A 57,671-nucleotide genomic window follows, 5' to 3' on the forward strand; every position below is an offset into this window, starting at 1 on the left:
CGGTGGCCGCCTCGCATGGGCACGCGGAGACCGCTGTGACGCTGATCGAGCAGATGAAGGCCGAGCCCTGGCGGTTCGATTTCTTTCACACGCTGCGCCAGCTCGAGCGGGCCAATCCGGATCGACCGCGGATCGGTGACAGCGCCGCACGCCGCGAGGAGTATGTCGACCTCGGCCAGGTTCCTTATCTGGAATTTCCCGCGTCCAACCTCGCGGCGGTCGACGGCCAGGATGGCCGGCTGAGGATACTGGTCAAATTTCTGGGCCTGCTGGGCCCTCAGGGCGCGCTGCCGCTCGCCACCACCGATGAAAGCCTCGGCTGGTGGCTGATGCGGGACGACGCCTTCCCGCGCTTTCTCGACCTCCTCAATGGGCGCTTCCTGCAGCTTTTCTTTCGCGCCTGGGCCGACGCGCGGCCGATCGCGCAGCATGACCGGCCGGCGGAGGATCGCTTCATCGCCTATGTCGGCTCCTTCGCCGGGTTGGGATCCGACGTTTTCGCCAATCGAGATACCGTACCGGACATGGCGAAGCTCAGCTTCGCCGGACTGGTCGCGCCCAGGGCAAAGTGTGCGTCACGGCTGACGCGGTTGCTGCAGGGGCTGTTCGACGTCACGGTTGAGATCGACGAATTTGTCGGCACGTGGCTCTCGTTCGACCCGAGTCACTGCAGCCGGCTCGGCGGGAGCCATGCCAGGCTCGGCCGGGACGCTCTTCTGGGCTCACGCGTGTTCAGCGTCGAGGACAAGATCAGGGTTCGACTCTTCGTCAAGAATTTTGCCCAGTACGAGCAATTCCTACCGACGGAAACGCGCAACTTGTCGGAGCCACTGGCGGACGCCGTGTTCTTCTATATCGGCGACGAATTGGAATGGGAGGTGGAACTCGCCATCCCAGCGGGAGAGGTCGTCCCGGTCAGGCTCGGACAGAGCGGACGACTCGGATGGACCACATGGGTGTCGCCCAACTGGACCTCTACCGAAGAATATCGCCGCGATGCGCGCTTTCAGCTCGGCGAGCGCTTGAGGGCCCGTCGGAGCAGCGCTGCCGATGCCGCGGCGATTTGAACCTATCCGCCGCGCCGATCGTCCTAACACTATGGGATTCGCGGCAAAATCTCCGCTTGATGCCGGGCATCCACGGAGCAAGTGAGCAGGAGGGGCCGCTGTGACCGACATCAGCCTTGAAGCCGTAACAGGCAAACTGAACCGGGCCGGCTATGATGCCTTCATACAGGCCCTGCGCCACGCCAAGAGCGCCGGTAACCGCAACGTCGAGCTTGCGCACTGGCTGTTTCATATCCTGCAGCAGGAACGCAACGACCTCAGCCTCTCGGTCGATCACTATAAGCTCGACCGGGCACGCTTGTTGTCGGACCTCGCCGGCGTCATCAATGGCTTTCGCAAGAACGAAACCGACATGCCGGGCGTCGCCAATTCGGTCATCGATCTCCTCGATCGGGGCTGGCACTATGCGACGCTCTTCTTCGGCGAAACCCAGATCCGCACCGGCCATCTGTTGGTGGCAGGCCTGAAATCGAACGATATCCGTCGCACGCTGAACAACATCTCGCAGGAGTTCGCCAAGGTCAACGTCGACGCACTGGCCGCGGAGCGTCGCGCCGTCTGGGCCGGCTCCGACGAGGAGACCATGCGGCCGATGGACGGCTCGGGATTGGTCGGCGCCGGCACGGAAGGTGCGGACAAGGCGGGTCCCAAGGGGACGACACCGCTCGACCGGTTCTCCCAGGATCTCACCGCCAAGGCCAAATCAGGCCAGATGGATCCGATCCTCGGTCGCGATGAGGAAATCCGCCAACTGATCGACGTGCTGATGCGCCGGCGGCAGAACAATCCAATCCTCACCGGCGAGGCCGGCGTCGGCAAGACGGCCGTGGTCGAGGGCTTCGCCCAGCGCATCGCCGCGGGCGACGTTCCGCCACCTCTGCGCAACGTAAGGCTCTGCGCGCTTGACATCGGCCTGATGCAGGCCGGCGCCTCCATGAAGGGCGAATTCGAGCAGCGCTTGCGCTCGGTGATCGATGAGGTCCAGAGCTCACCCACTCCCACTATCCTGTTCATAGACGAAGCCCACACGCTGATAGGCGCCGGCGGCGCGGCCGGCACCGGGGACGCCGCCAATCTCCTGAAACCTCCCCTCGCCCGTGGCACGCTGCGCACGATCGCCGCCACCACATGGGCAGAGTATCGCCAGTATATCGAGAAGGACCCCGCGCTTACGCGGCGCTTCCAGCCGATCCAAATCGATGAACCCGATGTCGACACCTGCTGCACCATGCTGCGCGGACTTCTCGGTCCGATGGAGAAGCACCACGGAGTCCGCATCTCGGATGCTGCAATCGTTGCAGCAGTCAACCTTTCGCACCGCTACATTCCATCGCGACAGTTGCCGGACAAGGCGGTCAGCCTGCTCGACACTGCCTCGGCGCGCGTGGCCATCAGCCAGAGCGCGACGCCAGCCCTGATCGAGGATACCCGCGTCGCGATTGCCGCTCGAGAGGCGGAAAGATCAGCGCTAGTGAGCGATGGCGATCTGGGGGTCGAGGACAGCGAGCGCATTGTCGCGATCGACGGCGACATCGCAGCACTGAAGGAAAGGTTGACGAGCCTCGAGACCGATTGGGCCGCAGAGCAGAAGCTCGTCAAGGACATCCGCAGCATTCGCGAGATCCTGACCGAACCCGAGGAAGGCGAGGATCCGGCTGCCAAGCGCGCCGAGCTGCGCGGCAAGTTCGAGACGCTGGAAAGCATCAATCCGGAAAAGCGGATGGTCTATGCCCATGTGGACCAGCAGTCGGTAGCGTCCGTCGTATCTGACTGGACCGGCATCCCGGTCGGGCGGATGATGCGCGACGAGATCGAAACCGTGCTGAAGCTGCCGGAGATCCTCAACCGCCGCGTCGTCGGCCAGTCCCATGGGCTGACGATGATCGCCAAGCGAATTGAGACCAGCCGCGCCAAGCTGGACAACCCGTCGAAGCCGATCGGCGTGTTCATGCTGGCCGGACCGTCCGGGGTGGGCAAAACTGAAACCGCCCTGGCGCTTGCCGAGACCCTCTACGGCGGCGAGCAGAACATGATCACGATCAACATGTCGGAATTCCAGGAGGCACACACCGTCTCAACCCTGAAGGGTGCACCTCCCGGCTATGTCGGCTATGGCGAAGGCGGTCGTCTCACCGAGGCGGTCCGGCGCAAGCCCTACAGCGTGATCCTGCTCGACGAGGTCGAGAAGGCCCATCCCGACGTCCACGAGATTTTCTTCCAGGTGTTCGACAAGGGAACCATGGAAGACGGTAACGGGCGGCGGATCGACTTCAAGAACACCTTGATCATTCTGACCACCAACGTCGGGACTGATCTGATCATGGGCCTGTCGCGCGATCCAAAGTATCGCAACGAGCCGGAGGAGCTCGCCAGGATGCTGAGACCGGAATTGCTGAAGGTGTTTCCAGCGGCGCTGCTCGGACGCATCGTCTCGATTCCGTACTTCCCGCTATCGGACGAGATGCTCGCCGGGATCGTCCGGCTGCAGCTCGACCGGATCGGGCGGCGTCTGCGTGACAATCACAATGCGGCCTTCAGCTACGACGATGCGGTCGTGGAGCACATTGTGTCGCGTTGCAACGATCCGGATTCCGGCGGGCGCATGATCGACAACATCATCACCAACACCCTGCTGCCGGAGCTGTCCCGCGAATTTCTCAGCAAATCGCTTGCCAAGGAGGAAATCAAGCAGGCCCGGGTCTCGATCGAGGACCACAAATTCGCATATTCGTGGACCTGAGGACGATGAACATTCAAACCGAGCATCGCCAGCCGATCACCGGCCCCACACCATACGACGAGGTCTTCTACCCCGGCCACGTTTACGGGCTCACTCACCCCAACCACCTCGCAACCATTGCCGCCGTTTACGGCATGCAACCGGCTCCGGTCGAGCGCTGCCGGGTTCTGGAGCTCGGCTGCGGCGTTGGCGGCAATCTATTGCCGATGGCCTTTCAATATCCGGACAGCGAATTCATCGGCGTCGACCTGAGCGGCGTGACGATCGAGCGCGGCCAGCGAAATATCGCCACATTGGGCGTGAGTAACATCAAGCTCCTGCATTGCGACATCATGAATGTCGACGCAAGTTTCGGGCAGTTCGACTACATCATCGCCCACGGCGTGTATTCATGGGTGCCGCCGGCGGTGCGCGAGAAGATGATGACGATCTTCAAGCACAACCTGGCGCCGCGGGGGGTCTGCTACGTCAGCTACAACGCGCACCCATTCTCGCATCTTCGCGACATGGTCCGCGACATGATGCGGTATCACACCCGCCACCTCACCGGCATGAAGGAGAAGGTAGGACAGGCCCGCGCCATCCTGAAGTTCCTGAGCGAGGGCTCGAAGGCAAATTCGGTGCACGGTGCGGTCATGCGCGACCAGTGCAATCGCGTTCTCAAGGCCCCCGACGAGCTGTTGTTTCACGACGATCTCGACGAGGGCGCCGAGGCCTTCCTGCTGCATGAAGTCGTCGACGATGCAGGCCGCCATGGCCTGCAATATCTGAGCGACGCTGATTTCTCGCGACGCTATCTCGCCGGCTATTCCGAGGAGGTCCGCGCGACGCTGCAGCGCTTCCCGGAGAGTGAGTTCATGGCGCGCGATCAGTATCAGGATTTTATCGACGGTAACGGCTTTCGGCGTACCTTGCTCTGCCACGACAGCATTTCGCTGTCCCGTCAGATCGACCTTGATTTCGTCACCCGGTTCCATTTGCTGAGCACCACAAGCCCGGTTGATCCCGACGCCTGCGTGACCGACGATTCTGCGATGGAGTTCGAGAACCAGGACGGCAGCAGGATCACGGTGACCAATCCGCTCCTGAAAGCCGCGCATCTGTGCCTCGGCCGGGCCTGGCCCCGTGCATTGTCATTTGACGAACTGCTCGAGGGCGCCCGCATGCTGCTGGGCGGCCGGCGCGCGGACGATGATCAACGGGTGCTGACGGAGGCGATGTTCATCCTGGCTTGCAGCGGCGAAGTCTCCTTCCTGGGATCACGGCCCTTTCTGCTGAAAGAAGCTACCGACCGTCCGCAAGCGAGCCTGCTCGCGCGAAGACAGGCGCAAACTGGTCCGCTGGTCACCAACCTCCTCCACCAGACAGTGCAGCTAGAGGACGATCGGACCCGACATTTCCTGCAACTGCTCGATGGAGCCCGGACCATCGATCAGATCATTGCCGAAATGACTGAAAGATTTGGCCCAACCACCCGGATCGTCCAGACCGATAGTGCCGGGCAGCCTGCCGAGCCGTTGCTGTTGTCGACCCGACAGAGCGTCGAACGTTCGCTTGCGATGGTTGGCAAGCTCGGGTTGTTGATTGCCTGATGCGCTCTGCTGGCCGAGGAGCCATCCAGTGCGAATGAGGGCCGGCATTGAACCCGGACACGTCAGGGCTACACCAATCGGAGACGACGTTTGACTCGGAGGCGGCCCGCGATGACCACCAACCCGACGACGACCGATACTTACCGGAAGATCGCGGCGCGGCTAACCATGTTTCGGCCGCAGATCGATCTGACGCAGTATTTCGCGGGGCCAAACCCGGATGTGCGCCTTTACGACGAGAAGCCCTACATCCGACACCAACTCGAGAAGTACGGTGTCGCTGCCGCGACGAACACGCTCGACGGCGTCACCTTCCTGCCGAGGGACTGGGAAGACCTGATCAAGAAGTTGCGCATTGCCAAGACGACGGACGGGTTCGACGCCTTCGCCGAAGGGCAAAGCCCGGAGAAACAGTCGCATTGGGCCCTCGATTTGTCGATGGCTGCGACGATCGGCAAGGGGTTTCGGGAAATCTGGCGCCCAACGCTCTCCGAGAGACCACTCTCAACGCGAGACCTCCCAGGCCGGCACGGCTTCGGCCTTGGACGCGACCGCGGGCAATGGAGCGACGCCTACAGTTCGCAATTCGGCAAGGACCCGCAACCGCAAGACATCACCTCGCTGCATTTCGCGGTAGCACCCGATCGGGTGAACGTTCACATCGACGAAACGGGCTTCGTGTTCGAGGGCGTCGACGGTGAGCTCACGGTCGGACCGAACTTCGCGCACCACGCCGGCAATGAACTGTTCTGGAAGAGCAACCCGCATCTGCCGCGTTGGGCGGCCGAACACATCGACCTGATCCTGCCGAACAGCGCGAATGACTTTTCGCGCGTGGGAATTTCGGTCGACATGTACCAGCGCAAGGACTTGCGCGTCACGGTCACCGGCTCCTGCGGGATTTTCGGCGGGTTCGAGTGCTCGGGAACGGTGAGCATCAGCGGGACGCACGACCTGCTCGGCTCGAAACCGAGGGGCGCGCGCTAAAGAGCATCGGCAGTTTCGACCTTTCAAACCGTTGGCGGCACGCCGAAGGACTACGAATGATGCGTGCCGCCTCCCTCTCCTTCGCGCAATCTATTCAACCGTCACGGACTTCGCGAGATTGCGCGGCTGGTCGACGTCGGTTCCCCTAACGACCGCGGTGTGATAGGCCAAGAGCTGCAGCGGTACGGCAAAGACCAGTGGCGCCACGATCTGCGGCACGTCCGGTAACTCGAGCACCGACCAGGCGTCTGGTGGCGCCAGCGAGGCGCCTCTCTGATCGGTCAGCAGGATGATGCGGCCGCCTCGGGCAATCACTTCCTGCATGTTCGACATGGTCTTCTCGAACGTCATGTCGCCCGGCGCGATCACGATCACTGGCAGGTCCTTGTCGATCAGCGCGATCGGCCCGTGCTTGAGCTCGCCGGCCGCATAGCCCTCTGCATGGATGTAGGTTATTTCCTTGAGCTTAAGCGCGCCTTCCATGGCAAGGGGATAATTGGTCCCGCGGCCTATGAACAGGGCGTCACGGGAAGCGGAGATCTTGCGCGCGAGTTGGCCGATTTTCGGTTCCAACTCGAGTGCGCGCGTCACATAGCGCGGAATATCAGCGAGCGCCCCGACCAGCAACTTCTCGTCTTCGGCCGCGAGCACGCCTCGATCGCGGCCGGCCGCGATTGCGATGCAGGCCAGCGTCGCGAGCTGGCAGGTGAACGCCTTGGTGGATGCGACCCCGATTTCCGGGCCGGCCAGCGTCGGCAATACGATCTGGCTGGCACGGGCCATGGTCGAGGTTTGCACGTTGACGACTGAAAGTACGCGCTGACCATGCGTCTTGGCGAATTCCAGGGAGGCAAGCGTATCGGCCGTCTCGCCGGATTGCGATACGAAGATCGCCAGATTGCCCGCACCGAACGGTACGTCCCGATAGCGGAATTCGGACGCGATATCGATTTCAACCGGCAGCTTGGCGTAGCGCTCAAACCAGTACCTCGCGATCAGCCCAGCATAGAAGGCCGTGCCGCAGGCCGTGATCGACACGCGGTTGATCTCGCGGAAATCGAGATCGGAGTGCTCCGGCAGCCGGATCGTGCCGTCCGAAGCATCGATGTATTGCGCGAGCGTCTGTCCGAGCACCTTCGGCTGCTCGTGAATCTCCTTGGCCATGAAGTGGCGATGCTCGCCCTTGTGAACGACCACTGCCGAACCGACTATCCTGGCCGGCGTGCGCTGCAGGTGCTTGCCTTTCACGTTGAGAAATTCGATTCCTTCTCGTGTAATCACCGCAAGATCGCCGTCCTCCAGGTAACTGATCATGTCGGTCAGAGGCGCGAGCGCGATCGCGTCGGAGCCGAGGAACATTTCGCCGTGCCCGTAGCCAACGGCAAGCGGCGAGCCCTTTCGCGCGCCGACCAGGAGATTGTCGTGCCCCTCAAACAGGAATGCTAGGGCGAACGCGCCGTTCAGCCGCGGCAATGCCTTGCGTACTGCTCCGACCGGATCGCATCCGTTTTTCAGTTCGCGACTAACGAGATGCACAACCACCTCGGAATCAGTCTCGGTGGCAAAATGCGCTCCGGCCTCCTTGAGTTCGTGGCGCAACTCACGATGGTTCTCGATGATCCCGTTGTGAACGACCGCGACGCCGTCGGCGGCATGCGGATGCGCGTTGTTCTCATTGGGACGGCCGTGTGTGGCCCAGCGGGTGTGACCGATGCCGATCCGCCCGATGAGGGGCTCCGATGCAAGCCGGCTCTCGAGATTGACAAGCTTGCCAACCGCGCGACGACGCGTCAGCAAACCGCCTTCGAGGGTCGCAATACCAGCAGAATCATATCCGCGGTACTCAAGCCGCTTCAACGCGTCCAGAATAGGCGCAGTAGCCGGGCCCTGCCCGACGAAACCGACGATTCCACACATGATCTATCTCCGACGATCTACAATCCGCCGCGCGAAGAGTACGGGTATCTCGCGGGCGATCGCGCCAATCCGGCGACTGTCAGCGCCAGGGGAGCGACGCTGTGATCTTCGTCTGCAGGCGCCGGCGTGCTTGCTTCCGCATGGCGCTCAAGGCCGAACTCCTCCCGGCCCGCGCGCTTCTCGAACATCGCCGACAACAGAGATGCGAGAGGAGATTTCTTCTTCAGCGCATCAATATCGACGACGCGGATCGCGTGCCTGCTCTCTCGCTCGATCAGGCCGCTGTCACAGAACCTCATCATCGTGCGGCTCAACGTGTCGCAGTTGATCACGAGGTAGTTGGCAATGTCGGTACGCGACATCGGAAGCTCGACCGACACACCGCGCGAATCCTTGCGAATAAATCTCAGCGCGAGAGCCAAAAGGAACGAGGCAACGCGCTGCTCCGTCTCAAGACGACCTATCAGCAATTGATGAATGTTGGCACGTGCCATTTGATTGTGGCACTGCGTGACCAGGAACGTCCAGTAATCATGCGACGGCACGACCCGATTGACGGGAGGCGGATCCAGGGACACCAGCGATGCGCTCGTGATCGCTCGTAGCGACACGCCGGGCGCGGGAAGAACCGTCGCGGCCGACAGCACGTCGCCGGCGACGAGAAAGTCCAGCACCTGCAGCTTTCCCTTTGCCGGCATTGCGTCGATTGCCAGCATGCCCTCCCGCAGCACCACCACCTTCCCCGGCGGGGGAAGCGGAACGCGCTGCTGAGAGCGGAGGTGCAGGCAGTCACCATCCGCACAGATGTCTTCGATAAATCCTGCAAGCTCGGATTCGTTGAGCGACCGGTTGGCGGTGGACGAACACTGCTGCGTTGGAGAGAGATGCGTCGGGGAAATTGCTTCAATAAATGGCTTGCGCCGGGGGATCATTGCGGAACCCTCTTGGGGAGCCTTGGCGCTGACGTCGCGTCAGCGACGAGTGCTCGAAAAATAAATGAATGGATAAACACTATAGTAGAGTGCCGAGTGTAGCACGCTCAGCCGTCGATTGTATGGTCATGAGTGGGTACCTCATGCGCCGCATCTCACATCGAGAATATCCTTTGGGGGTAGCCCCAAATCGCGACGATAGCGGTCATGCGCTTGTCACGCTGATGCCGCGACACATGCCGACATGGCGACCGCGACGTCCAGGCACAATCGCGACCAAGGCTGCGAGATCGCTCTCGTAGAACGTAGAGCAAATTGTCCGATTGCATACACGGGCAGCCAACAAAAACCGAGCGCTCCTCCTCGGGAAGAGCGCTCGACGTGCCGACCGACGCTTCGGCGTCAGTGCCGAGGTATTGAGCGACGATGCCCAGCCACCATGCCTTGACGCACCTCATTCATCGCAGCCTAACCCATTGCGCGCATCAAGTGCAGGACAAGCTCACGCCTGGAAATGCTCTTACCGTTCGTTCAGCGTGTACGTGCGGTTCTGAGGAGGCTCGGACTGCGGTGCGGGACCGAGCAGGCTCGGCGAGACCGCAGACGTCGTCTTCGCGATCACCTTGAGCACGTCGCCAGGCATCAACGATGACGTCTCGGTCGCCTGGAACGTCTGGGGGCCTTCCCTGGACTGACGCACGATCTCGTAGCCTTCCGCCTGCGCTACGCTGCTCGTTCTCTGAAGGACGGTCGCAAGCGCCTTGGCCGACGTCATGGTTTCTTGAGCCGCCGTGATCTCCCTGTCGATGGCCGCAATCGCCTTCGCAAGGTTCGCCGCGTCCTCCGAAGACAGTCGCGGACCGGCTTCCTCCGCGTCCGCAAGCCGCGTCTCGGCCTGTGCGATCTCCACGAGATAGTCTTGCCGGCGCGCTTCGATGTCGGACAATTCCGTACGTAACGTGACGACGTTATTGCTCGTCACCCAGCCCTTATCCTTGAGCTTTTGCAAGTCGCTGAGACGCTCGAGCCGCATGTCCCGCTGGGCATCGGCCTGCTCGAGCTTGCGTCGCAGCGCTTCCACCTCGTTGCGGACGGAGTCCGCTTTGGAAGCGACCTCCCGAACCTGCTGCATGCGCCTGGCTTGTTCGGCGCGAAGAATGGTGTTTTCGGTGGCGATGAACGTCTTGGCGACCGCCTCCTCGCCGCCCAGCGAGGCCAGTTGAACTGGAACCGACAGCGACGATGCGCCATCGCGCTCCGCTTCGAGCCGTGCACGACGGACCAGCAACTGCTTGACCTGAACGGTCGCGCTGCGCAACCGCTCCATCTCCCGCACGCCCTCGATCACGCTGGTCAGATTGCTCTCGCCACGGTCGAGTCCGCCGGCGAGCGCGACTGCATGGAGCACGATCATGCCGGGCACGTGCTTGTAGGAGCCGGGATTCTTGACCGCACCGAGCACGTAGACCGGCGCGCGCTCCGCGATCTTGACCTCGATATTTGCGCTGCGGCCCATCATCGACATGAACGAGACCGCGATATCGGCCCGCAGCTCTTCAAGCCCGCGTCCCTGGACCGCGAAGCGTCCAAGCATCGGGATCGAAATCGCGCCGTCCGGCTCGACGGTGTAGTCGCCGCCGAGATCCGTACGCTGATAGAAGGTTCGCAATACGCCCTGCGGTTCGCTCTTGTCGCGGCTGCCCTGCTTCGCAGCTCCGACATCGATCGTTTCGTAGAACGAGATCTTGAGCTTGTCGCCAATCTCAAGCGATGGCTCACCTGGCGACGCGGTCCTGGCGGCATCGGGGGTGCTTCGCTGAGCCGGACTCGGTGGACTCGTTTGACCGAGGACCACGCCACCCGCCATGGCGACGGCGACCAGAACTGTAGCGCAACTTCTGACGATCGCGAGCATCGGACTGCTCCATTCCTGCAGTGGCCCAGCAACCTCCTGGGTCTCCGACATCGCATCTACCCGTCACACGCGAGCAACTCAGCACGGAGACACGGGCTGTGGCCACGCGTCAGACTGACGGGTTGCGAGCGGCAAAGCGAGTGCAAAACTCTGACCTGCATCAGCAACGATGGAGGCGCACGCAAACGTGCCCAAGCGGTACATAACGCGCTACCTTGGATTACGCCCATCCGCTTGATACTTGATGGAATTCCAAATCCTGTCGTGGACCCTCACGCGCCCCTGTTTGACCGCTTCATCGGCGAACTGGGGAAGCAATTCGGGAGGCAGACGTCCCTCGCTCCACAGCGTCGTCAAGTGCGTCACCACCTCGGCATCGGTCTCGACGCGGTGCAGCATCGCAAGCCAGTCGGCCGCCCGTTCGGCCGGAAGCTGCGCCGGGTCAACCCGGATCAGGAACCAGCGTGCCAACTCACTGTTGCCTTCGAACAATGACAGCTCTGCAGCAAACAGCGGTCGCGTGAGCAGCGCCTCGGTGGACAGGAAGGGCCGGATCGCAGCCAAGGCAGGCTTGCCGAACGCATTTGCCACTTCCTCGGCCAGCACACTCTGCGCAATCGGATCGGTGCCGCTACGCGCAAGCTGCGCGATCTTCGTCAGCGGTGCACCGACATTGCCGACCGCAGCCGACGCCTGAACGAACGCGCGTAATTGCTGCCCGCTGGGCTTCGACATGCGATCGCCCCAGCGCAGCAGCATCCGCTGCGCAAGGTCCCTGCGTCCCTTGCTGGCGAGGTAATTGATCATTCCCGGCGTGTCGTCCGGCATCAGCTCTGCACAGTCCGATGCCAGTTCGGACGCGCCTGTATTGAGGCCAGATCGCGCAAGTCTGAGGATCAGCTTCCCGCACAGGAAGGGGCTACGCCAGGCTTTCGTCCAGGCCCGTACGCGTTCGATGGCACGGGCGTTCTCCTTGGCCTCGATCAGCAGCTCGAGCAGCAAGAGACGCCCGGCGCTGGCTTCGGCCGGCGCCCGTTGATCCGCCAATTCCAGCCACTCGCGCCCCTCGCGCCAATCCCCGCGTTCGGCGAGCATCGTTCCCAGCCGCTCGAGCTGAGATTCCTCCAGCATCCCCTTGCGCGCATAGGTCTGCAACGTTGACAGCTCGTCTTCGTGCCGTCCGTCCAGACGAAGAAGCGCGACAAGCCGGGCGACACTTGCCGGAGAGGGCTGCGCCGCGACCAGGCGCGCCTGAACGTCGAGATAGCGATCCCTTGCCCCACTCAGCAGCAGGAGCTGTGCCTCGCTCTGCAGCGCCGCCACATCGTTCGGACGCACCGACAGATACGCATCAAGCGCTTCGGCTGCACGCGGCAGGTCGCCGAGCGCCGCGCGGGAGCGGCCAAGCGCCGCCAGCGGTTCCGGATCCCCGGGAGCGTCCGCCGACTGGCGCTCGAGCAGCGCAATCGCTTCCTCATGTCGCCCCTCGCTGGCGAGCACGGCGGTATGTTCTTCGCGCCGGGGCAACAACACGACGGCGGCGACAACGAGTGCGACAACCACCATGAGAATGAATTGTCGCGAGGTCTTCATGTCGACACCTCATACGTCGCGTGTCGCCACCCGGGGCAGACGGTCGTGCATCGCAGCACGGTCAGGAACTTACCTGACATAGCTCCCCACTTGGCTGCTCAGCGAATGCGTGCGGAAAAATGCAATCGTCCGCTGCAGGCCTTCATCGAGCGATACCGTGGGCGTCCAGCCCATGACTTCCCGCGCCCGCGTGTTATCCGAAACCAGCTTCATGACCTCGCTCAGTGCCGGACGCAACCGCGCGTCGTCCTGGACGAGCCGTTTCTGGACGCCCATCAGCTTGAGGATCCGTTCGGCGAACCAGCCGACCGAGTAGGTCCTGCCGGTGCCGAGATTGATCGTCATACCTTCAAGTCCCTGGGTTGTGCCTGCCGCCATGAAGCCGGCGACCGTGTCGCTGACGAGCGTCATGTCCCTTTCGGGAGTGAGCGAGCCGAGCCGGATCTCGTCGCGCTCGAGTGCCTGCGAAATGATGGTCGGAACGAATGCGCGGGCGCTCTGGCGAGGCCCGAACGTGTTGAAGGGCCGCACCGTCGTGACCGGCGTCCCGAACGACCGGTAGTAGCTCTCCGCCAGCTTGTCGGCGGCGATCTTCGTCGCCGAGTACGGTGATTGTCCCTGCAACGGGTGGTTCTCGTCGATCGGCGTCCTGAGTGCGGTGCCGTAGACTTCGGAGGTACTGGTATGCACCACCCGCTCGGTGCCGTAGCGCCGGGCGGCCTCCAGCACGTTCAACGTGCCTTCGACGTTGGTGCGCACGTAACTGCGCGGCGCCTCATAGGAATAGGGGATGGCGATCAGCGCGGCTAGGTGGAATACAGTATCCTGCCCCTCGACAACCCGGTTGACGAAGTCGCTGTCCTCCACATTCCCGCTGACGATCCGTATCGCGTCGCGGGTCTTCGCATCGAGAAACGCGAGATTGCCGATCGACGACGAGGAATTGTATCGAACCATGGCAGTCGTGATCGCCCCCGCCTGAGCGAGCGCTTCGGTCAAATGACTGCCGATAAAGCCGCCCGCACCAGTTACCAGAACTTTCTTACCTTTCCACATCGTTTACCTCCGCTCCAGAAATCGCATACGTGATGAAAAGTTTTCGGAAGAGCCGGCAATCGAGCTGCCGGATGGCGAAAGTTACATCCCTGTCGACTCCTCACAATGACGGGTTGTTGGTGACAAAGGCGTGGAAGTGCAGCCAGGACAGTTCTTTCAGGACGAGGCTGAAGCCCACCAGAAGGCTGACGGCAGCCGCAGCCATGTTTCCGTAGCCGTAGAAATCCGAACCGAGGGGCAGGAACGCCAGAGTCAGAGCGGCGTTGAGCACGAGGAACGTGAGCACGATGAGCAATGCCGGCCGGCGCAGATCGAGATGGAGCAGGAACGTGAAGCAGAACATCGCGCTGGTGTAGAACGCCATCGAGCACAACGAAATGCGCAGCGTGCCCATGTAGGCCGGACGCAGGCCAAGCTCCGGCATGAATACCAGGGAGAACATGATCATCATTCCGGCAACGATGGCGAGTGCCGAGAACAGCGCGAACATGCTCGACAGTACGTAAGTCCCGACATTGCTGACGATCTCATTCAGCTCACGCAGCGTCGCGCGCTGTTGCATTCGCGTATGATAGTTGTGGGTCATGACCGAGAACCGTGTCTCCACATGGACGAAGAACACCGCAATGACCGGAATCGAGGACAACTGCGCCCAAAACATCGCGGTATCGTAGCTCGGCATGGTCTGCAGCGCGCCGGCTACCACCAACCCGCCAGACGGCGCGGCATGCCACATGATGATCTTGTCGATCCACAGGCCGCATGCATATGTGAGGCCAGCCACTGGCAGTTCCCAGTGCCTAATCAAACTAGCCTTCAACTTGCCATCGACGACTATACTGCTACCGAAGCGATACACCACGTTGCCAAGCATGATCAGGTTGATGATCGCGAAGCTGCCGTTGAATGCCAGCAGAAGCGCTGCGGCTCGCGGCTCGTGCAGCGCATTGCCAAAAAGCACCATCGAGATCGCGCCTGCGCCAAACGCAACCAGCACGGCGTTGTATGCCCGTACCCCACCGAGGAACGGTATCAGCAACCACGAGCAGCCGATCATGATCGCGTTCTGGATGCTTACCACCTTCTCGGTATCGTCCAGCGTGGTTGCAAAAATGTAGAATGGTGCAACACTCACGAGTGTGAGCAGGCTGAAAGCACCGACCGAAACGACGAGCGCGAAAAACACGTTGTCGCAGCATCCGCCCTGTACCTGCTGCGCCACAAACCGGCCACACAGGAACGCAAGCGGGCTCGTAACGATCAGCGCATACATCGAATTGTAGATGACGACGGAGCGGAAGATCGTCAGGTCGATGCAGTTCCCCGTGCATTCGGTGCCCAGACTGAACAGGCCGAGGACGGTGAATATCCAGGGTCCGGCGACGAGCAGCGCGGCATATGTGTAGGCGCCAAACACGCCCGACAGCGTCCCGCGCCGTGTCATCGCCTCAATGGTGACGTTGATGCCGGTCATGATCGCTCTGGCCATCGGAAACGGATCGCGCCGCGAGATCGGCGTAAAGTCCTTCATACAGAGCCCGGACGCGGTCCTTATGGTAATAATTGGCGACACGGCGGCGCATGACGTCCGCCATGTCTGCCTGCATGTTGCGGTCGCGCAGGACAGTGGCCAGTGCCTCAGCCATCGCCTTGGGATTGCAGGGCTCGACGACGAACCCTCCCCGCCCCTTGACCGGATCGCCGTCGAAGCCCTCGAGGATCTCGCGACACGATCCCACATCGGTCGACACGATCGGAATCCCGATCGCGGCCGCTTCCAGCACGGCGATGGGCTGGGCTTCGCTAATGCTCGATAGCGCCAGCACGTCGGCCGCGGCGAGGTAAGCCAGGACGTCCGGTACCCTGCCAGGAAACTGCATCGACGAGCCGACCCCAAGCTGGTCGACGAGCCGGTGGCAGCTTGCCGCATATTCGGGATCTTCGTCCTCCGGTCCGATCAGAATGGCCACGACGTCTGGCACCAGCTCCTTGAGCAGCGCGACGGCCATGATGAAGCTTCTGACATCCTTGATCGGCACGATGCGGCCAATCATGATCACCGTCGGCGGCCGTGGCTTCGTGCTTTTCGGGACAGCCGCGAACTTTGCGACGTCGATGCCATTGGGGACGATCCGCAACTTCTCGTCAGGCGCGCCGTCATTGCGCTGGAAATTCTGGTTGGCACGGTACTGCGTCGTGATGACGTCGCCGACGTCGTAGCTGATCTTCGAGAAGGACTTGAATGCCTCCAGCCAAGTGGAGCGCAGCTCGATCGGCTCGGCCGTCACGTAACCGCCGGCGCCCGAGTCAAACAGCCAGTCGGACACCGCGAGCTCGATCCGGCGCTCGTTCGTGTAGATTCCGTGTTCGGTGACCAGTAACGGCGCTTTCGCGGCCACCCGGGCATAGCTGCCCACGATCCCGGCGAACCCCGTTGCCACCGCGTGAAACACGCGAGCTGGTGGCAACGGGGTCGTGATCACGGCGAGCACGCTGCACACGAGGAAGCGCCATGACCAAAAGAAATCGAGAAGCGGACCATTGGGCAGAAGGCTCTCATAGGCCTCCTCCATCGCGCGCCAGCCTTCCTTGGAATCCAGCAGGGCTGCCCGCCCGAAGCCTGTGATCCGCACGAGTTCGATCAATTCTGCGAACTCGTCTCCGTTTCCGGTGGTCAGCGCGCTCCGCAAGCCCTTGAAGATGCGCTTCAAGCTGTCCGCGTCGCGCGAGGTCGGAATGCGGCCGCGAGGACAGACGTCAAGGAGGATGTCGGTGACGCCAAGGACGTTGTCCGGGAGCACGAAGCTGCGGCGCCGTGGCTGGCTGGAAATGCTGATCGCAATGACGTGGAACGTCAGGGTCGGCGAGGCGCGCATCAACGCGTCGGACCATGACGCCACGCCGCCGAGCACATAGGGGTAGCCTCCTTCGACGATCAGGCAAACGTCAGCCGTGCCTGTCGCTGGCGCGGGTGTCGAAACGGTCTGATGCGCGGATGACGACGACGACATCACGTTCTCCGGCTTGATAGTTGGCGCCGCGCGGCGTCCAGGCGATCGGCAGACGCCTGATCGGCGGGATCCAGCTCCGTTGCGCGCGACAGGTCACCGACGGCAGATTCGATCTGTGCACGCGCCTGCTCGCCTTCCAGCAGTCCGCTCGCGGCGTAGGCAAGACGGGCTTCCGCGAGATTGCGCCAATTCAGGGCCGTCAGGGGGTGCGCGGCGGCTGCGGTCTGGCAGGCGCCGACCTTGCCGACAAACACGGCGTGGAGCTTGGATATGACGGTCGCCGCCAGCACGCGCACCGACGCGTCCGAGTCGCGCAGGCCGCGCCTCAGGACGCCGACCAGCCGCGTCTCGAACTTCCGCCAAACGACGCCTAATGCCTCGAGCTTCGCCGGCTGCGATCCATCGGCAATCGCGTCCATCAGGGGATGGATAAGAGAGGCACCTTCAATGCGCATGCGGTGGTCGAGCAAGGCGATGTGGACGCGTTCGCAGTACTCGACCTCGGTATGCTCCGCTGTCATCCGCACAATGCCTTGGTCGCGCGCCATCCCCAATTGGAGCGGCGACGAGAAGGCAACAGCCATGGCAACGAGCGTTCCGAACGGCCCCGCCACGGCCGACCAGGCAACGATCTGAAGCGCCGCAAAGTAGCGATTGCCACTCCCGGCGCGACGCGCGCGCCACACCAGAACCGCCGCCAGCGCCGCGCTGCCCAAGACGTCTGCCGCGATGTAAGTCCCCAGCTCGATCTGGCCGTCGAGGAGCGCGCCCAGCAGCGCGATCTGACACGCGAGCAGCGCAATACCGAAAACGAGAAGCCAGCACGTCGATCGGATAAGGCAGCGGAGGCGCCGCACGAACTGGCCAATTCCCCTTCGGCCGACCGTGAGTTGGAGGGCCGCCGCGGACGTCATGACTGCTTCTCCGGCGCTGCATCCGGGCACGCGTACAGAATTGTCGCAAAGGCGCGTCCGATCTCGTCGGCGCGGCGATAGAACTCGCTTGCATCACGTGATTCATCCAGGTCGCAGACGATCACCGCCAACTGCGCCGCGGCATCACCGGACGGCGGCACGCGAACGACATGACGCTCGAGGCGCGGCTCCAGGTCGCTCGCGCTAGGGCGGAGTTCGCGACTCTCGTCCTCGATGATCATGGCCTCGACTGCGAGAACGGAAAGGGACTGCATCGACCCGGTGGGGCGGATGTTGTCGTCCGCGATGGCCCACACCGGCACGTAGCCGCCTCGGTCCCTCAGATAGACCGCCATGGTTGAGGCGCCGGTCGCGACGCGAAACAACTCGCCACAGCTCTGCGCTGCGGACCGCCGACTGCTTAGATCGATCAGTGCGAGGCTTCGCGAGAACGCCGCTGCACTGCCGGTTTCGAGTGCCAACCGGCGTTCAAGCGCGTAGATCTCGATGGCGGCGCGCTCGATGCCGCCGCTGAGGTCGTTGGCGCGCCGACGCATGGCCGCGAGCTGGTCGGCCAGCTCCTGGAATTGGTGAATGTGCAGGTTGCGCAGGCCGCCGAGCACAAGGGCCGTCGCCAGCCAGGTTGCGGGCTGGACCGCGACCATCCGGGCATATGCGTAGTAGTCCTGGACCGCAGAAGGCGGCGACAATTGAGCGAGGTATATCGCGGACGCCGCAACGCTCGCGATCAGGCCGCCGTTGACACCGTACTGGCAGGACGCCAGCAGGACCGGAAGCCAGTAGGGATGCGGCAGCCCGAGGACGTCGACCGTACCGAGCCAGTGCTGCAAGGCCGTGATGACGCCAAGCATCGAGAACGTCTCCAGGAGCAGCCTCCGCCACTCCTTGAGCGAGAGAATTTCGAGCAGGGGCAGCTCCCGGTGCGGCACGCCGCCGTCGCCGGTCTTCACGCTTCGATCCTCAGCGCGATTCCTCACAGAGGCCGGAACCGCCAGATCACTCTTGATCGAAGTGCTCGACATGACCGGATACTCACCAGAGAGCGCCAGCGGCCTGACGATGCAAACTCCTTTTTCAGGCCACATGCGATCATCGCGCAAAGCACGCATCTGACGGCACGTGCGAGCGCCTGATCACTGGTGTAACGGCTGATTTTGGAGAACGCCAACCAAGAACTCTGACCTGTATCAGATCGCCGTCAGCGCCATCGGTGGCCGGTCTTTCTCGCGCGACTGTCCGGAAATCAGCGATTCTCAGGCACGATCAGGTCCAGCGATCGCGTCGCGACGTAGGGATGATGACCAAGCTCGCGTTCCCGACGATAGATTTCCGCAATCGTGCTGGCGTCATCGGGATTCCAATAATCGAGGCTCAGAATCGGCAACGGCGGATTTCTGCGCGTCGCGGGCTGGAGCAACTCCAGTTGCAGGTCGAGCTGGTGACGATCGACCCAGATAAAGCCTTCGCCACGAGGCCCGGGTGAGGTCATCAGGCTCTCGGCAATCACCGCGTCGATCTGCCCGGCGAGATCCGGCAACAAGGCATAGCCCCTGTTCATGATCAGCATCATGTCCGGCCAGCGGGCACGGATGGACGCCACCAGCTCGATCGCGGCAGCACGCATGCCGCGATAGCGGACCGGGTCCCGGCTTTCGAGATATGGCGGCGTGTCGAGAGCATCGAACATCAGACCGGTGAAGCCTTGCGCTGCGAGCGCCGGGATCCGAACGTCCAGAATGAGCGATCGCCACGTCGGATTCCTGATATCGACCCGGTGGGTCCCGGGCCAATCCGGATTCTCCGGAAGCAACGCCGCGGGATCGAGCCGCGCGACGAGCGGATCCGACATCCTGATTTCCGCCAGGCTGAGATATCCGCAAACCTTTCCGCCAGCGTCGGCGACCAGGCTGATCGAACCCTGAAACGCAGGGTCCAGCACCACAATGTCGTAGGTTGCCAGCACCGCCTCCTCGGCTGTCGCTCCGTAGAATGCCAGCCAACGTATGGGTTTCGGCGCAACGGCGCTTGCCTCGATCGAGCGGGCTGCTCTGGTCCCCGCAGACAGGAAGGCTGCACCCGCGGCCAGAAATCGTCGGCGTGTCGGCCGACGTAGGCCGGCTGCGAACCGGCCGATCAAGGATCGTGCCTCGATCATGACACCCGCAATGCGCGTTGTTCCATTGCGCGAGATATGCGCGCGATCACGCCTTGGAAGTCGGTCGGCGGTGGCGGACAGCCGAGCTTTTCGAGCAGATCGGTGCTCCCGATGATGGTGCGCGGCTCGTTGCCTCGTACCCGCGACCAGTCCACCTCGATGTCTACCTTTCGCCCGGAGAAATCGATCAGCATTTCGACCAGATCGCGCAGAAGCGGCGCCTGGCCGCTGCAGATGTTCACGACGCCGCGAACATCCCGCCTGTCCGCGAGCTGGCACAGCAGCGTGGCAATGTGCTCGACGTCGATCATGTCCCGCCGCACGTCGATGTTGCCGACATGCAGCGTCCCGCAATGGCCCGGCATGGCCGCAATCTGGTTGGCAAAATCCCCAATCGCCAAGTGCGCAGGCATATCGGGCCCCAGCGCATTGAAGATACGCGCCACCAGCACCGGTGTGCCGGTCGCATCGCCGTAAGCAAGCGCCGCACGGGTCTGAGCCTGCTTGCTGACGCCATAGGGTGAAAGCGGTGCGCAAGTTGCCGTTTCCGGGACGGGTTCGCCGTCCCGGATTGCGCTGCCGTACTCCGCGGCACTTCCGGCCATGATCAATCGCGGCCGCAGACCCGTCCGCTTGAGCGCCCGAAACAGGGCACGGACCAGATCGGCATTGGTGTGCGTAAGCTCGGCGGGCGTTCCGCGCGCCTGCCCTGCGAGATGAAAGATGCAGTCGGGCTCCGCATCCTCGAGAGCCCAGTCGAGAGCTGCTGAATCCCAGGATGCATCGTCAAGGACAACATGCGTGACGTCGGCCGCCGGCCGGCGACCGATCGTTGTGACGGCCACGCCGCGCTGGCGAAGCGCGGCGACAAGATGCCGTCCGATGAAGCCCTGACCGCCCGTGACGACGGCGCTACGCATGACCCAAAAACGCCTCGCGATCTTCCTCAAACATCTTCTGTGCAAGTGCAAAGTCGTCGGGTCGACCGATATCAAGCCAGACGCAATCGTCCTGATAGCAGACGACGTTGCCGTTACTGCCGTTGATCTTCAGCAAGAGATTTGGCATGTCGAGATAATCGACGTTGGACACGTGAGGCCGCACCGCCTCGCGCTGGAGGATGTAGACACCCATGCTGACGTGATACTTGCTGGTGGGCTTCTCGCGGTACGCGCACATCCGATTCCTGGCGTCGAATTCGATCAAGCCGAAGTCGATCTTGTTCTCGCGCTCGTAGACGCCGACCGATGCGTCGGCATTTTCGGCGATATGACGCAGCGCCATATTCCTGAGGTTCATCGTGGTCAGGAGATCTCCATTCGTCACGAAGAACGTATCGTCCAGGTGAGGCAGCATGTTGCCGAGCGCGCCTGCGGTGCCCAGCGGCTTGTCCTCATCGCTGTAATACAGCTTCAGTCCGAGATCCGAACCGTCGCCGAAATAGACCTCGATCAGATGTCGAAGGTGATTGACGGCAATGATCACCTCGCGCACGCCAGCGGCTCTCATCCGCCGGAGAAGGAGCTCCAGGATTGGCATATCGCCGAGCGGCATCAGCGGCTTAGGAAACAGGGCCGAATAGGGATGGAGGCGTGTCCCTTTCCCTCCTGCCATGATCACCGCCTGGCGGACGATAGCCGGTGGCTGCTCGCAGATAGGATAGGCGTGGCTGATCGCAGACCGAGATCCAGGAAAGGAAAGCTCATTCATTCGCCGTCTCCATAATTGCGGCGACGGTCACCCTCACATTCGCGATTGGGGCGGGGTGCCGCCGCATGCTGATGACGCATAGTTTCGAAATTGGTCACGCCGCAGGAACTTCGCTCTCGTCGACGTTCCAGCAGCGCTCGAAATCAGGAAATGTCTTTCGATGATCACCTTTAATGTCATGGATTTTAACTTATCGAATGCACCAACGGCCAACGCCAATATCTGATTTGCATCAGATGGGCTTTGAAGGCCCCCTTCCTCTTGCCTGCATCGCCCTGCTCGCTGCCACAATCGTCCTCAACCAGTCGGCGATCCCGAAGAGCAGAGAGCCAGACCGTCTGGTCACGATAAACCGTGCCGGCTGCGAGACTATTGCTCCTGCGCGCGAACGGGCTCGACGCAGTTCATATTGATCTCGACCGCATTGATCGCGCTGGCCGGAACGACGAACTTCAAATTTCCGGCATTATCGGCGTCCACAATTTGCTGCCAGACGTCCTCGCCCGCCCGAGTGACCTTGATCGTGTAGTGTCCGGGCACGGCACCCGACCAGAGAAACGAGCCACTACCGTAGCCGCGCGCCTCGAAACTCGCCGCACATGAGCCTTTCACGAGGTGACCGATGAGCCATCGGCTTTCGACCAGAGACAAGCTCCGAGCGCCTGTGCCGGCCGGGCGTAGAACGACAGTGGCCTGCTCGAACGTCCGGTCGAGCGCGACATAGAGCGCGGCGCCGGCCCGCTTTTGCCCTACGACACCGACACTGCGCTCAAGGTCCACTTCACGGTCATCAGCGGCGTCGAACCGGATCGTCTGCAGTTCGCCGCGATTGCTAATCCGCCAGGCCTCACTGCCTACGCGATCTATTCGCGTGCGGAAGAACCCGTCGACTATGGCCGCATAGCCGTCCACCGACACGGGGCTGAGGGCGCCGGAATTCGCCTCGCGCAACAGATCCCTCACCGAACGCAGCGGGGCCGGATATTCGCCGACATAGGCATGATAGCTCACGGTGAACGGCTTGAGGCGACGTGGTGCTTCCGTGTTGAGAAGGGTTTCCTTCAGCGCAACAAACCCATTTTGACCAATCGGCCCCTCCTTGATGTAGTAGCTATCATCACTGACCGGCATATTGATGATCTGATCGGGGCTTGCAGCGGTCAACGGCGCAAGGTTTGAAATCGACGGATACTCCGCATCGAACCGTGAGAGCGTCGCGCGCAGATGGCGTTGCGGCAGAACGATGTTTCTGGAGGCCAGCAGGCGTTCCCGCAGGATTTGCGCCTGCCTGGCGCTCCTGCCGAAATTCGTGCCCGCCTCCTCGCGAAGTTCGACGGTCGTCGACAAGCCGTCGAACGGTTCGATCAGGTCACGTAGGACGACATCGCCAGCCGCCAGAGAGTTTTCCCGGGCGTCTTCGATCTTGCTCGATCGGGTCCAACCTTCATTGTCGAGCACACCGAGGAATAGCCGATTGCCCGATGCGGTTGTCACATCAGGCACCGGCTCGCCATTTGCGTCGAACGCCGCAGCAAGGAACGCAAACGGATTGAGCAGCCACCTGCCCTGGAACAACGGGGGGCGTTGATGGCAGAACTCATACCCCAACGCGGCATATCCGCCTCGCCCACCGAGCGCCACGAGAACCGCCGGTCTCCGTCCGTCGGAGGGCGGCGTCTCGAGCATTAGTCCGATCTGCGTACCGGGTCCGCTCGCCGCAATGACCGGATAATCGGGGATGACCGGGTCGAGGCGGCACTCGAACTCGATCAGGCCTGCATCCCGGTACGCAATGCGCGTTCCCAGCGTCGGCCCGATGGTGTCACCGGTGTGTCGGATACCGAGTCCGCTGAGCAGCCGGTTCACCGCCAGAAGGTTGGCCGAGTCCGGCGTAACACCGATGTCGCCCAGAATGACGTAGCGCAGGTTCTGGCGCGAGACTTGGTTCGCCCAAGCGAGATAAGCATCGCCGTTCGCAACCGGTCCGGCGAACCAGGTGATCACGCCGCGGTAGCGCTCCATCTCGGCCGGACTTGGCAACCCTGTGCCAATGTCTCGAAATCTGACGATGAAGCCCAGATAGTTGAGCGGCAGTTCGGCAAAGCGATGAATCCGCGAGAGCTCGGCACTGCCCTCTTGCGCGCCATCATAGAGCGCGAGGATCTCGCGCTTGACCGGCATCGGCTCCTGCGTTGCGGCGGCCAGCGCACCACAATTGGCAAGAACGGCTAAGAGACCGGCTGCGAGCAGGCCTAAGCGAAGACGTGCTGAGATGGCCATAGCTCGCTTCCACGACGTCCCTTGCCCCAACGCATTGTGGGCATATTCCGGTGAGCAGGCAACGCGTTCTTTCCCTCCTTGTGCACCACCCTCTTCCTCCAAGTCCGTCATCAGACCAGATGGAAGTCGACAGAAGCGCCTGCCTTGAGCGTTGCAAGCGTCACATTGTTGAGAGTGATCGAGTCCGTCGGATCGACCGTAATCACCACATTGGCGCCCTGCTGCGCCACCGTGACCAACCCGCCAGCGGCGTTTTGGGCGGTGCCGTTGACGAGTGCGGTCGCGGTGGTGCCGGCCATGAACATCGACAACGAGAGCTCAAGCACGTCGTGACTGGCGTTGGTGCCGTTTGCGAGAAAGTCGGTGATCACGTCCTTGCCGAAGCCTGCCACGTATACGCCACCGGCGGTGCTGGGGTTGACCGGCGCGAAAACGAAGGTGTCGCTGCCGTTGCCGCCGGTCAGCAGATCGTTGCCAGCACCACCGATCAGCCTGTCATTGCCACCTCCGCCCGAGAGCGTGTCGTTGCCGGCGCCCCCGGTGATGGTGTTCGCCAAACCATTGCCGTTGCCGACGAAGTTGCCTGAGCCGGTGTAGGTCAGGTTCTGGACGTTCGTGGGCAGCGAATAACTGGCCAGCGAGGTCATAACCGTCGAACCTGTCGCACCGGCTGTCTCAGTTACAATGGTCTGGGCATTGGTCACGGTGAACGTGTCCGCGCCGCCGCCTCCTCTAAGCGTAACGTTGGCGAAGCCGCCATCGCCGAGTTGATCTGCGCCCGTCCCTCCGGTGATCGTTTCTCCTGCGGCCGTCGCCGTCGAGCTGAAGCTTCCCGTTCCGGTGTAGACCAAGCGCTCGACATTGGCCGAGAGCTGCAGGCTCGGCAGGTTCGTCTGCACAGTATCGGTGCCCTCGCCGGGATCCTCCTGGATCACGGTGGTCGCACTGCTGACAATGAAGGTGTCGTTACCGGTACCTCCAATCAGGGTGATTCCGGTTTGACCGTTGTCGCTCAGGATATCGGCGCCGGCGCCGCCGTTCAGGGTCTGATTGACAGCTCCAGCCGTCAGTGTATCGGCGCCTCCTAGACCATTGATGATCGCGCCCGGCGATGTGCTGGTCAGGTTGTCAGAAGATCCCGTTCCGTTGACGATCACTGCGGCGGCAAGCTGCGCCGCGGTCATGACCAGACCGTCACTGAACTGGAACAGTTCGACATTGGAGAACGTGGCCGTGCCATTCGGCGAACCTGATCGCGTGTCCGTAAGCGTGATGCTGCCGTCCGAATTTGTGGTTTCGGTATATTGGCCGAGCTGGCCGCTGAAGATGGCCGTATCGGTTCCGTCGCCGCCGTTGATCCTGCTGGTCCCGTCAAAGCCGCTGAAGGTATTGTCCGAGGCGTTGCCGGTCACGGTGACGCCGGTGCTGCCCGTGTACACGAAGTTCTCGACGTAATCCGGCATCACGAAAGTGGAAAGATTTGTCCGGATCGTATCCGTGCCTCCCGTCGCCTGCTCGATGATGACGTCGTTTGTCCTGGTAACGATATAGGTGTCGTTGCCGGCTCCGCCGATCATGGTGTCGATGATACTGGCGGACGCGGTCCTGCCGGCATCGCGAAGCGTGTCGTTGCCGTCACCGCCGTCCAGGGTGGTGTTGCCGCCGGTGCCAGCCGTAAGAATGTCATCGCCGCCGAGGCCAAGGATCGTCTGCCCCGCATTCGCTGTCGAGGTGCCGGTCAGAGTATCATTGCCGGCGGTCCCGATGATGAAGCTGCCGTCCACACCCTGGATGTTGATCGTCAGCGTTGCGGAGGATTGACTGCCATCCGCGTCCTTGATGGTGTAGTTCAGCGTGAAGAACAGGTTACTTGTCGACGTCAACGCCTGCGTTGCTGCACGGTTGCTGTCAAGCGCATAGCTCCACGTGCCGTCGTTGTTCTGCACCAGCGTGCCGTAGGTGTTCAGCCCAGTGATCGCCGTCGCATCGTTCGCTCCCCAGGACACGAAGCTCAATGGCGCATCCGCCCCGGAAGCGTCGTTGCTGAGCACGTTGCCCGTCAGCGGAGTGAGGCTGCCTTCCACCACGGTGGACGGGCCATCGTTGACCGCCTTCGGCGTGTCATCGACCGCCCGGATCACCAGGTTGTCGCTGGCCTTCGCGCCGGTGGATCCATCCACTGTCAGCAAGACGCTGTCGTTGTACCCTGTCGCATCGACAGTATCGTTGCTGCCGGCGGGCACCGGGGTGGCATTATTGATAGCTGCCGACAGCGTGTAGCTGAAGCTCACCGTGCCGCTGAGGCTGTCGCCGGTGTAGCCGGTCAGCGTCAGATTACCTTGGCCCGTATTCACGACTTGGTTGGCGGCGGCAAAGGCCTCGATCTGCGCCAGCGTAAAGTTCGTCCCGCCGACCACGAGGTCCTTGATCCCGTCGCTTGCCGAGATCGCGAAGCTGCCCGTCGTGGTCGCGCTGCCCGACCCCGAGCCGTTCGGAGCGAGTCCAGCCTCATATACCGTGGCGTCCGGGCCGGTCGCCTGCGCCGTCACCACCGCGGCGGCGGCGGTGGCGTCCGCACCCGTGATGGTGATCGTCAGCGTCGACGACGATTGATCGCCGTCGGCATCCGTCATCGTGTAGTTGAGCACCTCGGATAGAACATCTTTCGATGTCAGCGCCCGCGTCACCGCACGGCTGCTGTCCAGCGTGTACGACCAGGTGCCGTTATTGTTCTGAACCAGCGTACCGTAGGTGTTCAACGCGGCAATCGTGGTCGCATCGGCTGCACTCCACGAGACGAAGCTGTCCGGCGTATCCGCACCGGAGCGGTCGTTGGTCAGCACGTTGCCCGACACCAGACTGACGCCGTTCTCCACCACCCCATAGGGGCCATCGGCGACCGCGGTCGGCACGTCGTCGAGCACCCGGATCACCAGGTTGTCGCTGGCCTTCGCGACACCGCCGACGCCGTCGACCGTCAGCAAGACGCTGTCGTTGAACCCGCTCGGATCGACGGTGTCGTTGCTGCCGGCGGGCAGAGTGGTGGCATTATTGATCGGTGCCGATAGCGTGTAGCTGAAGTTCACCGTGCCGCCGGAACCGTCCCCGGTGTAGCCGGTCAAGGTGAGAATGCCTTGGCCGGTGTTCACGACCCCGTTGGTCGTGCCAAAGGCCTCGATCTGCGCGAGCGAGAAGGTCGTCCCGCCGATCACGAGATCCTGGATCCCGTCGATCGCAAGGATCGTGAAGCTGCCCGTCGTGGTCGCGCTGCCCGACCCGGCAGCCGAACCGTTCGGACTGAGCCCGGATTCGGACACCGTCGCATCCGGGCCAGTCGCCTGCGCCGTCACCACGGCGGCGCGGTTCAGCAACTGCGCCTCACTGAAAGTCCCGTTCCCGAACCGATAAAACTGGATGTTGGTGTCGGTGTCCGTGCCATCGGGAGAGTTCGTGCGCAAGTCGGTCACGGTGAAAGCACCGTTGCTCGTATTCAGCGCGAAGCTGTAGTCGCTCGTCTTTCCCGAATAGACCGCGGTATTCGTGCCGCCACCGCCGTCGATGACGTCGTTGCCGCCGCCGCCCGTGATGACGTCATCGGCAGTCCCGCCAAAGATCCAATCATTGCCAGCGGAAGTGACCGCGACCGCACCGTCGGAGACCGCGACATTGTGCTGGACCGCCAGCCCCTGCGGGCCGTTCGGATTGATCGCCAGCGCGCCGTCGTTGAATGTCAACTTGAGATCGCTTCCGCTCAGCGTCGCGGTCGGCGCGCCCTGGATCGACACGACATTTGCGCCGGGTGTCTTGACGTGGACGTCGACGACGCCGTCGCCCGCCATTGCAAACGACAGATTCGATCCGTCGCCGGTCACGGACAACAGGTCGGCGCGCATCGGCAGCAGGTCGATATGCGTGACGTCGTCCTGCGTGGTGCCGAGCGTGACGGTGAACTGGCCGCCGCCGTAAGGCAGGAAGATACTGTTGCTGTCGTAGGCGTACCAGTTGCCGGCATTCTGGATGACCTGGCCGGTGGCGCCGTTGACGACGTTCAATGCCATCGCGCCCAGGTCGGGCGCGCTGGGATCGGGTGTGATCGTCGCGGTGATCGTGTTGCCGCTAGTGGTTTCCGACAGCGTTGCCTTTTGTTGCGCGGCAATGCGCGCGGCCAGGTCCTCCGAGGTCACGAACTCATAGCCCGCGTTGTAGGCATAGGCGATGAAGTCGGTGAACATCTGGGTGGTGTAACCGGCTCCATGGCCCGCCCCGCCGGTGCCGTTCGTATCCCAGTCGGTCGCACCATAATCGTGCCAGGGCCACACGACGATAGGCGTCTGCGAATTTGCCGAGACCTGATTGAACAGCGATTCCCAGTCGGCGAGGGCCTGGTCGACCGTCTTGTGCTGGAATTCGATCTCCGTGAAGTCGAAGGTGATGTTCGGAGCGATGTAGACCGAGCCGGTGTGGTTCGGGTCGATGTAGCCGAACGCGTTCGGATAGCCGGAACCGACGCCGGTCCAGCCGCCGTTCACATAGCCAGTGAGGCCGCCGCCGCTCGGGTAATATTGCAGGATATTGGCCGACGTTCCGATAGTGTCGTTGGCGCCAGGCACCGCTGCGCCGGCGACCTTGATGCCGAGATTCTGATCCAGAAGCGTATTCGACTGCCCGAACTCGTAGGCAAAGGTCCAGTTCGGCGCATTGGCTGGCGCGCTGACATAGAGCGTGTTGGTGTTCTCACTCCAACTGGGGTCCGGTGGATTGATCAGGTGGGTATACGAGTGGCTGCCAATCTCGCTGCCCATGGCCATGATCGCCTTGTAGTAGGGAGCGGAGACGGCCCAGTTGGTGGCCTCCCCTTGGGCAGGATGGTCGCCGATGTTGGCATAGAACGAGCCAACGAAATTATACTGCTGCTTCCACTGCTGCAGGATGGGGATCAGAGCGTCGTAGATGCCCGGGCCGCCGCCTTCAGGCGACACGTCCGACAGGAATTGGGACTGATCGAGGTCGGTGCGGGAGTCGACGATACCGGCCATCCGCGTGATGTCGATCGTCAGGCTCGGCGTCGTGCCGAACACGGCGTTCTGAATTGCATGTTGCAGCAGATTGCTGTCGCCGAGCATGCCCGTGGTTCCAAACACGGTGTTTGTGCCGCCCGTGGTGGTCTGCACGACGCCAGCGATTGTGCTTCCGCCCTGGATATTGATGTCCGCAAGGACCGTGGCGGGCTGCGTCACGCCGGCGAAGCTGAGATAGCCCGTGTTGGTGTAAAGGCCCTGGGTTGTTCCTGCGAATTGGCCGCTGGCGCCGCCGATCGGTTGGCCCGCGGTATAGCCGCTGACCACAGGATTGTGATTGGCGAGCGCGGCCGGATCTGCCGTGACGGAATAGGTCGCCGTACCGGACGAGTTCAGCGCGACGTTCAGCAGCGACTTCATGTTGGCGTAGGAATCGCCGGGGAGCGGCGCGCCGGTCTCATTATTGGTCAGGAAATTGCCAGCCGTAATGATCGGCACATGATAGTCGTAGACCACGTGGGTTAGCGCGCTGACGATCGCCGACACCTGGCTCGACTGCACGTCTTCCATGCTCGGGAAGATCAGCGCGCTGTACTGCGACAGCTTCGCGACATTGGTCAGGTCGGCCTCGGTCAAGAGATCATAGGAGACGCCGGCAGCCGCCGCCTGATGCTGCGCCGCCATGAACAGATCGGCATAGGCGGTCTGACCTGCCGCTGTACCGCCGAAATACAGGGCGGCCGTGGTTGCCGAATAGATGATGGCGACCTTCTTGACCGTGTGGTCTACCGGGACCAGCGTCGAGGGATCGGTGATGGTGTATTGCGGGCCGCTGAAACCGGCAGGAAGTAGGGCCGCACCATTGTTGACCAGGACGGCAAAGTCGATCGAGGTGGGCGCGGTACCGCCGGCGGGCGCCAGCAGCGCCTGCGGGATCGCCAGTTCGACGCTCTTGCCATCGGCCGACATGGCGAAATTGAGCGGCGCGCCATTATTGAGCTTGGTCTCGATACCGCCCGACGTGATCGAATACAGATAGGGCTTAAGGAGATTGTCGTCGCTCCGGTCAAGCTCGAACTTCACCTCATATTCCGCTCCGATCGCGCTGCCGAACACCTTGAAGCCGGTTGCAGAGTTTTGATCCGTATTCAGATAGATGACGGTCGATGATCCGATCACCTGATCGGTCGCATCGGTCGCTTGAATGCCGATTACATAATTCTTGCCGAGTGTCGCATCGTTGATCAGGGCGCCGTCGATCTGGTAGTTCGCGACGGTGTTTCCCGGCCTCTCGAGGGAATCGGCCGCCGGCCAATCCGCAAACTGACCATCGAGCGTGATCACGTTTCCGATCGTGACGGGGCTTGCCGGAACCGAGGGATCGGTGATGACGTAGAGTGGCTCGGTGGTGAAACTTCCCGGCAGAGCTTCCCCCGCGCCATTGTTGACCAAGACCGAGAAACCAATCGAAGTGGGCGCAGTGCCGCCCGACGGCGTCAAGAGCGCCTGTGGGATCGCGACCTCGACACTCTTTCCGTCGCCGGACATACCGAAATCGAGCGGCGCATTGTTGTTGAGCTCGGTCCCTGCGCTGTCATACAGGTAGGGGCGCAGCTTGCCGTCCGGATCAAGGTTGAACTGCACGTAGTACTCGGCGCCCACGCCGCTGCCGAACACCTGCTTGCCGGTTGCGGTGTTTCGATCCGTATTGAGATAAATGAGCGTGAAGGCGGCGAGGGCCGGATCGGTAGCAACCGCCGCCTCGATGCCGATCACGTAGGTCTTGACCGCCCCATCAGCGAGGAGCGCACCGAAGACCTGATAGTCCGTCACGCTGTTGAGAGGTGCTTCAACGAGATCGGCCAGCGTCCAATCGCTGAAATCGCCGTCGAGAGTGATCCGGTTTCCAATCTTTGTCGGCATGGATGTGATCCCTCAGATTAGATCATCGTGCCGCAGCAATTGACTCGCATGACCGCGTATTGCGGCGCGATGTATTCGCAAAGGGCCTGAATTGTTCGAAATTGCGAAATGCTGAGATCTTGACGGACAGCTAAACCCCGCCTCCCGGTTTGATGCGCCACTACAAGGCCAAACGGGTGACGTGTCCAACGGGAAACCCTGTTGCGCGTCAGAGTTTCCGGGCGCGCTCGCCGCCGTGACACCGGCCGGCATTCGCGCATCGCGTTCCACGTCATCGCACAGCCACGGTGCGGTCTTGACGCGACGTCAATTGTCGCCGAGAGCGACGAAGATGCCGCCGCGCGACGCAATGCCGTCGGCTCGATGAACACGACAGAATCGGAGGGATGGGCTGCTGGCGACGAACGCTACTCAGCTACGGCGAAAGCGTGGCCGCCTCTTCTTTGGACCCAGTGCACTCGAGGTGCCGACCCGCGCAAGGGCGAGCGCCGCCAGCACGGTGCGATTGGAGACCTGGAGCTTCTGGAAGACGTGATGAAGGTGCACCTTGATCGTGCCATCCGCGATATTCAGCCGGCGCCCGATTGCCTTGTTCGATAATCCTTCCGACACCAGACGCATGATCTGGCGTTCGCGATCCGTCAGCGTCTTCAAGGCATTCTCCGAAGCCAAGTCGTGAGGCGCCGGACGCTCGGACAAAGGCAGTGGCAAGGGAGCGCGACCTTCCGCGATCCGGCGCAAGGTCTGCAGAAGCGCCTCCGGCGCTGTCTCTTTCAAGAGGATGCTGTGACCGTTGAGCGCAGACGATGCGACCAATTCGCCGTCTCGGTCCGATGAAGTGAAGAACACCAATCGCGTGTGAAGTTCTTCAGAGTTCGCAATGGAAAGAAGTTCGAGACCGGACAGGCCGGGCAGCGCGACATCGACGATGGCAATATCCGGCCTGAGATTGCGCAGCGCCTCTATGCAGCGCGCGCCATCACTGCAGGATGCGACGATTCTGAAGTCGCGATGAGCTTCGAGCAGACCGCTCAAACCCAGCAGCACCACCGGATGCCGGTCCGCTATGACAACGCTGATACGACCCATCTGGGCGATCCCCCACCTCCCCTAGCGTGATCAACCGCGCCCCAGCCCCGCTCATTCCGCAAATACTGCCACGTCCCCGCCGGCGGCGCATCTCTCGAAGGCAAAATCGGCACGGTCAACCGCCCCATTTTTGTGAAATAGCACACGAGGTTCGCCGGTTCTGTGAAGAAGGACACACAATCTATGTTTGTCGCAATGTCGTTAACTCACGCATGGGGAGTGCAGCACCATGTCTGTAGCGGTAACGTTATGCCGTCCGAAGTCGTGGCACCAACAATCGCCCTCGATCGCGCGCGATCGAAGCGACTATAACCAAAGATATATATGGATATCGGGAATTCGAATCTAACATTTATCAATTGCTCTACGAGTGCAGCGCGTGGAGCGTTCGAGTTCTGGCAAAATGAGAGAAGGGAGGAAGGCAGAGGAGAGAAGAGAGGACAGCCGTCGATCTTACCCGATGGACTGATTTCGCCACCAAGAACTGATTTCAAGAACCAATACTGATTTCAAGAACCGATATCGGATTTCAAGACGACGACATCATTCCCTCGATAAAGAGCCGGATGTCGACTGCCCCGTCTAGATTGTCATTGCGTCAAGGGCTGGGAGAGTAGAATGCAGAGGCGACGATTTATCGCAACGGTTGTTATTGGCAAAAGTGTATTAATAAGAGAGGGCATCGCTGGAATTCTGCGATCCGCGAATTTTCGCACTCTAAGCTCCGTATCATGTGTCGACGACCTGCCGCCGAGCAAGCTGCAGCCCCAGGATCAGCTAGCTCTGATGGTACACACGGGCGGCGATTTCGATGCGGTGATTGAGCAACTCGAACTGCTGCGGGATCGCAATCCAAGAGCTCGCATTGCGATCGTCAGCGATCACTATCGGTTGGATGAAGTGGTTGCGGCGTTTCGCGCGGGTGCCAATGGCTATTTCGTCGACGTCATGACGTGCGACGTCTTCATCAAATCCGTCGAACTGCTGATGATGGGCGAAACCGTTTTCCCGCAGGCATCTTTGATGTCGTTTGCGCTCGAACCCGGGAGCGACCCTCACCGAAAGCCAGAGCGGCAGGACAAGGGCCACCCCGGGCTTCCCGACGGCCAGATGGCACAGCAATTGTCGCCGCGCGAGAAGTCGATCCTGCAGTGCCTGATCGAGGGCGACTCGAACAAGTCGATCGCGCGCAAGATCGACATCGCCGAGGCGACCGTAAAGGCTCACGTCAAGGCGATCCTTCGCAAGATCCGGGTTCAGAACCGGACCCAGGCGGCGATTTGGGGGATGAACCACTGGTGTTTCGCGCGGCCGTCCAATGTGGAGGGCACGCCTACGCCTCCGACCGTCAAGATCGGCAAACGGCCGTTCGACACGCTCAAGGTCGCTTCCGACATCAAGCAGATCGAGGCGTCGCCTCCGATGGAGGTGCCCGCACCGCTGACGAACCATGTCAAGGTGCGCCGTCTCGGCAATTGAGCCACGGCAACACGTTGCAAGTCGTCCGTGCCGCCGGCGTCCTTCCGTGCCGAGATGCCGCGCTCGTTCTGGCTCAGTCATTCGCCGCATGGGATCCGCGTCCCCTCGCCGAACCCGCCGGATGACAGCAGTCGCCTGTCTAACCGAGGCCGCCATCGACCTGGAAGCACTGCCGCGTGATGCGCCGGCTCTCGTCGGACGCCAGGAACAGCGCCATGCGTGCAATGTCGTCGGGCGTCACCGCGTCGGGAATGGCCTGACGCGCACGTAGTTCGGCAATCTTCTGGTCGTCCGGAAACCAGAGCCGGCGCTGGCGCTCCGTGATGACCATGCCGGGCGCGATGGCGTTGACGCGGATGCGGTCGGGGCCGACGAGACGGGCGAGCGAGTTGGTGAAGCCGACGATCGCCGCCTTCGCCGCCGCATAAGCCGGCAGCGCCGGCGCGCCGCGCATCCACGCCACCGACGACATGTTGATGATCGACCCGCCGCCGCGCGCCTGCATCTGCGGCACGATCGCTTGCGCGGCAAAGAAGACGTGCTTGAGATTGACGCCGATCATCCAGTCGAATTCTGCCGGCGTCACTTCGGAGAGAATCTGACGTTGATCGTTGGCCGCGTTGTTGACGAGGACCGCCGCATCGCCAAGCGCTCGGCGAACCTGCGTCATGGCGATCCGCAAGGCCTCGATGTCCAGGAGGTCGCACGGCACGAACAACGGCACGGAGCCGGATGCATCCGCGACCTCCTCCACCAGAGCCTCGCCTGCCTCAGTATCAATGTCGAGGAAAGCAATGCGGGCCCCTTGAGCCGCGAAGGCCCGCACGAAGGCCGCGCCAATCCCGCTCGCCCCTCCCGTGATCAAGACGACACGGCCCGCAAGGCCGGAATAGCTCGTCTCGGTCATGCGATCAGCCGCTCCGTCTCGGGATCGAACAGGCAGATGCGGCGCGTGTCGAGTGCGAAATCGGCGGACGCACCAGAGCTGGGACGGATATCCGGCGTGATGCGCGCCATCGCGGGCTCGCCGCCGAGGCGCAGCAGCACGATCGTCTCGGCACCCGTGGGCTCGACCATCTCCACCGGCGCGCTAACTACGATGGGCGCATCGCCGGAAAATACCCGGCTGCCCTCGGCGATGCATTCGGGCCTGATCCCAAGCACCACCTCCCGGCCGATAAACGAAGCCGCCGCATCGTATCCCCGCAGGCGGAGGCGGACCTCATCCGGCCGCCCCGCGCCGATCACGACCACCGGTCCGCCATTCTCGGCTTCGAGCCGCGCCGGCATCGTGTTCATCGGCGGCGAGCCCATGAAGCGCGCGACGAACAGATTGGCCGGATAGCGGTACACGGTGTCGGGATCGGCGAACTGCTGCACCTGTCCATGATGCATCACCGCGATCCGCGTCGCCATCGTCATCGCTTCGATCTGATCGTGGGTGACATAGACGATGGTGGCGCCGATGCGTTGATGCAGGCGCTTGATTTCCATCCGCATCTCGACGCGCAGCTTGGCGTCGAGGTTCGAGAGCGGCTCGTCGAACAGGAAGAGCAGCGGATCGCGCACCAGGGCACGCCCCATCGCCACGCGCTGACGCTGGCCGCCGGAGAGCTGCGACGGCTTGCGACCGAGCAGCGGCTCGATCTGGAGCAGGCGGGCCACATTCGCGACCGCAGCATCCTGCTTCGCCTTCGGAACATGACGGCATTCCATGCCGAAGGTGATGTTCTGGCGCACCGTCATCGACGGATAGAGCGCATAAGACTGGAACACCATGGCGATGTCCCGATCCTTCGGGGGGATGTCGTTGACGACCCTTCCGCCGATTTCGACGGCGCCGGAGCTTTGACGCTCCAAGCCGGCGATGATGTTGAGTAACGTCGACTTGCCGCAACCGGATGGCCCGACCAGTACGGTAAACTCGCCCGGGCCAATCTCGAGGCTAATTCCCTTCAGCACCTCGATGGCGCCGAACCTCTTGTGAACATCGCGAATAGTGAGAGCTGACATGCGGGCCCCTACTTTACGGCACCGGCGGTAAGGCCGCGTACGAAGTACCTGCCGCCGAGGAGATAGACCAACAAAGTGGGCAGCGCCGCGATCATCACCGCGGCGCTTTGTACGCCATGCTGCGGGATGTCCGCGACTGCGGCGGAGAGCGCGATGAGCGCAGCCGTGACGGGCTGCTGTTGGCCGGTCGTGAACGTCACACCATAGAGGAACTCGTTCCAGATATGCGTGAACTGCCAAATCACGGTGACGATCAGGATGGGAGGCGAGAGCGGCAGGATGATGCGCCAGAAAATACGAAAGAACCCTGCGCCATCGATGCGCGCGGCTCTGATCAATTCATGTGGAATGGCGACATAGTAGTTTCGGCAGAATAGTGTGGTGAAGGAGAGCCCCTGAATCGTGTGAACCAGCACAAGACCCGCCAGCGTGTTGATGAGACCGATGTCCCGCAGCACGATGGTCCAGGGAAGCAAGCGCATCTGTTGGGGAAGGAAGAGGCCAAGGGTCACGATGCCGTAGATCCAGCTATCGCCGCGAAAACGCCAGAGCGACACGGCGTAACCGGCAACCGCACCGAGCACGGTGGAGATGATCGTCGCGGGAATCGTGACGAGCGCGGAGTTCAGCATATACGGCCGTATGCCGGCGCAGGTCTCCGCGACGCAGAAACCGCTCCACGCAGCGACGTAGTTGCTCCAGGCCCACTGCTTCGGCCAGCCGATCATCGAGGCCTGCGCGATCTCCTCGTTGGTACGGAGCGAGTTCAGCACGACAACAGCCAGCGGCGCGAGATAGGCTGCAGCGATCAATGAAACGACGAGATAGATCAAAATTCGGCTCGGCGCGAAGGTTCGGTCACGCATGGGCGGCCCGGCGTCGCTGGAAATATCGCCAAGCTGCATACGGCAGCAGCACTGCGAGAAGAATAAGCAACATGAGCACCGCCGCCGCCGCACCGCGGCCGAGGAGGCTGCGCTGGAACATAAGGTCGTAGACGACAAGGGCTGGCAACTGGGTCGCGATTCCGGGCCCGCCGTTGGTGAGCGCACGGACGAGGTCGAAGGTCGAAATGGCGAACTGAAGCTGGATGACGATCACAGTCACGGTGATCGGCCAAAGCGTCGGCAGAATGACGCGCCGGTACGTTCGGATCGGTCCAGCGCCGTCGATCTGCGCGGCCCTGATAAGGTCGGCGTCGACGGACCGTAGGCCGGCGAGGAAGAGCGCCATGGCGAAGCCCGAGGATTGCCAGATCGCAGCGATAACAATGGTCCAGATTGCCATGTCGCGGTCGACCAGCCAGTCGAACCGGAAGGAGGTCCAGCCGAGGTCGTGGACGAGCTTCTCGATCCCAATGCCAGGATTGAGAAGCCAACTCCAGACGGTGCCGGTGACGACGAACGACACCGCAAGAGGGTAAAGAAAGATAGACCGCAGCACGTTCTCGCCGCGAATACGCTGATCGAGCAGGATCGCAAGCACGAGGCCGGTCACCACACTCAGCAGCACGAAAGCACTGCCAAACAGCAGCAGATTGTTGAAGGCGATGTGCCAGTTCCGCGTCGCCATGACCGCCGTGTAGTTGCGCAAGCCCACCCAGCCCGAAACCGGGACAAGAGTGGATGGCGTGAACGAAATCCAGATCGTCCACAGCGCAAACGAGACGAGATGCCCGGCGGACAGCAGCAGCGGCACCCAGATCATCAGATACTCGGGCAGCCGGCGCACCACCCCAGAAATCGCCGGATGGCCCGGGCGCGCTGCCGCGGAGAGAGCGTCGGTCAACGCGCCCCCTCGACGGCCTCGGCGAGGCGGGTGACCGCCTGCTCTGGCGTAATCGTCTTGTTCTTCACGTACTCGGTGATCACGTCGATCATCGCTGCGGTCAAGCCGTTTTCCTGCGCCATGTTGTGCGCGAGGCTGAGGACGGCCTGATTGTTGGCGACAGCGTCCTTGAGCGCGCTTGCGGTTCGCCGTTGACCGTCCGACCAGCCGGCACCGGAAAGGTCGACATCGGTGCGCACGGGGATCGATCCCGTGATCTGCGAATACATTGTCTGGATCGCCGGATCCATGACAAGCTGTGCCATCAGCGTCTGGCCGGCCTGCAGATCGGGCTCGTTGCGCTGCCAGAATATGAAAGCATCGGCATTTAGCAGGAAAACCGGCTTGGTATTGTCGCTGGGGCCCGGCGCGATGATGAAGTCGTCAAATTTGAAGCCGGCGTTGCGCAACACGCCCTGCGCCCACCCGCCCTGGATCATTATGCCCATATCCCCGTCGACGAAGCGCTTCAGGTTGGTGGAATAGTGTTGGGCGCCGATGTTCGGGTTCATCCAGTCGGCAATCTTGCGCACCTGTGCGAAGGCAGCCCTTATCTCGGGGCCCTTCAAGGCTTTATCGTCGAGGTTCATGATGGCTGCGCGGTATGAAGCGGGACTGATGCCGGCGAAAGCGGCCTCGAATTTCTGCCCATCGTCGGGGCGGGTGCCACCGTTGGCGATCGGATATGTTATTCCGCCCGCTTTCATCTTTTCGGCAAGGTCGTTGAAGTCGGCCCATGTGGCGGGGATCTTGTCGGCTTTGGCTTTATCCATCGCGCGTTTGGAGAGAAACAGCATGTTCGTGCTGTAGATCTGCAACGGCAATGAGATCCACTTGCCTCCCGGCTTATGTAATCGTGCAAGGTCTGGAGCGACAACCTTTTCATAGCCGGCGGCAGCGACAAGGGCGTCGAGATCGACGGTCGGGGCAATCTTCGACCAGGCCGCAATCTCGGGGCCTTTGAGCTGCGAACAGGCCGGCGGATCGCCGGCCATGATCTCAGCGCGTAGCTTGTTCATCATCTCGGTGGTGAACCCGGGGACGGGCGAGTGCTGCCAAATCCCGCCCTTCTCCTCGAATTTCTTACCGAGCGCAGTGATGGCCGCCCCATCGCTGCCTGCAGACCATTGCGAGATCACGGTCAGGCGCGGCTTGACCGCGCTTTGCGCACGGGCAAAGGCCGGCAGTGCCAGCGTGGCAGCAGATCCAGCGAGCATATGACGCCTTGTTGTTGTGATCGGCATGGCAGGTTCCTCCCGGGTGTGAACTCTGTGGCGCGAAGCCGTGCGGCCTTACGGCATCTCAGGCGGCCTCCGTCGAAGCGGCAGGCATGCCGCCGCGGCAAGCAAGGCAGAAGGCGGCGAACGCCAGTGCAGCCCTTGGATCATTACCGTTCGACGGCGGCACGAAAGCAAGCGACACCTGCGCGAGCTTGCGCCCGCCGAGCAGGCAGGCGTCGATGCCGTCGATCAGGGCCTTTCGATCGTCCTCCGCAAGAAGCGACGGCCAGCCGGAGATCGCCACGCCGCGGCAGGGTTTGACGTTCAGCGTGTTGCCGATCGCGAGGCCAAGCCGGTACAGGCGGTGCCGCAGCTCTTGCCGCACGCGGGGCGACATCGGGATCACGGTCACCCAATCGCTGCCGAGCTGGAGCAGCTCCGGCTCCGACGTGCCGAGAAGCCCGGCCAAGGCGGGAAGCGAAGTATAGGCTTCGACGCAGCCATGATGACCGCAGCGGCAACGCGGCCCGCCCTCGCCGAACACCATGTGGCCGAGCTCGACGGGCTGCAAGGCATCGGCGTCGATCGCGTCGTCCATCCAGGCGCCGGCAACGCCCTGGCCGACGAACACGAACAAATGCGCGCCGCTGAACGGATAGTTTTCCGTGCGGCAGCGATGAAACGTGGCGTGCGCTACGACCGAGTTGGTGAACGCGACCGGCACGTCCGCGAACATCTCGCCAAGCTGGCCGCGAATGCGCCCGACGTCGCAGGGAATGATGGGATTGCCCGATACGCTCAACCGGCCAAGGCCGGGGACGGAGACGCCGATCTGCGACAGCCGGACCCGGCACCGCCGCGTCCAGTCACCCAGCAATGTCAGCGCATCGAGAAACACGCGGTCTACAGATTCAACGGTCGGCGCTTTCGGCAGCGGCAGCCGCTCGGTGTAGTGCAGTTCGCCCGACATTCCGCCGACACCCACACTCAACCGTTGACCCGCGAGCTCGATGGCGGCCAACGCAACCGAACCATCGAAGGATACGAGGCCTGTCGGCCCGCCCACGTAAGGCGCAGGCCGCCGGATCTCTTCGATCAGACCCTCCGCCTTCAGGTCAAACAGGATGCGCGACAGGCTCGCCTCGGATAGGCGCACTGCCTTGGCCAGAGGTGGCCGAAACATGCCGCCCGATTGAAGCAGATGCCCCAAGATGGCCGCACGCGTCTGCCGCCGACTTCTCGGCTGCTCAGACATTTCCGTCCCTGTCCTAATTCTTACTTAGTGTAAGAATTTGCGCGCGGACCATTTCTCCTGTCAAGGCGTTTGCCTGTCCAGCGCGAGACCTTGCTGTTGTGCGTAGCAGCAAGACCGGATTTGTTCAGAGCTGCCGGCCCCTTGCATAGAACTCTTCAAGATAACTCCAAACGATCTCATCCAGGACCTCAGCACGGGGTCCGTGGCGATGAGGGTCTTGGCCAAATTACGCCTGGGGTTATCGACGAGCGCAAAAGCGCTCGCGCGGGGGGTCCTTGCTTTCGCCAGGACGACGTTGGGGAGGTATGGCGCACGCTCTCTCCACATCGTCATTGCGAGCGCAGCGAAGCAATCCAGACTATCGTCGCGGCGGGATTCTGGATTGCTTCGCTGCGCTCGCAATGACGGATTAAGGTGCGGTGTAACGACTAGTCCAACTCACGATCAAATCGCATCCAACCGCAGACACACCTTCGCCATCCCGCGGCGGATTTCGCCCGAGCTTTGCTTCATCTCGTCACCCCCTTCTAGCCAAGAGGGCGCAGGGAAGGCCGGGTGCCGGCTGGCACCCATAGGTCCGCTGTGCGCATGTAGCGCAAAGGAGATGCACAGCGGCAAACAGGTGAAGCCCAACACACGGCCTTCCCTGCGCAGTGGTTTGACGGCTTATGCCGTGCTCTCCCGGGAGCCGATTTCCCTCTGGCCTCCCTCGCTCCCTGCAAATTGACGGTGCCGTCCGCCCGGTTGGGCTCGCGTGCACCTTCGCTAGAGCTTGACCGTAGCAACGACGGTCAGGACCACACGGTTTTGCCGTACGCGCGTTCGCTGATCGCCACAGGGTTCGAGGGCGCCGTGCACGTAGCCATCGAAATGTTGGCGAGACGAACCCTACAGCGCCGCTCATCCGCACGCAGCCACAGGCTCACAGGGACGACCCGCCCTACCCGCGCCTCTCGTGCCGACGCTGCCGCGTCCACCGCAACCCGGCCCGCGCATCGCGACGACGTACGATCGCCCCTCTTGGTGGACCGGGATAGGCGAGACATACGACAAATCCGAATTTCTGTAAAGTCGAATATTTGCGACTGGGAGGCCCTGAGGTGGCCCCGACGGACAGGTAAGGAATATTGGCATAATCGCTATGCGCGGCGAACGATGCGAGCCGGATCGAATTGCTTCGATCACGCTACAGGCGCATCAGCACTGAAAAGCAGTTTCGACAACAGCGAGGGCACAGCCAATGACGACCAATAACAACATGGCTCCTAGGACTCACCGGCAGTATGCGCCGGGTACCACCCGAGAGAGTTCCGACAATGCGGTGGTGGTAGCGAGAGAAGCATCACGGGCTACGGAGCAACGGTATTCATTCCTAGCTGGGCCAATCTCTTACCACTTGCAGCATTTGGAATGCCCGCTCTGATCCACGATCAGCGCGCAAATATTTTCTTTTTAGATCAATAGCTTATGGGATTTATCATTCAGCGCAAGAGAATCAATGGAATCCTGGTCGGCGCGGCAGATTGGATGAAGTCATAAAGTTGCCGTGCGCCACCTCTCCGGTAATGAGGTATCATACAACCAACCAGGCGTCTCCGACGTGGCAAAAATGCGACAATCCCGCCCCATTTGCGCAACTTTTACGCGTTCGGCCTAGATTATCGCGTCAGTCCCTGCAAAGCTTACCTGCATTTCCAGGGGCCCCGCGTCCGTAGAAGGCGGCGGCGGGTGGAGGTTAAATTGTTTGGGCGCATTCTCATTTCCGGTGCATTGTTTCTCGTCCCATGCGGCAGCGCGTTGGCGGAGCAGTTCTCGATCAACGATGCCTTGAAGCAGGCGGTACACACCAATCCGGGGGTCGGCGAAGCGACTGCCAATCGTCGGGCGACCGAGAGTGAGCTTCGACAGACCCAGAGCACACTGCTTCCGCAAGTCCGCGTCGAAGCCCGGTGGGGGCCCGAGAAATTCGACCAGAGCGCTGCCGTGGCAAGCGGTACCGCCCTACCCATTCCGGTGGCCGGAAATGGTGCGTGGCGAAACGGATCGCAGGAATCCGTCGTCGTCCGGCAGATCCTGTTCGACGGCTTCGCATCGATCCAGGACATCTGGCGACAGACGGCCCGCGTGAACGCGGCGGCTTTCCGCGTGCGTGAGCGGACAGAATTGATCGCGCTGGACGCGGCGGAAGCCTATGTCGACGTCACGCGCTATCTGCGACTGGTCACGCTCGGCGAGCAGAACGTCGCCACCCACGAGAAGATCTTCTCCAACGTCAACGCCCGCTTTGCCGGTGGACGCGCCGGCGAAGGTGATCTCGAACAGGCGCGCGAACGCGTTGATGCTGCGCGAGCGACGCTCATCGAATTCCGCCGGAGCCTGGAGGAAGCCCGCGCCAAGTACCGCAAGGTCGTGGGACTTGAACCCATCAACGTTCGCTTCCCGGCGCCGTTGGGCGGCATGCCATCGACCCGCGACGAGGCCCTTGCAACCACGGTCCGCTTCAACCCCACCATTCAGGCCGCACAGGCCGACGCCGACGCCGCAAAGCACGCGTTTCGTGTGACGGACGGCGCTTTCGTTCCGACCTTCTCGCTCGAGGGCCGGGCGACGCATAACGACAACACCTATCCTTACCTCGGTGTCACTCACGACGATTACAGCGGCAAGGTTGTCATGTCCTGGGATATCTTCCGGGGCGGTCAGGATGTCTGGCGGCGGTCCGAGATGGCCGAACGCTATGTCGAGACGACCGCGCGACATGCACGACTGCAGCGTGATGCCATCGAGTCCATCGACAAGGCCTGGGCCGCACGCACGGTCACCGCAACACGGATCACGGCGCTGCTGCGGCAACTCGAGGCTGATCGGAAGACCATTGCGGCGTTCCAGAAGGAATATGAGCTCGGCCAGCGCTCGCTGATCGATCTCTTGAATGCCCAGAACCAGTATTTCAACACGCTGGTTTCGTTGACCTCGGCGCGCGGCGTCGTGGTGTTCGCCGACTACCAACTCCTGGCGGCCATGGGTACACTGCTCGAGTACCTGAAGGCTCCGCCGCCGGTTGATGCGGCACCGGTGGATCTCGGGATTTTCGGCACCCCGGACTACAAGGCACCCACGCTGCGCGTGAAGCTGCCCCAGACCGGCTCCGAGCCGCTGAGAGTCCCGGTGCCTGCACCCCAACCGGCTCCGCAGCGCCTGGGCTATGCGAGCGAAACGCCGGAGGCCGATCTGTTCAGGGATAGATGGCAGCGTTGGGCCTATCAGCCGACCATGACGGGAGCATCCGAGTGGCTCACGCAGCAGCGAAGCACCAGTAATCCGCCCGTATTGACCCCCTCCCCCGTCACCGCCTATGCAGCGGACAAGAAGCCGCATTGGTTGGCGACGGCATTCGAGCCGGTTCAGAGATAGCCCCGCCCCCAAGCGAATGGGGTCGGGCCGCGAATGCGCTTGGCACGTTGACCAAGCGGCGTAAGGCGCGCCTGGGATTAACCTTTAGGCGCGCTTTCGCCGATTAACCAAATGATTCCTCTGCGTTTTCCGCTATGGTGGAATGACGGTTCGCTGCTCGCTCCGCATCATTTCATTTTGGGCATTGGCAATTGTTGTTTCAATCATCCGAGTCAAGGCGCGCGCCTGTCCGCCCCGTTGCTGAGGTGACGGCAGCGGCTGAACCCAAGCAAGCAGAAGGTCACCTCGAAAGGGACGACCCACTCGCATCATCGCTGATGTACCTGGCCGCCTATCACGGCCGCGCCGTCACCCGCGAGGCATTGCTGGGCGGCCTCCCGATCCTCGATGGACGGTTGTCGGTCCCGCTCTACGACCGCGCAGCCCGGCGTGCAGGGCTCGAGACCGAAGCCGTCAAGCGGGACATTGTCGACATCCCCGCCCTGGTGCTGCCAGCCGTCCTGATCATGAAGAACGGAACGACGCTGATCCTCCTGGACTTCGACAAGTCCGGAAGCGCCGTCAAAGTCCTCAATCCGTCCGTGAAGCCCCACAGCCCGGAGCTTCACGCGATCCAGACCATCTCGGCCGGCTATACCGGATACGCGTTCTTCGTCAGGGCCGCGGTCGAGAGCAATGCGCGCGCCGTCGCCGCCGGCGATCTGCCGCGAAGTCACTGGTTCTGGTCGACGGCCAAGGTGCATTGGCGCAGCTACGGCCACATTGCGCTCGCCGCCCTCCTCGTCAACATGCTCGCGCTCGCCACGCCGCTGTTCACGATGAGCGTTTACGACCGCGTCGTTCCCAATGGCGCCGTGCCTTCACTGATCGCGCTGTCGGTCGGGATGGGCCTCGCCATCCTGTTCGACTTCGTGCTGCGAACCGTGCGAAGCAAGATGATCGACGTGACCGGCAAGACCATGGACGTGGTGCTGGCTGCGAACATTTTCGAGCACATCATGTCGGTCAAGATGGCGCAGCGGCCGACGTCGGTCGGCATCGTCGCCAACCAGCTCCGCGACTTCGATTCGGTCCGCGAGTTCTTCACCTCGGGCAGCGTGGTTTCGGCGACCGATCTGCTCTTCGCCCTGATCTTCATCGGTGTGCTCTTCACGATCGCGGGTCCGCTTGCCTGGATACCGCTCGCGATGTTGCCGATCATGATCATCATCGGCCTTTTGGTGCAGCGTCCGCTGGATCGCGCCATGAAGCGATTGCAGGCGGAATCGGCGGCGCGGCATGGGGTGCTCGTCGAATCCCTGTCCGGCATCGAGACCGTGCGGGCGACCGGCGCCGAGTCCCGGATGCAAACGGCCTGGGAGCGCTCCGTCGCCGCCACTGCGCGCTCCGGCGAGGATGTGCATTTCTGGGCCTCACTTGCCCTGACCAGCACCAACACCGCCCAGCAGGCGACAAGCCTCCTGCTTGTCGTGATCGGCGTGCTCCTCATTCTGGACGGCAAGCTCTCGATGGGCGCGCTGGTCGCAGCCAACATGCTGGCCGGTCGCGTGCTGGCGCCGATCGCCGGCCTCGCCTCGGTGATCACGCGCGGCACCCAGACGTTGTCGGCACTGAAGTCGATCGACCGCATCATGTCGCTGGAGCGGGAGCGCTCGCCACAGCGCGCCTACGTGTCGCGGAAAATCGACCAGGGGCGCATCAGCTTCGATAACGTCAGCTTCACCTATCCGAATGCACCGGGCAAGGCGCTCGACAAGGTGACGTTCAAGATCGAAAGCGGCGAGCGCGTCGGCATCATCGGGCGCGTCGGATCGGGGAAGACCACGGTTGGCCGGCTCCTGGTGGGCTTCTACGAACCGCAGGAGGGACGGATCCTCGTCGACGGCGTCGACTCGCGACAATACGATCCGGCCGACCTCCGCGCCGGCATCGGCTTTGCGCTGCAGGATACCGATCTCTTTTTCGGCAAGCTGCGCGACAACATCGCCCTCGGCAAGCCCGAGGCGACCGACGAAGAAGTGCTTCATGCCGCCCGTCTGTCCGGAGTGGAAGGCTTCATCGCCGGACATCCAATGGGCTATGACATGCCGATCGCCGAGGGCGGCCGCAGCCTCTCGGGCGGCCAGAAGCAGGCGATCGGACTTGCGCGAGTGCTGATCAGGAATCCGCGCATTCTGTTCATGGACGAGCCGACCGCGCATTTCGACGTGCGCAGCGAAGCCGAATTTCTCGAGCGGCTGAAGGCGATCCATGGCGATCGCATGACCCTGATCATCTCGACGCACCGCCTCTCGCTGCTCAATGCGGTCGACCGGCTGCTGCTGTTCGACAGCGGCCGCCTCATCGCCGACGGCCCGCGCGACAAGGTGCTCGCCCTGCTCCAGGGCAAGCCGAACGGGACATCCGCCGAGAACCCGCCTCACCCCAATTTGTCCCGGGCTCAATCACAGGGCTGAACCCATGGCGTCCTCTGATTTCGCCTTCGCCAATGACGTTCGTGCCGCCGCAATGCTGCGCACGCCGCGAACCTCGCGCATGCTGCTGATGACGTTCCTCGCCATGCTCGTGGTCTTCGTGAGCTGGGCGCATTTTGCCATCCTTGACGAGGTCAAGCGCGGCAACGGCCGCGTCGTGCCGTCGCGGCAGATGCAGGTGGTGCAGAGCCTCGAAGGCGGGATCGTCGGCGAAATCCTCGTGCAGGAGGGAGCGATCGTCCAGCAGGGACAATCCCTGATGCGCATCGACGATACCAAATTCGCTTCCGAATTCGGCGAGATCAGGGAACGGCGCGCTGCGATGGCCGCACGCGTCGCGCGCCTCGAGGCCGAAGCCAGGGGAAAGAGCGAGGTGAGCTTCCCCGATCAACTCGACCAGGTGGTGCCGTCGGCCGTGGCCACGGAAACCAGCGTGTTCAAGATGCGCGCGCAGAAGCTGGCGCAGGACGTCGACGTCCTGAACCAGCAGGTCACCCGCCTGACCGGCACGCTGAAATTGCTGGAGCGGGAGCTGTCGCTGACGCGGAAGCTCTACGAGCAGAAGGTCGTGCCGGAGATCGAGATGTTGCGCCTCGACCGTCAGGCGACGGAGATGAGAGGACAGCTCGCGGAGGCCCAATCCAAGATCGCGAGCACGGTCTCTTCCTTCCGCTCCCAGGCGGATGAGGATCTTGCGAAGTCGAAGGGCGACCTCGCCGTGCTCGATGAAAACATCAAATCGGCGCAGGACCGGGTCCGGCGAACCGACCTGAAGGCGCCGGTGCACGGGATCGTCAACAAGCTGAACGTGACCACCGTGGGCGCGGTCGTGCAGCCCGGCGCCAACGTGATGGACATCGTTCCGCTCGACGATACGCTGCTGGTCGAAGGCCGTATCCGGCCGCAGGATATCGCCTTCATCCGGCCCGGCCAGGACGCCGTGGTGAAGATCTCCGCCTACGACTCGTCCGTTTACGGCTCGTTGAAGGGCAAGGTCGAGCGCATCAGCGCCGATACCATCGTCGACGACAAGGCCGAAAAGACACCGGACCGCCAGGAGAGCTTCTATCGCGTCATGATCCGGACGGAGAAGAACCATCTGGGAACGGACGAGAAGCCACTGCCGATCATTCCCGGCATGGTCACGACGGTCGAAATCCTGACCGGCGAGAAGTCGGTCCTGGATTACATCCTCAAGCCCGCCCGTACCCTGAAGGACGAAGCCCTGCGCGAGCGCTGAGGCCGCGGCAGGGTTAACAGGACGCAAAGGCCAGGGCGACAATTCGCCGACAATTCGCCGGCCGCTCGTAGCGCGCGATTGACCGCCTTTGCGACAATCGCCCCGCCCTCCTCCAGCCTTAACTCCACCTAAGCGTCGCAGACCGCAGTCTCGATCCAACAACAGGATCGGGGCGAGGATCGACGCGATAGACGTTGACGACGCTCCCGGCAGGGGACGTCGTCTATGGCACTGCATTTGGAATTGCAGCGAACAAGCCTGCGCGCGCTCGGCGTGGGGCTGGTTGCGTTGTTCGTGGCCTGCGCAACATCGCCCTCCTCGGCCGATGAGACCATTGCTCCGGACGCTCAGGACAATCTCGCGCCCGGCATTGATGCGGCGGCGCGTCCTCCGGCGACGTTCTTCCGCATCAACGACGTGCTGGCGAAGCTCGATGCCATGCGCGGCAGCGGGCCGAATGCGACCCGCCTTGCGGCGCTGACGCCCTCCAACGTCGCAACCGACGCAGCACCGGAGCCCAAGCAGGCAGCCCCGAAGGGCGACGAGCCATTCGGCCTGTTCACCTTCCGCGCGCCCGACGGGCTGTTGTGGCGCAAGTGGCGGGGGCTCGAGGCCAAACTCGCCAAGGACGCGGAGATGCTGAGGCAGTGCGAGGCCGATGCCGGCAATTGCCCCTCCAACGCCGCGCAATTCCTGCGGCTGATCGGCGCGGTGAAATCCAAATCGGGACGCGAGCGGCTGGACGAGGCCAACCGGGCGGTCAACATGGTTGTCCGTTACGTCAGCGACTTTGCCCAGCACGGCGAAGCCGATCGCTGGAGCTCGCCGCTGGAGACCTTCGCGACGACGAAGGGTGATTGCGAGGACTACGCGATCGCCAAATATGCCGCGCTGCGCGAAGCCGGATTTCCGCGCGAGGATTTGCGGCTCGTGCTGGTCCGTGACCGCGCCGTGCGCCAAGACCACGCCGTGCTCGCCGCGCGCCTCGACGGGCAATGGCTCATTTTGGACAACCGGCGAAACAGCTTGATCGAGGACGGCGAAGCGACGAGCTTCACCCCGCTGTTTGCCATCAATCATGACGGAGTCCACTTGTTCGCAACGCCTTACGCGAAACGGCAGCCGCTCACGGGCGAAATCGCGGCCTCGCCTGCCGCCGAAAGCGGCGATCAGGTCGAATGGACCGGGGACGAGGCGCTCGGCGGCGGCGGCGGCATCGGCTCCTTGCCGCTCTGGATGTGAGGCGGCAGAGACAGACGGACTTGCTGACAGAAAAACGCCGCCGGTGGGTGCCGGCGGCGTTTTCATTTAAACGTGCAGCCTACGTCGCCAGAAGCACCGGGCTCACGCGTGGTGGATCTGACCAGAAGCCAGAGTATTGGCGTTGATGCCCGTCAGAACCAGCATCATGTCGGCGCTTGCAACGTTCTCGGTATTGCCGGTCGCATTGGCGTAGATGACCGTGTCCGCTCCGCTCTGGAAGTAGACGATCGAATGGGCCGCCACAGTCGTCGGAGTCGTGGAGGAAAGCGTCGCATCGTGGGTAATCCCGGAGATGGCCGAGAAATCGATCACGTCCGTGTTGCTGAAGTCCGAGATCACATCGTGCGCCGCAACGGTGCTGTCAGTCGTTGCCAGGTACTTGAATGTGTCATTGCCCGAGCCGCCGGTAAGCTTGTCGGCCCCGCCGTTTCCTGTCAGCGTGTCGTTGCCGGTGCTGCCGGTCAGGGTATCGGCCGACGCGCCGCCGACGAGGTCATTGTTGACTCCCGCAGTACCCGTCAACGAGTGATCGCCATCGACCGTGATGTTGATCGTCCCGGCAGTCGTATCCGAGTCATGGTCGGTCACGGTCACGTTGAAGCTAAGATCCTTCGTTCCGGTGGAAGTGACCGTCGTCTCCTTGGCGAGCGTGACCTTGCCCGCGTCGCCTTCCGAGTAGATTTCCACGTAGTCGATGAACTTCGTTCCTCCGGCTGATGGAATCGTGTTGCCGGAGCTCGACGAGGTGAAACTGCTGGAGGCGAAGCTACCGTCTGTGTAATGAACGACGTAGTCGATCGTTGCCACCTTCGAGAAGGTCAGCGTAATCGACGTGACGTTGGCCTGGCTCGCCGACGGCGGCGAGTACGGACCGCTACCGTCAAAGTCGTTCACCGTTCCGAAGTCGAAACGCATGATATCGCCGGTGCCGATGTTGTTGCTGTCGACACCGAATCCCTGAGATGAACCGTTGATGTTGTGAAGCGAAATATGGTCCGTCGTCGTCGATCCGGTGATGCCGTTCTTCCAGTCGGCAAGCACAAATCCCGCATCGGCGTGCCAACCGCTCAGGAGCGACAGATTGTCCCCCGCTGCTGATGTCAGTTCCAGAAGGCTCTTCGGCCCACTGGCGACTGCTACCGAACCCGCAATGTTGACGCTGTTGAAAGCATCCAGCGGCTGCAGTTCGGTGAACGTGTAAGCGCCGTTCACTGCATCGACCGACAGCGTGAACACGTTGTTGAGCGTATGATCCGAGCCGGTATACGCCACAAGCGTGCTGGGGTTCGCCGAGTCGACATAGTAGTGGACGGCGTTGCCGTTCCAGGTAATGCCCGACGGATCGGCGTTGCCGGCAAGACTCGCCGTCACCGGATGATCGGCGCCGCCATCGACGGCCATCTTTCCGACCAGCGTCAGGTTCGCCTCGTTCGCGATCACGCCGTGATCGATCACGCCGAGGCTCGGTGTGTCGTCGTTGATCGTGAGCGTGAGCGCCTTCGTGGCCGTGGTGCCGTCGAAGTCGGTCAGCGTGACGTTCACGATGCCCGTGGCCGATGAGGTGCCCGCCGCGTGGTCATACGCGGCCGTCTGCTTGAAGGTGTATACGCCGGTGGCTTCGTTCAGCGTCAGCACCCAGGCTGCGGCCGTCAGGGTCAGAATGGTCTGACCCAAACCGTTCGTGCTCGTCGTTGCAGACGCGCTACCCAATCCACCGTCATAGACATAGGAGAACGGCGTCGTCGGATTGGCGCCGTCGCCTCCGAAGTTGAAGCTCATGGTGCCGGATTGCGTCTGCGGCACGAACGCATCGCTGTTCGAGTTGACGACATTGTCGTCGCCCGCCGCGTCGCTCGTCGTCGCCGATGCCGCCACAAGGGTCGGCTGGCTGTTGAAGACGGTGATGGTCAGCGTCGTCACCGACGTATCGCCATCGCCGTCCTTCAGCGTGTAGGAGAACACGTCCGTGCCCGACGCATTCGCGTCGGCGACATAGGTGTAGGAGCCGTCCGAGCCGAGGGTCAGCGTGCCGAACGCCCCGTGAACGCCGGCGCCAACGCCGCTGTTGTTGGTGATCGGTATCGGGTTGTTGCCGGCCTGGACGCCCGAGATCGACGCCCCATCCGCACCCAGCGTATCCGCACCCGAGTTGGTGGTGCCGACCGCAGTGATGACGTTGCCACTGGCAGAGCCGCTGACAGTCGTGTCGGTATCGGCATGCGCCGTCGGCACATCGTCGACGATCCGGATCACCAAGTCGTCATTCGCCGAGGTGCCGCCGATGCCGAACACCGCAAGCGCGATGTGGTCGTTGAACCCGGTGCCGTCGACCGTATCCGGCGGCGCCGGGATCACGTCATTGTCGATCGCCGCCGACAGCGTGTAGCTGAAGCTCACCGTGCCGCCGAAGCTGGTGCCGGTGTAATCCGTCAGCGTGAGCATACCCTCGCCGGTGTTCACCGTGCCGTGGGTCGTGCCGAACGCCTGGATCTCAGCCAGCGTGAACGTCGTGCCGCCGACCAGGATCTCCTTGATCCCGTCCGTCGCCGAGATCGTGAAGCTGCCCGTCGTCGCAGCCGACCCGTCTCCTGCATGCGTCCCATTCGGGCTCAGCCCGGCCTCGTACACCGCGGCATCCGGTCCGGACGCCTGCGCCGTCGTCACCGTGGCGCTGTCGTCCGTGCCCGTGATGTTGATCGTCAACGTCGCCGGCGAGGTGTCGCCGTCGGCATCCTGCATGGTGTAGTGCAGCGTGAAGCTGAGATGATCCGCCGACGTCAGCGCCTGGGTCGCCGCACGGCTGTTGTCCAGCGTGTAGCTCCAGTGCCCGTTGCCGTCCTGCACCAGCGTGCCGTAGGTGTTCAGCGCCGCGATGTCTGCCGCATCCGCCGCACTGCTCCAAGCCACGAGGCTCGCCGGCGCATCCGCACCGGACTGGTCGTTGGTCAGCACGTTGCCCGAGACAGCGTTGCTGGGGCTGTCCTCGACCACCCCGTACGGGCCGTCATTGGCCGCCGTCGGCGTGTCGTCGACGATCCGAACCACCAGGTCGTCATTCGCCGAGGTGCCGCCGATGCCGTGCACCGCAAGCGCGATGTGGTCGCTGAACCCGGTGCCGTCCACCGTGTCCGGCGGCGTCGGGGTCGCGCTGTCATTGTCGATCGTCGCCGACAGCGTGTAGCTGAAGCTCACCATGCCGCCGAAGCTGTCGCCGCTGTAGCCCGTCAGCGTCAGGATACCCTCGCCGGTATTCACCGTGCCATGGGTCGTGCCGAACGCCTGGATCTGGGCGAGCGTGAACGTCGTGCCGGCAACGACGATCTCCTTGATCCCGTCGGTCGCGGAGGTCGCGAAGCTGCCCGTCGTCGTCTCCAGATCGGTTGCCGCTGCAGACCCGTTCGGGCTCAGCCCGGCCTCGTACACCGTGGCATCCGGTCCGGACGCCTGCGCCGTCGTCACCGAAGCGCTGTCGTCCGCACCCGTGATGTTGATCGTCAGCGTCGCCGGCGAGGTGTCGCCATCAGCATCCTGCATCGTGTAGTGCAGCGTGAAGCTGAGATGATCCGCCGACGTCAGCGCCTGCGTTGCCGCACGGCTGTTGTCCAGCGTGTAGCTCCACGTGCCGTCATTGTTCTGCTGCAGCGTGCCGTAGGTGCTCAGCGCGCCAACTGCCGCCGCATCCGCCGCACCGCCCCACGCCACAAAACTCGCCGGCGCATCCGCACCCGACGCGTCGTTGGTCAGCACGTTGCCCGAGACAGCGTTGCTGGCAGCGTCCTCGACCACCCCGTACGGGCCGTCATTGGCCGCCGTCGGCGTGTCGTCGACGATCCGGACCACCAGGTCGTCGCTTCCCGAGGTGCCGCCGATGCCGTGCACCACCAGCGCGATGTGGTCGCTGAACCCGGTACCGTCCACCGTGTCCGGCGGCGTCGGGGTCGCGCTGTCATTGTCGATCGTCGCCGACAGCGTGTAGCTGAAGCTCACCGTGCCGCCGAAGCTGTCGCCGCTGTAGTTCGTCAGCGTCAGGACGCCCTCGCCGGTGTTCACCGTGCCATGGGTCGTGCCGAACGCCTGGATCTCGGCCAGCGTGAACGCCGTGCCGCCGACCACGATCTCCTTGATCCCGTCGGTTGCCGAAATCGCGAAGCCGCCCGTCGTCGTCTCCAGATCGGTTGCCGCTGCAGACCCGTTCGGGCTCAGCCCGGCCTCGTACACCGTGGCATCCGGTCCGGACGCCTGCGCCGTCGTCACCGAAGCGCTGTCGTCCGCACCCGTGATGTTGATCGTCAGCGTCGCCGGCGAGGTGTCGCCGTCGGCGTCCTGCATGGTGTAGTGCAGCGTGAAGCTCAGATGATCCGCCGACGTCAGCGCCTGCGTCGCCGCACGGCTGTTGTCCAGCGTGTAGCTCCAGTGCCCGTTGCCGTCCTGCACCAGCGTGCCGTAGGTGTTCAGCGCCGCGATGTCCGCCGCATCTGCCGCACCGCCCCAAGCCACGAAGCTCGCCGGCGCATCCGCACCCGACGCGTCGTTGGTCAGCACGTTGCCCGAGACAGCGTTGCTGGGGGTGTCCTCGACCACCCCGTACGGGCCGTCATTGGCCGCCGTCGGCACATCGTCCACGATGTTGACCGTGATCGAGCTGATGGCCGAGTCACCATCAACGTCCGTTGCGGTTACGGCAAAGCTCTCGATCAGGCCGTTCGGCCCCTGAATGGGCGCGTGAGTTTCGTTGCTGACCAGCGTGTAGCTGTAGCTGAGGTTGGTGCCGTCGAAGCCGGTAATCGAGAGCGTGTTTCCGAGCGACGTCGTGAACGTGCCGCCGGTGAATACGCCGCCACTGATGACCGTGTGGCCGTCGATGACGAGGCTGTCCAAACCGTCAGCCGCGTTGATTGTGAACGTCCCGCTCTGGGTGAGCGCCGGGGTGTCCGGCGACGAGCCGCCTGGGAGGTTGGCCTCATACACCGTCTCGTCGCCGCTCTGAGCGCCAATGTCCGCGATGCTGACGCCGTGGTCCGAGACGTTGATCGTCAGCTTCGCGGTCGAGAAATCGCCGTCGCCGTCGGTCAGCGTGTAGGTGAACACATCCTTGACGTCGCCCACCGGATTGCCGTTGAAGCGCGTATAGGTGTAGTCGCCGTTTTCGTTGATCACGAGAGTGCCGAACTGGCCGGCGACGGTGAAAACGTGATTGACCGGAGTCGTCACAGCCGTGACGCCATCGACCTCCGTGATCTTCGCACCGTCGGTGCCCACGGTGTCCGCGACGCCATCCGTCGTGTTGGCATCGCCTCCCGCGATGTCGATGCCGGTGATCACGTTGCCTGTGGCGACGAGATCGCCATGAGCGACGCTGTCGAGATCGTTCACCGCAAGCGGTCCGTCGTCCTGGAACTGGATATTCAGGGCGACCGGCGAAACCACACTGGTGGTGTCGCCGTCGAAATCCGTCAGCGAGCCCTTGAGGTGCAGGTCGGCCGTGACGGTCGCGATGTCGTCGTAGGCTGCCTGGCTCGATCCGGTGAGGTCGTTGTGGATCGCCTGATACTGCGCGATCCACACATATCCGGTGGAGTCGGCGTAGACCCTGAACACCTCGGTCTGGCCGGCCATGCCGACCACGGCGCCGCTCGCCTCGGTGGTCAGCAGGATGTGCGTGCCATCGAGCGTGGTCAGGCCGGATTCAAGGCCGGTAATCGCGTTGCCGTTCTTGTCGGTGATGGCAAACGAATAGGTACCGGGCTCGTCGGCGCCCACCTTGCCGGTGAACAACGAGCCGGAATCGAGCACGCTGGTCGCGGACTTGGCATATCCGATGGCGCCTGCCTCGAAGATCGCGGCGGGCGGCGCGTCGGAAGTGTCATTGGCGGGATTCGGATCGGCCGTCGTATTGACACCCGCACTCTCGTCCTCGCTGACCTTGAAGGTCTCGATGACGGTCGTGACCGTGGTGATGGTCGACTCGATGCCGTAGACCTTGAACGAATTGCCGTCGGTCAGCGTCTGCGGATTGCCATTGGCGCTGCTGTCGAACTGGAAATTGTCGTAATTGCCGACGTTTAGCGTATCGAACTGCGTCGCTCCGATGACCTTGACCGTCGAGAGGTCCTGCACGCCGTCCAGCACATAGCCGATTTGCACGTGCGTGGTGCTGTCGAACACAGCGGTTGCGGTGACGGGCGAACCGTCAACCGTGAAGGTCAGGTTGACGAATTGGCCGCCTTCCGTCGCCGAGATGAAGACGACCGCGGTCTCGACGCCCTGCGCTTCCGCCACGTCGATCGAGAACGACGCCGTGTTGACGGAGTAGGCCGACCCGTGGCTAACGGTCGGAGTCTGCGGATTCCCGGTGATCGAGACGTTCTCGAAGAACGCCATCGTCAGGATTTCGGGCCCTGACAGCGGCTTGGTGCTGTAGCCGTCGATGATCTGGCCGTCGCCGACACCGATCTTGCTGCCCGTGGTGTTGACGGAGTCGTCCTTGTCGTTGAGATCGACGCCGGTCAGAATGATGTCGTGATTGTCCTGACCGTCCATGGCGCGGATGTCGGTGTTGCCGGCCTGGAGCGTGTAGGTGAAGGTGTCCGTTGTCGTGACTTCCGTCTCGGTTGGCGCGCGCGCCGTGATGACGGGAATGTCGTCGAGCACGGTGACCGTGAAGGTCCCGGTCCCGAGTGGAATGCTGTCGCCGTCGCCGTCCGTTGCGATCACGTAGGACGAGAGATCGATGACCTCAGTGTTCTCGGTATTGTCGCCGGCGAGCCCATTGAGCGTCGGATGATCGATCTGGTCGTGCAGCGCGAACACATAGGAGCCGTCCGAACCGACCGTGAGCGTAAAGACTTCGCGATCGTTCGAATCGAATCCCGGCGTGCCGCTCTCGACATAGCCGTGCAGGCCGTTCGCATCGGTCACGATGAGGATGTGATCGCCCTTCGACGTCAGCCCGCTGTCCTGCGGACCAAACATGGTCTTCAGGCCGAAACTGCCGAAGCCGTCGGCGCCGAAATTCACCAGCGTGTCAAGCTTGCCGTAGGTGGCCGAGGTCGCGACAGCCGAGTTGGTGCCCTGCACTTCACCGGGCAGCAGAGGTGAATGATCCGGATTGGAATTGGACAGGTCCGTAGGAGTGTGGAGACCGTCCTCGTCGACATTGGCGTTGATCGACGTTTGGGAAATCAGCGTCGGACCGTCGTCCCTGAAGTGGATCGTGCCCGAGATGTCTGCCGATGCGGACGCCGTGTCGCCGTCGCCGTCCTTGATCGTCACGACGGCCGAAATCGAGCCCGATGCGAGCGAGATTGTGTCGTTCGGGTTGGAGCTGCTCGGGTGATAGAGCGAGAGATATTCGACGACCGACACCTTGCCGGTCGAAGGATCGATCGAGACCGCGAATGCCGCCTGCCCTTCAAGATCACCGGAATCGACGCGGCCGACGATCCAGCTGTTGCCGGACCCGTCGCTCTCCGCATGAAGGCTGATCGCCGTTCCGTCGGTCAACTTCACGCCGGAGACGGACGAATTGAGGTGCAGCGAATAGCTCACCGGCGTCGTCGGATCGGGCCCGTCGACACCAAAATACGGCAGGAAGCTCAGTGCCGCGCTGCTGCTGGTCGCATAGGCAAGCACCGGTCCGGGCTCATCCGGATCATTGCCCGGATTGGCCACGTTATCGAAGACGTGCAACGGGCCAGTAACGTCGTTGGCCTGGTTGCTGGGGGTCTCGTCCGCGGTCACCCCGAAATCGCGGGTGACGGAAGCCGCCACCAGCGGTCCGTCGTCTTCGAACTGAATGTCACCGGAAATGTTGGCCGACGCCGAGGCGTGATCCCCGTCGCCATCGGTGACCGTGACGGTCGCCTTGACCTGACCGAGCGCGTTTGCCAGCGAGACCGCCTCATCGGAATCGACGCCGACATCGGCGCTGTCCTGGTGAAGCGAAACGTATTGGACGACGGACACCTTGCCGCTGACCGGATCGATAGCGATCGCGAATGCGGCCGGATCGCTGCCGGTGTTGGTCACGTCGGAGCCTGAATCGGATCCGTCGTAACGGCCGACGATCAGGCCGTTCTCCAGGAACAGGAAGATCTCCTTCCCTTCCGTCGTGGTGATGTTGGAATCGACCGGACCGGTCGTGCTGTTGCCCTGCGTATCGGTGAGCGTCAGCGAGAACACCTGGGCGCCCGTCTTGGCTGCGCCGTCGGTGCCGTAGTCCACATTGTTGATGGTGAGCGCCGCGACGGTGCTCTGCGCATAGCCCAGCGGAAGACCGAAGAGGCCCTGCGGGTCGTGCCCCGGATTGGCGACCCCGTTGAAGACAGACGTGAACAGAATATCGTTGTCGTCGCCGAATGGCGGGCTCTGCAGAAACAGAGTTTCGTCGTGAACGACCTGAAAGCCTTGCATCTCCGACGCCGTGACGGTCGGACCGTCGTCGTCGAAGGCGATGAACGATTTCTCGTTGCCGATCAGCGTGACCTGAACCGACGAGCTGGTCTGGTCGCCATCGCCGTCCGTCGCAGTGGTCGTGAGCTCAAGCTTGAGCGTCCCGTTCCCGGCCATGTGCAGGATCGCCTGCTCATCGAACAGGGACGGATTCTCCGAGCCGCCATTGTCGATCGGCAGGAACTGGTCGACGGTGATTTTCGCCGTGGCGGGATCGCTTGCATTCTCCAGCGTGATGCGGAAGGCAACATATTCGTCGCCGTTATTCGCGATGCCGTCGCCGACAATGCGCCCTTCGATCGTGTTGTCGTCGACCTGAACGAGCACGATGGCGCGCTGTGCCGCCGTGAGGTTCTCGAGCGGCGTGCCGACCAGCGCGGTCGCAGTCAAGTTCGTACCGGCCGTCTCGCTCGAAAGCACCAGCGTGAGAACGTTGCTGATACCACCGCCGGCGCCCGGACCATCCGTTCCGAAGTCGACGATGGCCATGTCGAACAGATCCGCGATATCACCCGCGGGGGTCGACAGTTCGCCGATGGCCTGTTCCTGGGTGGGATTGGTCGCGACGGTGACGATGGTGACACCCGTATCATCGGCCGTGCCGTTCGGCAGACCGCCGCCTGACTCGGATTCGCCGACGTTGTAGGTGTCGTGCTGCGGGCCGTCGCCGTGGCCGATGGTTTCGTCGAGATTGAGCCGGTCAAGATTCGACGGATGTTCGCCCTCTTCCCGCGTGATCGTCGGACCGTCGTCGTCGAAGGCGACGAATGAATTCTCGCTGCCGATCAGGTTGACCTGGGTCGTCGAGCTGGCATGGTCGCCATCGCCATCGGTGACTGTCGTCGTGAGTTGCAGGTCGAGCGTGCCGGCGCCGGTGAGCTGGAGGAGCGTCTGCTCGTCGAACAGCGATGTATCGCCGTGATCGATCGCCAGGAACTGGTCGACGGTGACGTGCGCCGTCGCAGGATCGTTGGCGTTTTCCAGGGTGATGCGGAACGCGACGTACTCGTCGCCATTGTTGGCGACGCCGTCGCCGACGATACGTCCCTCGATCGTGGTATCGTTGACCTGGACCAGCACGATGGATCGGGCCGCTGCGTCGAGGCCTTCCAGCG

The 57,671-nt window shown here is 62.6% G+C and carries 32 protein-coding genes (2 of these 32 only partly in view); 10 read left to right on the forward strand and 22 right to left on the reverse strand.

Features of this window, described 5'->3' with window-relative positions; translation table 11 throughout:
* The 5 genes from tssF to MTX21_RS10470 form a co-directional block, all read left to right on the forward strand.
* Positions 1-39 carry the 3' portion of a type VI secretion system baseplate subunit TssF gene (gene tssF, locus MTX21_RS10450; protein WP_280964716.1) on the forward strand. It extends 1,929 nt beyond the left edge of the window, so only the last 39 of its 1,968 coding nucleotides appear in the window; its start codon lies off the left edge, out of view; its stop codon occupies positions 37-39.
* Positions 3-1,067, forward strand: a complete 1,065-nt coding sequence (gene tssG / locus MTX21_RS10455) for a type VI secretion system baseplate subunit TssG (protein ID WP_280964717.1) — start codon at positions 3-5, stop codon at positions 1,065-1,067. The genes tssF and tssG overlap by 37 nt, the downstream gene beginning before the upstream one ends.
* Before the next feature lie 100 nt (positions 1,068-1,167).
* Complete coding sequence (gene tssH / locus MTX21_RS10460; RefSeq protein ID WP_280964718.1) at positions 1,168-3,807, forward strand: type VI secretion system ATPase TssH; 2,640 nt, start codon at positions 1,168-1,170, stop codon at positions 3,805-3,807.
* Positions 3,808-3,812: 5 nt separating this feature from the next.
* On the forward strand, positions 3,813-5,399 hold the full coding sequence (locus MTX21_RS10465; RefSeq protein ID WP_280964719.1) for a methyltransferase regulatory domain-containing protein: 1,587 nt from the start codon (positions 3,813-3,815) through the stop codon (positions 5,397-5,399).
* Positions 5,400-5,510: 111 nt separating this feature from the next.
* Entirely contained in the window at positions 5,511-6,386 is an 876-nt protein-coding gene (locus tag MTX21_RS10470) for a hypothetical protein (RefSeq protein ID WP_280964720.1), read from the forward strand.
* 90 nt (positions 6,387-6,476) lie between these two features.
* Here MTX21_RS10470 and glmS read toward each other — a convergent pair whose 3' ends face one another.
* The 15 genes from glmS to MTX21_RS10545 form a co-directional block, all read right to left on the reverse strand.
* On the reverse strand, positions 6,477-8,303 hold the full coding sequence (gene glmS / locus MTX21_RS10475) for a glutamine--fructose-6-phosphate transaminase (isomerizing) (protein ID WP_280964721.1): 1,827 nt from the start codon (positions 8,301-8,303) through the stop codon (positions 6,477-6,479).
* Positions 8,304-8,320: 17 nt separating this feature from the next.
* Positions 8,321-9,235, reverse strand: coding sequence for a Crp/Fnr family transcriptional regulator (locus MTX21_RS10480; RefSeq protein ID WP_280964722.1), 915 nt, complete (start codon positions 9,233-9,235; stop codon positions 8,321-8,323).
* A 520-nt stretch (positions 9,236-9,755) separates the two neighbouring features.
* Entirely contained in the window at positions 9,756-11,150 is a 1,395-nt protein-coding gene (locus MTX21_RS10485) for a polysaccharide biosynthesis/export family protein (protein ID WP_280964723.1), read from the reverse strand.
* Positions 11,151-11,360: 210 nt separating this feature from the next.
* Positions 11,361-12,743, reverse strand: coding sequence for a tetratricopeptide repeat protein (locus tag MTX21_RS10490; protein WP_280964724.1), 1,383 nt, complete (start codon positions 12,741-12,743; stop codon positions 11,361-11,363).
* 69 nt (positions 12,744-12,812) lie between these two features.
* Complete coding sequence (locus MTX21_RS10495) at positions 12,813-13,799, reverse strand: GDP-mannose 4,6-dehydratase (RefSeq protein WP_280964725.1); 987 nt, start codon at positions 13,797-13,799, stop codon at positions 12,813-12,815.
* 100 nt (positions 13,800-13,899) lie between these two features.
* Positions 13,900-15,273 carry an exopolysaccharide Pel transporter PelG gene (gene pelG, locus MTX21_RS10500; protein WP_280964726.1) on the reverse strand — a complete coding sequence of 458 codons (1,374 nt, stop codon included), beginning with the start codon at positions 15,271-15,273 and terminating at the stop codon, positions 13,900-13,902.
* The gene (gene pelF / locus MTX21_RS10505; protein ID WP_280964727.1) at positions 15,248-16,810 is read right to left on the reverse strand and encodes a GT4 family glycosyltransferase PelF; all 1,563 of its coding nucleotides are present in this window, start codon (positions 16,808-16,810) and stop codon (positions 15,248-15,250) included. The genes pelG and pelF overlap by 26 nt, the downstream gene beginning before the upstream one ends.
* Positions 16,810-17,724 (reverse strand): hypothetical protein, encoded by a 915-nt coding sequence (locus tag MTX21_RS10510; RefSeq protein ID WP_280964728.1) that lies wholly within the window; start codon positions 17,722-17,724, stop codon positions 16,810-16,812. The genes pelF and MTX21_RS10510 overlap by 1 nt, the downstream gene beginning before the upstream one ends.
* The gene (locus MTX21_RS10515) at positions 17,721-18,695 is read right to left on the reverse strand and encodes a hypothetical protein (protein ID WP_280964729.1); all 975 of its coding nucleotides are present in this window, start codon (positions 18,693-18,695) and stop codon (positions 17,721-17,723) included. Before MTX21_RS10515 ends, MTX21_RS10510 begins: the two co-directional genes overlap by 4 nt.
* A 293-nt stretch (positions 18,696-18,988) precedes the next feature.
* The gene (locus MTX21_RS10520) at positions 18,989-19,900 is read right to left on the reverse strand and encodes an endo alpha-1,4 polygalactosaminidase (protein WP_280964730.1); all 912 of its coding nucleotides are present in this window, start codon (positions 19,898-19,900) and stop codon (positions 18,989-18,991) included.
* Entirely contained in the window at positions 19,897-20,820 is a 924-nt protein-coding gene (locus MTX21_RS10525) for an NAD-dependent epimerase/dehydratase family protein (RefSeq protein ID WP_280964731.1), read from the reverse strand. The genes MTX21_RS10520 and MTX21_RS10525 overlap by 4 nt, the downstream gene beginning before the upstream one ends.
* Positions 20,813-21,610 carry a sugar phosphate nucleotidyltransferase gene (locus MTX21_RS10530; RefSeq protein ID WP_280964732.1) on the reverse strand — a complete coding sequence of 266 codons (798 nt, stop codon included), beginning with the start codon at positions 21,608-21,610 and terminating at the stop codon, positions 20,813-20,815. The genes MTX21_RS10525 and MTX21_RS10530 overlap by 8 nt, the downstream gene beginning before the upstream one ends.
* Before the next feature lie 369 nt (positions 21,611-21,979).
* Positions 21,980-23,890 carry a hypothetical protein gene (locus tag MTX21_RS10535; RefSeq protein ID WP_280964733.1) on the reverse strand — a complete coding sequence of 637 codons (1,911 nt, stop codon included), beginning with the start codon at positions 23,888-23,890 and terminating at the stop codon, positions 21,980-21,982.
* A 110-nt stretch (positions 23,891-24,000) separates the two neighbouring features.
* Entirely contained in the window at positions 24,001-30,831 is a 6,831-nt protein-coding gene (locus MTX21_RS10540) for a VCBS domain-containing protein (RefSeq protein ID WP_280964734.1), read from the reverse strand.
* A gap of 411 nt (positions 30,832-31,242) precedes the next feature.
* A complete protein-coding gene (locus tag MTX21_RS10545) occupies positions 31,243-31,920 on the reverse strand; it encodes a response regulator transcription factor (protein WP_280964735.1) in 678 nt (225 codons plus the stop codon).
* Between the two features lie 786 nt (positions 31,921-32,706).
* Between MTX21_RS10545 and MTX21_RS10550 the strand changes: the two genes are divergently transcribed.
* Positions 32,707-33,399 (forward strand): response regulator transcription factor, encoded by a 693-nt coding sequence (locus MTX21_RS10550; protein WP_280964736.1) that lies wholly within the window; start codon positions 32,707-32,709, stop codon positions 33,397-33,399.
* Between the two features lie 139 nt (positions 33,400-33,538).
* Here MTX21_RS10550 and MTX21_RS10555 read toward each other — a convergent pair whose 3' ends face one another.
* From MTX21_RS10555 to MTX21_RS10580, 6 genes are read right to left on the reverse strand one after another with little or no spacing between them, the layout of a single operon-like run.
* Positions 33,539-34,306: an SDR family oxidoreductase gene (locus MTX21_RS10555; protein ID WP_280964737.1), complete on the reverse strand. Its 768-nt coding sequence runs from the start codon at positions 34,304-34,306 to the stop codon at positions 33,539-33,541.
* A complete protein-coding gene (gene ugpC / locus MTX21_RS10560) occupies positions 34,303-35,412 on the reverse strand; it encodes a sn-glycerol-3-phosphate ABC transporter ATP-binding protein UgpC (RefSeq protein WP_280964738.1) in 1,110 nt (369 codons plus the stop codon). Before ugpC ends, MTX21_RS10555 begins: the two co-directional genes overlap by 4 nt.
* 8 nt (positions 35,413-35,420) lie before the next feature.
* On the reverse strand, positions 35,421-36,278 hold the full coding sequence (locus MTX21_RS10565; protein ID WP_280964739.1) for a carbohydrate ABC transporter permease: 858 nt from the start codon (positions 36,276-36,278) through the stop codon (positions 35,421-35,423).
* Positions 36,271-37,200 (reverse strand): sugar ABC transporter permease, encoded by a 930-nt coding sequence (locus tag MTX21_RS10570; protein ID WP_280964740.1) that lies wholly within the window; start codon positions 37,198-37,200, stop codon positions 36,271-36,273. The genes MTX21_RS10565 and MTX21_RS10570 overlap by 8 nt, the downstream gene beginning before the upstream one ends.
* The gene (locus MTX21_RS10575; RefSeq protein ID WP_348637477.1) at positions 37,197-38,483 is read right to left on the reverse strand and encodes an ABC transporter substrate-binding protein; all 1,287 of its coding nucleotides are present in this window, start codon (positions 38,481-38,483) and stop codon (positions 37,197-37,199) included. The genes MTX21_RS10570 and MTX21_RS10575 overlap by 4 nt, the downstream gene beginning before the upstream one ends.
* 58 nt (positions 38,484-38,541) lie before the next feature.
* The gene (locus MTX21_RS10580) at positions 38,542-39,714 is read right to left on the reverse strand and encodes an ROK family protein (RefSeq protein ID WP_280964742.1); all 1,173 of its coding nucleotides are present in this window, start codon (positions 39,712-39,714) and stop codon (positions 38,542-38,544) included.
* Between the two features lie 1,740 nt (positions 39,715-41,454).
* On the opposite strand from MTX21_RS10580, the gene MTX21_RS10585 reads away from it, so the two are divergent.
* The 4 genes from MTX21_RS10585 to MTX21_RS10600 all read left to right on the forward strand — a co-directional run bounded on the left by MTX21_RS10585 (position 41,455) and on the right by MTX21_RS10600 (position 48,084).
* Positions 41,455-43,128 carry a TolC family outer membrane protein gene (locus MTX21_RS10585; protein WP_280964743.1) on the forward strand — a complete coding sequence of 558 codons (1,674 nt, stop codon included), beginning with the start codon at positions 41,455-41,457 and terminating at the stop codon, positions 43,126-43,128.
* Between the two features lie 245 nt (positions 43,129-43,373).
* Positions 43,374-45,584 (forward strand): type I secretion system permease/ATPase, encoded by a 2,211-nt coding sequence (locus MTX21_RS10590; RefSeq protein WP_280971375.1) that lies wholly within the window; start codon positions 43,374-43,376, stop codon positions 45,582-45,584.
* Positions 45,585-45,588: 4 nt separating this feature from the next.
* Positions 45,589-46,842: an HlyD family type I secretion periplasmic adaptor subunit gene (locus MTX21_RS10595; RefSeq protein ID WP_280964745.1), complete on the forward strand. Its 1,254-nt coding sequence runs from the start codon at positions 45,589-45,591 to the stop codon at positions 46,840-46,842.
* Positions 46,843-47,067: 225 nt separating this feature from the next.
* Positions 47,068-48,084 (forward strand): transglutaminase-like cysteine peptidase, encoded by a 1,017-nt coding sequence (locus tag MTX21_RS10600; protein ID WP_280964746.1) that lies wholly within the window; start codon positions 47,068-47,070, stop codon positions 48,082-48,084.
* 102 nt (positions 48,085-48,186) lie between these two features.
* Here the strand turns inward: MTX21_RS10600 and MTX21_RS10605 are convergent, their stop codons facing one another.
* Positions 48,187-57,671, reverse strand: the 3' portion of a protein-coding gene (locus tag MTX21_RS10605; RefSeq protein ID WP_280964747.1) for a DUF5801 repeats-in-toxin domain-containing protein. It continues 1,489 nt past the right edge of the window; the window shows 9,485 of its 10,974 coding nt (coding positions 1,490-10,974); its start codon lies off the right edge, out of view; the stop codon is at positions 48,187-48,189.

It is taken from the genome of Bradyrhizobium sp. ISRA430, assembly GCF_029909975.1.
GTDB lineage: Bacteria > Pseudomonadota > Alphaproteobacteria > Rhizobiales > Xanthobacteraceae > Bradyrhizobium.

Bases quoted from the DNA above. Each gene is read 5' to 3' on its own strand.
- MTX21_RS10530 (WP_280964732.1), bottom strand. From the start codon at position 21,610: ATGAATGAGCTTTCCTTTCCTGGATCTCGGTCTGCGATCAGCCACGCC.
- MTX21_RS10540 (WP_280964734.1), bottom strand. From the start codon at position 30,831: ATGCCGACAAAGATTGGAAACCGGATCACTCTCGACGGCGATTTCAGC.
- pelG (WP_280964726.1), bottom strand. From the start codon at position 15,273: ATGACCGGCATCAACGTCACCATTGAGGCGATGACACGGCGCGGGACG.
- MTX21_RS10600 (WP_280964746.1), top strand. From the start codon at position 47,068: ATGGCACTGCATTTGGAATTGCAGCGAACAAGCCTGCGCGCGCTCGGC.
- MTX21_RS10470 (WP_280964720.1), top strand. From the start codon at position 5,511: ATGACCACCAACCCGACGACGACCGATACTTACCGGAAGATCGCGGCG.
- MTX21_RS10525 (WP_280964731.1), bottom strand. From the start codon at position 20,820: ATGCGTAGCGCCGTCGTCACGGGCGGTCAGGGCTTCATCGGACGGCAT.
- MTX21_RS10510 (WP_280964728.1), bottom strand. From the start codon at position 17,724: ATGACGTCCGCGGCGGCCCTCCAACTCACGGTCGGCCGAAGGGGAATT.
- MTX21_RS10580 (WP_280964742.1), bottom strand. From the start codon at position 39,714: ATGTCTGAGCAGCCGAGAAGTCGGCGGCAGACGCGTGCGGCCATCTTG.
- MTX21_RS10595 (WP_280964745.1), top strand. From the start codon at position 45,589: ATGGCGTCCTCTGATTTCGCCTTCGCCAATGACGTTCGTGCCGCCGCA.
- ugpC (WP_280964738.1), bottom strand. From the start codon at position 35,412: ATGTCAGCTCTCACTATTCGCGATGTTCACAAGAGGTTCGGCGCCATC.
- MTX21_RS10520 (WP_280964730.1), bottom strand. From the start codon at position 19,900: ATGATCGAGGCACGATCCTTGATCGGCCGGTTCGCAGCCGGCCTACGT.
- MTX21_RS10480 (WP_280964722.1), bottom strand. From the start codon at position 9,235: ATGATCCCCCGGCGCAAGCCATTTATTGAAGCAATTTCCCCGACGCAT.
- MTX21_RS10495 (WP_280964725.1), bottom strand. From the start codon at position 13,799: ATGTGGAAAGGTAAGAAAGTTCTGGTAACTGGTGCGGGCGGCTTTATC.
- MTX21_RS10465 (WP_280964719.1), top strand. From the start codon at position 3,813: ATGAACATTCAAACCGAGCATCGCCAGCCGATCACCGGCCCCACACCA.
- MTX21_RS10575 (WP_348637477.1), bottom strand. From the start codon at position 38,483: ATGCCGATCACAACAACAAGGCGTCATATGCTCGCTGGATCTGCTGCC.
- MTX21_RS10555 (WP_280964737.1), bottom strand. From the start codon at position 34,306: ATGACCGAGACGAGCTATTCCGGCCTTGCGGGCCGTGTCGTCTTGATC.
- glmS (WP_280964721.1), bottom strand. From the start codon at position 8,303: ATGTGTGGAATCGTCGGTTTCGTCGGGCAGGGCCCGGCTACTGCGCCT.
- MTX21_RS10545 (WP_280964735.1), bottom strand. From the start codon at position 31,920: ATGGGTCGTATCAGCGTTGTCATAGCGGACCGGCATCCGGTGGTGCTG.
- pelF (WP_280964727.1), bottom strand. From the start codon at position 16,810: ATGTCGTCGTCGTCATCCGCGCATCAGACCGTTTCGACACCCGCGCCA.
- MTX21_RS10550 (WP_280964736.1), top strand. From the start codon at position 32,707: ATGGTACACACGGGCGGCGATTTCGATGCGGTGATTGAGCAACTCGAA.
- MTX21_RS10535 (WP_280964733.1), bottom strand. From the start codon at position 23,890: ATGGCCATCTCAGCACGTCTTCGCTTAGGCCTGCTCGCAGCCGGTCTC.
- MTX21_RS10565 (WP_280964739.1), bottom strand. From the start codon at position 36,278: ATGCGTGACCGAACCTTCGCGCCGAGCCGAATTTTGATCTATCTCGTC.
- MTX21_RS10485 (WP_280964723.1), bottom strand. From the start codon at position 11,150: ATGCTCGCGATCGTCAGAAGTTGCGCTACAGTTCTGGTCGCCGTCGCC.
- MTX21_RS10490 (WP_280964724.1), bottom strand. From the start codon at position 12,743: ATGAAGACCTCGCGACAATTCATTCTCATGGTGGTTGTCGCACTCGTT.